Annotated in this window: 50 protein-coding genes (2 of these 50 cut by a window edge); 28 read left to right on the top strand and 22 right to left on the bottom strand. The window is 71.8% G+C overall.

The window, feature by feature from the left end; translation table 11 throughout:
• The 4 genes from ACX9TP_RS04375 to ACX9TP_RS04360 all read left to right on the top strand — a co-directional run.
• On the top strand, positions 1 to 146 hold the end of the coding sequence (locus ACX9TP_RS04375; RefSeq protein ID WP_482978444.1) for a rhomboid family intramembrane serine protease. Its footprint begins 628 nt before the window's first position; 146 of the gene's 774 nt are visible here — the last part of the coding sequence; its start codon lies beyond the left edge, outside the window; its stop codon occupies positions 144 to 146.
• Between the two features lie 159 nt (positions 147 to 305).
• Positions 306 to 2,006: an amidohydrolase gene (locus tag ACX9TP_RS04370; RefSeq protein WP_482978443.1), complete on the top strand. Its 1,701-nt coding sequence runs from the start codon at positions 306 to 308 to the stop codon at positions 2,004 to 2,006.
• A 281-nt stretch (positions 2,007 to 2,287) separates the two neighbouring features.
• Positions 2,288 to 2,836 carry a hypothetical protein gene (locus tag ACX9TP_RS04365; protein ID WP_482978442.1) on the top strand — a complete coding sequence of 183 codons (549 nt, stop codon included), beginning with the start codon at positions 2,288 to 2,290 and terminating at the stop codon, positions 2,834 to 2,836.
• Positions 2,837 to 3,065: 229 nt separating this feature from the next.
• The gene (locus tag ACX9TP_RS04360; protein ID WP_482978441.1) at positions 3,066 to 3,863 is read left to right on the top strand and encodes a hypothetical protein; all 798 of its coding nucleotides are present in this window, start codon (positions 3,066 to 3,068) and stop codon (positions 3,861 to 3,863) included.
• 58 nt (positions 3,864 to 3,921) lie between these two features.
• On the opposite strand, the gene ACX9TP_RS04355 is transcribed toward ACX9TP_RS04360, so the two are convergent.
• Positions 3,922 to 5,931 (bottom strand): hypothetical protein, encoded by a 2,010-nt coding sequence (locus tag ACX9TP_RS04355; protein ID WP_482978440.1) that lies wholly within the window; start codon positions 5,929 to 5,931, stop codon positions 3,922 to 3,924.
• Positions 5,932 to 6,031: 100 nt separating this feature from the next.
• Here ACX9TP_RS04355 and ACX9TP_RS04350 point away from each other — a divergent pair, with 100 nt between their 5' ends.
• Positions 6,032 to 7,306, top strand: a complete 1,275-nt coding sequence (locus ACX9TP_RS04350) for a DUF6068 family protein (protein WP_482978439.1) — start codon at positions 6,032 to 6,034, stop codon at positions 7,304 to 7,306.
• Positions 7,303 to 7,623: a DUF4286 family protein gene (locus ACX9TP_RS04345; protein WP_482978438.1), complete on the top strand. Its 321-nt coding sequence runs from the start codon at positions 7,303 to 7,305 to the stop codon at positions 7,621 to 7,623. The genes ACX9TP_RS04350 and ACX9TP_RS04345 overlap by 4 nt, the downstream gene beginning before the upstream one ends.
• A gap of 51 nt (positions 7,624 to 7,674) precedes the next feature.
• Here ACX9TP_RS04345 and ACX9TP_RS04340 read toward each other — a convergent pair whose 3' ends face one another.
• The 3 genes from ACX9TP_RS04340 to ACX9TP_RS04330 form a co-directional block, all read right to left on the bottom strand.
• On the bottom strand, positions 7,675 to 8,235 hold the full coding sequence (locus tag ACX9TP_RS04340; protein WP_482978437.1) for a GNAT family N-acetyltransferase: 561 nt from the start codon (positions 8,233 to 8,235) through the stop codon (positions 7,675 to 7,677).
• A 153-nt stretch (positions 8,236 to 8,388) separates the two neighbouring features.
• Positions 8,389 to 8,826, bottom strand: coding sequence for an organic hydroperoxide resistance protein (locus ACX9TP_RS04335; protein ID WP_482978436.1), 438 nt, complete (start codon positions 8,824 to 8,826; stop codon positions 8,389 to 8,391).
• A gap of 17 nt (positions 8,827 to 8,843) precedes the next feature.
• The gene (locus tag ACX9TP_RS04330) at positions 8,844 to 9,317 is read right to left on the bottom strand and encodes a MarR family winged helix-turn-helix transcriptional regulator (protein ID WP_482978435.1); all 474 of its coding nucleotides are present in this window, start codon (positions 9,315 to 9,317) and stop codon (positions 8,844 to 8,846) included.
• 121 nt (positions 9,318 to 9,438) lie between these two features.
• On the opposite strand from ACX9TP_RS04330, the gene ACX9TP_RS04325 reads away from it, so the two are divergent.
• The 3 genes from ACX9TP_RS04325 (at position 9,439) to ACX9TP_RS04315 (ending at position 11,818) form a co-directional block, all read left to right on the top strand.
• Positions 9,439 to 10,224: a HipA family kinase gene (locus ACX9TP_RS04325; RefSeq protein ID WP_482978434.1), complete on the top strand. Its 786-nt coding sequence runs from the start codon at positions 9,439 to 9,441 to the stop codon at positions 10,222 to 10,224.
• Complete coding sequence (locus ACX9TP_RS04320) at positions 10,202 to 10,612, top strand: DUF3037 domain-containing protein (protein WP_482978433.1); 411 nt, start codon at positions 10,202 to 10,204, stop codon at positions 10,610 to 10,612. The genes ACX9TP_RS04325 and ACX9TP_RS04320 overlap by 23 nt, the downstream gene beginning before the upstream one ends.
• Positions 10,613 to 10,837: 225 nt before the next feature.
• A complete protein-coding gene (locus ACX9TP_RS04315) occupies positions 10,838 to 11,818 on the top strand; it encodes an endonuclease/exonuclease/phosphatase family protein (protein WP_482978432.1) in 981 nt (326 codons plus the stop codon).
• 13 nt (positions 11,819 to 11,831) lie between these two features.
• On the opposite strand, the gene ACX9TP_RS04310 is transcribed toward ACX9TP_RS04315, so the two are convergent.
• The 4 genes from ACX9TP_RS04310 to ACX9TP_RS04295 form a co-directional block, all read right to left on the bottom strand.
• Positions 11,832 to 12,344 (bottom strand): DUF421 domain-containing protein, encoded by a 513-nt coding sequence (locus tag ACX9TP_RS04310; RefSeq protein WP_482978431.1) that lies wholly within the window; start codon positions 12,342 to 12,344, stop codon positions 11,832 to 11,834.
• 64 nt (positions 12,345 to 12,408) lie between these two features.
• Positions 12,409 to 13,332: a DnaJ domain-containing protein gene (locus tag ACX9TP_RS04305; protein ID WP_482978430.1), complete on the bottom strand. Its 924-nt coding sequence runs from the start codon at positions 13,330 to 13,332 to the stop codon at positions 12,409 to 12,411.
• Between the two features lie 22 nt (positions 13,333 to 13,354).
• The gene (locus ACX9TP_RS04300) at positions 13,355 to 14,440 is read right to left on the bottom strand and encodes an SHOCT-like domain-containing protein (protein ID WP_482978429.1); all 1,086 of its coding nucleotides are present in this window, start codon (positions 14,438 to 14,440) and stop codon (positions 13,355 to 13,357) included.
• Positions 14,441 to 14,448: 8 nt separating this feature from the next.
• Positions 14,449 to 14,835 carry a DUF2089 family protein gene (locus ACX9TP_RS04295; protein ID WP_482978428.1) on the bottom strand — a complete coding sequence of 129 codons (387 nt, stop codon included), beginning with the start codon at positions 14,833 to 14,835 and terminating at the stop codon, positions 14,449 to 14,451.
• A 237-nt stretch (positions 14,836 to 15,072) separates the two neighbouring features.
• Between ACX9TP_RS04295 and ACX9TP_RS04290 the strand changes: the two genes are divergently transcribed.
• From ACX9TP_RS04290 to ACX9TP_RS04275, 4 genes are all read left to right on the top strand, one after another.
• The gene (locus tag ACX9TP_RS04290; protein ID WP_482978427.1) at positions 15,073 to 17,775 is read left to right on the top strand and encodes a M1 family aminopeptidase; all 2,703 of its coding nucleotides are present in this window, start codon (positions 15,073 to 15,075) and stop codon (positions 17,773 to 17,775) included.
• Between the two features lie 314 nt (positions 17,776 to 18,089).
• Complete coding sequence (locus ACX9TP_RS04285; protein WP_482978426.1) at positions 18,090 to 20,030, top strand: PAS domain-containing sensor histidine kinase; 1,941 nt, start codon at positions 18,090 to 18,092, stop codon at positions 20,028 to 20,030.
• A 143-nt stretch (positions 20,031 to 20,173) separates the two neighbouring features.
• Positions 20,174 to 20,350, top strand: a complete 177-nt coding sequence (locus ACX9TP_RS04280; RefSeq protein ID WP_482978425.1) for a hypothetical protein — start codon at positions 20,174 to 20,176, stop codon at positions 20,348 to 20,350.
• Positions 20,351 to 20,359: 9 nt separating this feature from the next.
• Positions 20,360 to 21,466, top strand: coding sequence for a DUF3616 domain-containing protein (locus ACX9TP_RS04275; RefSeq protein ID WP_482978424.1), 1,107 nt, complete (start codon positions 20,360 to 20,362; stop codon positions 21,464 to 21,466).
• 22 nt (positions 21,467 to 21,488) lie between these two features.
• Here ACX9TP_RS04275 and ACX9TP_RS04270 read toward each other — a convergent pair whose 3' ends face one another.
• The 4 genes from ACX9TP_RS04270 to ACX9TP_RS04255 all read right to left on the bottom strand — a co-directional run bounded on the left by ACX9TP_RS04270 (position 21,489) and on the right by ACX9TP_RS04255 (position 26,475).
• Positions 21,489 to 22,061, bottom strand: a complete 573-nt coding sequence (locus tag ACX9TP_RS04270; RefSeq protein ID WP_482978423.1) for a hypothetical protein — start codon at positions 22,059 to 22,061, stop codon at positions 21,489 to 21,491.
• A gap of 105 nt (positions 22,062 to 22,166) precedes the next feature.
• Positions 22,167 to 25,139: a CHAT domain-containing protein gene (locus ACX9TP_RS04265; protein ID WP_482978422.1), complete on the bottom strand. Its 2,973-nt coding sequence runs from the start codon at positions 25,137 to 25,139 to the stop codon at positions 22,167 to 22,169.
• Positions 25,136 to 25,693, bottom strand: a complete 558-nt coding sequence (locus tag ACX9TP_RS04260; protein ID WP_482978421.1) for an RNA polymerase sigma factor — start codon at positions 25,691 to 25,693, stop codon at positions 25,136 to 25,138. The genes ACX9TP_RS04265 and ACX9TP_RS04260 overlap by 4 nt, the downstream gene beginning before the upstream one ends.
• 233 nt (positions 25,694 to 25,926) lie before the next feature.
• Entirely contained in the window at positions 25,927 to 26,475 is a 549-nt protein-coding gene (locus ACX9TP_RS04255) for a TspO/MBR family protein (protein WP_482978420.1), read from the bottom strand.
• Positions 26,476 to 26,611: 136 nt separating this feature from the next.
• Here ACX9TP_RS04255 and ACX9TP_RS04250 point away from each other — a divergent pair, with 136 nt between their 5' ends.
• Complete coding sequence (locus ACX9TP_RS04250; protein WP_482978419.1) at positions 26,612 to 27,202, top strand: DUF924 family protein; 591 nt, start codon at positions 26,612 to 26,614, stop codon at positions 27,200 to 27,202.
• A gap of 6 nt (positions 27,203 to 27,208) precedes the next feature.
• Here ACX9TP_RS04250 and ACX9TP_RS04245 read toward each other — a convergent pair whose 3' ends face one another.
• Both ACX9TP_RS04245 and ACX9TP_RS04240 read right to left on the bottom strand, forming a co-directional pair.
• The gene (locus ACX9TP_RS04245) at positions 27,209 to 27,988 is read right to left on the bottom strand and encodes a ferritin-like domain-containing protein (protein ID WP_482978418.1); all 780 of its coding nucleotides are present in this window, start codon (positions 27,986 to 27,988) and stop codon (positions 27,209 to 27,211) included.
• Between the two features lies 1 nt (position 27,989).
• On the bottom strand, positions 27,990 to 29,195 hold the full coding sequence (locus tag ACX9TP_RS04240; protein WP_482978417.1) for a hypothetical protein: 1,206 nt from the start codon (positions 29,193 to 29,195) through the stop codon (positions 27,990 to 27,992).
• A 396-nt stretch (positions 29,196 to 29,591) separates the two neighbouring features.
• Between ACX9TP_RS04240 and ACX9TP_RS04235 the strand changes: the two genes are divergently transcribed.
• The 3 genes from ACX9TP_RS04235 to ACX9TP_RS04225 are packed head-to-tail and all read left to right on the top strand — an operon-like array spanning position 29,592 to position 33,592.
• A complete protein-coding gene (locus tag ACX9TP_RS04235; RefSeq protein WP_482978416.1) occupies positions 29,592 to 31,994 on the top strand; it encodes a CHASE2 domain-containing protein in 2,403 nt (800 codons plus the stop codon).
• A gap of 21 nt (positions 31,995 to 32,015) precedes the next feature.
• A complete protein-coding gene (locus ACX9TP_RS04230) occupies positions 32,016 to 32,591 on the top strand; it encodes an SH3 domain-containing protein (protein ID WP_482978415.1) in 576 nt (191 codons plus the stop codon).
• A complete protein-coding gene (locus ACX9TP_RS04225; protein ID WP_482978414.1) occupies positions 32,591 to 33,592 on the top strand; it encodes a M48 family metalloprotease in 1,002 nt (333 codons plus the stop codon). The genes ACX9TP_RS04230 and ACX9TP_RS04225 overlap by 1 nt, the downstream gene beginning before the upstream one ends.
• A gap of 22 nt (positions 33,593 to 33,614) precedes the next feature.
• Here the strand turns inward: ACX9TP_RS04225 and ACX9TP_RS04220 are convergent, their stop codons facing one another.
• From ACX9TP_RS04220 to ACX9TP_RS04205, 4 genes are all read right to left on the bottom strand, one after another.
• On the bottom strand, positions 33,615 to 34,259 hold the full coding sequence (locus ACX9TP_RS04220) for a DUF4382 domain-containing protein (protein ID WP_482978413.1): 645 nt from the start codon (positions 34,257 to 34,259) through the stop codon (positions 33,615 to 33,617).
• Positions 34,260 to 34,472: 213 nt separating this feature from the next.
• Positions 34,473 to 35,672, bottom strand: a complete 1,200-nt coding sequence (locus ACX9TP_RS04215) for an extensin-like protein (RefSeq protein ID WP_482978412.1) — start codon at positions 35,670 to 35,672, stop codon at positions 34,473 to 34,475.
• Between the two features lie 8 nt (positions 35,673 to 35,680).
• Positions 35,681 to 36,640 (bottom strand): ParA family protein, encoded by a 960-nt coding sequence (locus tag ACX9TP_RS04210; protein ID WP_482978411.1) that lies wholly within the window; start codon positions 36,638 to 36,640, stop codon positions 35,681 to 35,683.
• Between the two features lie 40 nt (positions 36,641 to 36,680).
• Positions 36,681 to 38,747 (bottom strand): HEAT repeat domain-containing protein, encoded by a 2,067-nt coding sequence (locus ACX9TP_RS04205; RefSeq protein WP_482978410.1) that lies wholly within the window; start codon positions 38,745 to 38,747, stop codon positions 36,681 to 36,683.
• Positions 38,748 to 39,164: 417 nt separating this feature from the next.
• On the opposite strand from ACX9TP_RS04205, the gene ACX9TP_RS04200 reads away from it, so the two are divergent.
• From ACX9TP_RS04200 to ACX9TP_RS04190, 3 genes are all read left to right on the top strand, one after another.
• Positions 39,165 to 39,524: a helix-turn-helix transcriptional regulator gene (locus ACX9TP_RS04200; RefSeq protein ID WP_482978409.1), complete on the top strand. Its 360-nt coding sequence runs from the start codon at positions 39,165 to 39,167 to the stop codon at positions 39,522 to 39,524.
• A gap of 196 nt (positions 39,525 to 39,720) precedes the next feature.
• On the top strand, positions 39,721 to 40,623 hold the full coding sequence (locus tag ACX9TP_RS04195) for a fatty acid desaturase family protein (RefSeq protein WP_482978408.1): 903 nt from the start codon (positions 39,721 to 39,723) through the stop codon (positions 40,621 to 40,623).
• Between the two features lie 80 nt (positions 40,624 to 40,703).
• Positions 40,704 to 41,441: a helix-turn-helix transcriptional regulator gene (locus tag ACX9TP_RS04190; RefSeq protein WP_482978407.1), complete on the top strand. Its 738-nt coding sequence runs from the start codon at positions 40,704 to 40,706 to the stop codon at positions 41,439 to 41,441.
• Positions 41,442 to 41,463: 22 nt separating this feature from the next.
• Here ACX9TP_RS04190 and ACX9TP_RS04185 read toward each other — a convergent pair whose 3' ends face one another.
• The 3 genes from ACX9TP_RS04185 to ACX9TP_RS04175 form a co-directional block, all read right to left on the bottom strand.
• Positions 41,464 to 42,795: a sensor histidine kinase gene (locus ACX9TP_RS04185; protein ID WP_482978406.1), complete on the bottom strand. Its 1,332-nt coding sequence runs from the start codon at positions 42,793 to 42,795 to the stop codon at positions 41,464 to 41,466.
• 75 nt (positions 42,796 to 42,870) lie between these two features.
• Positions 42,871 to 43,476: a glutathione S-transferase family protein gene (locus ACX9TP_RS04180; RefSeq protein ID WP_482978405.1), complete on the bottom strand. Its 606-nt coding sequence runs from the start codon at positions 43,474 to 43,476 to the stop codon at positions 42,871 to 42,873.
• On the bottom strand, positions 43,476 to 44,093 hold the full coding sequence (locus tag ACX9TP_RS04175) for a phospholipase D-like domain-containing protein (RefSeq protein ID WP_482978404.1): 618 nt from the start codon (positions 44,091 to 44,093) through the stop codon (positions 43,476 to 43,478). The genes ACX9TP_RS04180 and ACX9TP_RS04175 overlap by 1 nt, the downstream gene beginning before the upstream one ends.
• 118 nt (positions 44,094 to 44,211) lie before the next feature.
• Between ACX9TP_RS04175 and ACX9TP_RS04170 the strand changes: the two genes are divergently transcribed.
• From ACX9TP_RS04170 to ACX9TP_RS04145, 6 genes are all read left to right on the top strand, one after another.
• Complete coding sequence (locus ACX9TP_RS04170) at positions 44,212 to 44,892, top strand: TetR/AcrR family transcriptional regulator (RefSeq protein WP_482978403.1); 681 nt, start codon at positions 44,212 to 44,214, stop codon at positions 44,890 to 44,892.
• 47 nt (positions 44,893 to 44,939) lie between these two features.
• Positions 44,940 to 46,394, top strand: coding sequence for an aldehyde dehydrogenase family protein (locus ACX9TP_RS04165; RefSeq protein WP_482978402.1), 1,455 nt, complete (start codon positions 44,940 to 44,942; stop codon positions 46,392 to 46,394).
• Positions 46,395 to 46,455: 61 nt separating this feature from the next.
• Positions 46,456 to 47,895: an aldehyde dehydrogenase family protein gene (locus ACX9TP_RS04160; RefSeq protein WP_482978401.1), complete on the top strand. Its 1,440-nt coding sequence runs from the start codon at positions 46,456 to 46,458 to the stop codon at positions 47,893 to 47,895.
• Positions 47,896 to 48,007: 112 nt separating this feature from the next.
• Positions 48,008 to 48,607: a PH domain-containing protein gene (locus tag ACX9TP_RS04155; RefSeq protein WP_482978400.1), complete on the top strand. Its 600-nt coding sequence runs from the start codon at positions 48,008 to 48,010 to the stop codon at positions 48,605 to 48,607.
• The gene (locus tag ACX9TP_RS04150) at positions 48,600 to 49,361 is read left to right on the top strand and encodes a PH domain-containing protein (RefSeq protein ID WP_482978399.1); all 762 of its coding nucleotides are present in this window, start codon (positions 48,600 to 48,602) and stop codon (positions 49,359 to 49,361) included. The genes ACX9TP_RS04155 and ACX9TP_RS04150 overlap by 8 nt, the downstream gene beginning before the upstream one ends.
• Positions 49,362 to 49,516: 155 nt before the next feature.
• Entirely contained in the window at positions 49,517 to 52,792 is a 3,276-nt protein-coding gene (locus tag ACX9TP_RS04145) for a hypothetical protein (RefSeq protein ID WP_482978398.1), read from the top strand.
• Positions 52,793 to 52,844: 52 nt separating this feature from the next.
• Here the strand turns inward: ACX9TP_RS04145 and ACX9TP_RS04140 are convergent, their stop codons facing one another.
• A complete protein-coding gene (locus ACX9TP_RS04140) occupies positions 52,845 to 54,467 on the bottom strand; it encodes an ABC-F family ATP-binding cassette domain-containing protein (protein ID WP_482978397.1) in 1,623 nt (540 codons plus the stop codon).
• Between the two features lie 241 nt (positions 54,468 to 54,708).
• On the opposite strand from ACX9TP_RS04140, the gene ACX9TP_RS04135 reads away from it, so the two are divergent.
• Positions 54,709 to 55,335, top strand: coding sequence for a phenylalanine--tRNA ligase beta subunit-related protein (locus tag ACX9TP_RS04135; RefSeq protein WP_482978396.1), 627 nt, complete (start codon positions 54,709 to 54,711; stop codon positions 55,333 to 55,335).
• A gap of 17 nt (positions 55,336 to 55,352) precedes the next feature.
• On the top strand, positions 55,353 to 56,180 hold the 5' portion of the coding sequence (locus ACX9TP_RS04130) for a phosphotransferase (protein WP_482978395.1). 258 nt of this gene lie beyond the right edge of the window; the window shows 828 of its 1,086 coding nt (coding positions 1-828); its start codon is at positions 55,353 to 55,355; its stop codon lies off the right edge, out of view.

Raw genomic sequence — 56,180 nt, 5'->3', positions numbered from 1 at the left:
ACGAGATGGTGTCCGGCGGCGTGGCCTTCTGGGCGCACGTGGGCGGCTTCGTGGCCGGCCTGGTGCTCATCAAGCTGTTCCAGAACCCGCGCTACACCCGGCAGCGCACCTCGTGGCGGCACCGGCTGCACCCGGACCACCCGTGAAGCCCCGGGGCAAAGACAGACGCGCCGCGCAATGCCTTGCATGACGGGAGGCGCCGCGCGGCAAGTCACTGGCCCGTGAACCCCGACTGCGCCAGAGTGCGCCCCGCCGCCCGCCCCGGACCTGGGGTGGGCCTCCTCCTACGGCGGGTGCGAGACACGATGCTGCGACGAATCGGTGGACTCTTCGGTGCGGTGCTCCTTCTGACGGGCGTGGCCGGCTGCGCGCGGCGCGGCCCCGACGCGGGCAAGGATGCCGCCCAGGCGGCGGGCACCACGGTGTACGTGGCGGCCCGGGTGCGGACGCTGGACGCGGACCGGCCGGTGGTGACGGCGCTCGCGGTGCGCGAGGGCAAGGTGCTGGCCACGGGCACGAAGGAAGAGGTGCTGGCCGCCGCGGGCGAGGGCGCGCGCGTGGTGGACCTGGGCGACGCCACGGTGGTGCCGGGCCTCACCGACGCGCACGGCCACCTGGCGGGGCTGGGCGGCGGGCTGGTGTCGGTGGACCTGGAGGGCGCGGCCACCCGGGCGGAGACGGTGGCGCGCGTCGCCGCCGCCCCCCAGACGGCGTACCAGGGCGAGTGGCTGCTGGGCACCGGGTGGGACCAGAACGACTGGCCGGAGAAGGCCTTCCCCTCGCGCCAGGATTTGGACGCGAAGTACCCGACGACGCCCGTGGCGCTGAGCCGCGTGGACGGCCACGCGCTGTGGGTCAACGGCGAGGCGCTGCGGCGCGCGAAGATTGGCCGCGACACGAAGGACCCCGCGGGCGGCCGCATCCTCCGGGGGCCGGACGGCGAGCCCACCGGCGTCCTCGTGGACAACGCCATGGACCTGGTGTTCGCGGTGCTGCCCCCGCCCACGGACGCGCAGCACGAGGCGCGGCTCAAGGCGGCGGTGGAGCGCTGCGCACAGGCGGGGCTCACCGGCGTGCACGACGCGGGCATGGACCTGCGCACCTTCCGCCTCTTCCAGCGGTGGGACGCGGAGGGGAAGCTGCCCCTGCGCGTCTACGCCATGGCGGACGGGCAGACGAAGGACCGCGAGACGTACCTGAAGGACGGCCCCTTCCAGGGGAAGCTGCTCACGCTGCGCGCGGTGAAGCTCAGCCTGGACGGCGCGCTGGGCAGCCGGGGCGCGGCGCTGCACCAGGACTACAGCGACGAGCCCGGCCACAAGGGCCTGCTGCTGCTGTCCCCCGAGGAGTACGAGCAGCGCGTGGCGGCCTTCATGGGCAGGGGCTTCCAGGTGTGCACGCACGCCATTGGAGACCGGGCCAACACCCTCGTGCTGGACGCGCTCACCCGCGCGGCCGAGGCCACCGGCACGAAGGACGGCCGGCACCGCGTGGAGCACGCGCAGGTGATGCGCCTGGAGGACATCGACCGGCTGGGCAGGAGCGGCTTCATCGCCAGCGTGCAGCCCACGCACGCCACCAGCGACATGCCGTGGGCCGAGGCGCGCGTGGGCCCGGAGCGCATCCGCGGCGCGTACGCGTGGCAGCGGCTGAAGGCGTCCGGCGCGGTGCTGGCGCTGGGCAGTGACTTCCCGGTGGAGCGCCCGGACGTGCTCGGCGGGCTGTACGCGGCGCGCACGCGGCAGGACGGGCAGGGCCAGCCCTCCGCCGGGTGGTACGCCGACCAGCGCCTGAGCGGCCAGCAGGCGCTGGAGGGCTTCACCGTGGGCGCCGCCTACGCGGCCTTCGCGGAAGGCCAGCGCGGACGGCTGAAGCCGGGCATGGACGCGGACTTCGTCGCGCTGTCCGTGGACCCGGTGGACGCGCCCCCCGCGGAGCTGCCCGGCGCGAAGGTGCGCCTGACGGTGGTGGCCGGCGCGGAGGTCTTCCGCGCCCCCGGCACCTGAACCACCCCTCAAGTTCGGGCCTGTGAAAAGGCAGCCGCACTGTAGGGTTGCAGCCCCGCGGCCGCGAACCCCGGAATACTCCGAGAGCAATGCGTGCCCTCGGAGCCGCGCCCGGCGAGCGAGCGCTCGACGGCGCCGGGCGCGCGAGGTTCACGGCCAGCTATTTTCGCTGGCTTGTGGTGTGCTCTAGCATACAGCCTCACCGCCTAATCCGGTCGGGCTACACCAGCCCCACCGGCTGGCGCGGGGGGCAGCGAGCCGTGACATCTTCACTGTCTGGGGTGCATTACAAAGGCTTCACCGTCCAGAACCTGCTCGCCTATGTGCATGAGCGCTTCGGGGAAGAGACGGCGCGCCTGGCCGTGGAGTCGCTGGCGCCGGAGCTGAGGACGCACACCGACCCGCGCACGACGCTCGCGGTGGGCTGGGTGCCGGTGGAGACGTACTTCGGCATCGTCCAGCACGTGGTGGACCAGCACTTCGAGGGCAAGGCCGCGGGCGCGCAGACGATTGGCTACGAAGTCACCCTTCGCGACATCCACTCCATCTTCAAGATGGTGCTGCGCTTCACCACGCCCAGCATGGTGCTCGGCATGGCGCGGCGCATGTGGCGCTCGTACTGCGACCAGGGCGAGCTGCTGCACTCGGATGAGAACGGCATGGGCGTGCTGACGCTGCGGCAGTTCTCGTACCAGACGCCGGTGTCCCTCAACGAGCTGGCCGGGGGCTTCAAGGCGTACCTCGAGTGCTCCAGCGCGAAGAACCCCCGCGTGGAGGTCATCGCCCCCGGGGCCGACGGCGCCCTGCGCTGGCGCATCTCCTCCGGCTGAGCCGCGCCGTCGCGTGAAGGCGCTGTAGGCGCTGCCCGCACCCGGCCGCGTCACAGCCGGGTGGTCCGCGCGTCATTCCCGCACCGGAGGTGTGACGGCGGTGCCAACAGTGGTGGTTACACGGCAGATGAAGCGTTGTGCCTTGAACGCGAGGCGCGGGGTGTGGCACACGCCCGCCATCCTTCCGGACCGACCGTCGTTCCGAGATTCACACCCCAGGAAGTGCGCGATGCTTCGCAAGCGGTTGCAGTCGTGGCTTTTGCTCCCCGCGCTGATGCTGTGCGGCTGCGGGCCCGCGCAGGAGCCGGAAGAGGGCTCCCCCTTCGGTGAGGGCGCGCAACCCCTGCTGTACGCACCGCCCACGTCGGCGAGCGGCGACGTCCTGGACGGCACGGCGTACATGGGCCGGGTGGAGCTGGGCGGCGCGGTGCAGACGCGCTTCACGACGAATCCGCAGTACCTGTCCTTCGGCTTCAGCGTGCGCGCGGGCGCGCAGGTGAAGCTGGAGGTGACGCACCTGGGCAGCAGCATGTACCTGGACACGGGCCTGTTCGTGTACGGCCCGCGCCGGGCGGACGGCGGCTACGGCGCCGCGGCGCTCGCGCAGGACGACGACTCCGGCTACGGACAGCTCAGCCGGGTGGACGCGCTCGCGCTGGCGGAGGGCGGCGACTACCTGGTGGTGGTGAGCACCGGCACCGGCGCGGGCAAGCAGTTCCGCCTGCAGCTGGACTGCGCCAACGGCGCGTGCGCGCCCGTGGTGGACCCGGCGCTGTACCGCCGGTGCGACTGGGACGTGGCGCTGCCCATCAAGGAGTGCGTCGAGAGCACGATGGACGAGTACGGCGTGTCCCTGGCCGGGGCGTACGACAGCTGCACCGGCCCGGACGACGCGCACGCCTTCTACCGGGAGGCGTGCCACACCGGCGCCAGCGCCCCGGCCTGGTGCCAGGGCGGCGAGGCGCAGTTCACCCTGCGCATGTGGCCGGTGTGCCAGGACCACTTCCAGCACGACTACGGCCTGTGACGGCCCGGCTCACGTGAGGCCACGTGAGGCCACGTGAGCCTTGGGGGCCCCGGGGCGGCTACAGCTCCGCCTGGTAGCTGATGGACTGGACGCGGCGGTTGAGCTCCTCCTGCGCCGCCAGCCGCTCCTTCACCAGCCGCTCCAGCTCGCGGCCGATGGCCTCCAGCCGGTCCTCCTGCTCGTTGAGCTTGCCCACGAAGCGCTCCGCCAGCTCGCGCTGGGACGCGCCGCTCTTCAGCGACTCGATGTTGGAGCGGATGCGCTCCTGGTCCTTGAAGAGCTGCTCGCGCTCGGCCGTCAGGCGCTGCTCGTCCCGCGACAGCGCGGCCACCCTGTCGCGCAGGGCCACCACCTCGCGCAGCGCGTCCGCCACCTGCCGGTCGATGTAGCGCGACGACACGAAGTACGTCACCTCGTCCAGGCCCACGTTGGAGATGAGGTACTGGCGCTGGCCGCGCGTGCGCTCGGCCACCACCAGCTCGTCGTGCGCGCTGGGGGCCAGCTCGCGCTTGAAGCGCCAGAAGCCGTCCGTCGTCTCCGCGGGCTCCGGCATGTCCTTCATCAGCTCCCAGCCGGTGCGCGGGTGCTCCACGAAGAGCACCTGCGGCCGGGGCGCCTTGTTGCGCACCAGGTACTTCGTCTGCCGCACGTGGAAGTACTCCACCACCAGCGTGCCCCGGTTCACCACCGTGCGGAACACCGGCCCGTCCTCCATCCGGTCCTCCACGGACACCACGCAGCCCAGCTCCACCGCGTACGGCACGAAGCGCCTGTCGTTGGGCTTCATCGTGTCCAGCATCGCCTCGCCCACATAGCGCTCGTCCTCGGACACCGTCACCGGGCCGCCCTCCAGCGTCAGGCCCGTGGTGTTCTTCAGCTCGATGCAGGCCATGGGGTTCTTCTCGCGCGTGGCCCGGTTGTAGAGGAGCACCCGCCGCCCCTCGAAGGGCTTGTGCAGAATCGGCACCAGCGCGCTCTGGTTGCGGTGCACCGTCACCGGCCGGTCCACGCCGTACTCGAAGAGGTCGCCCACGTCCTTCGTCAGCGTCGTCACCGCCATGGCCTGCTGCTCCAGGGCGTCGCGCAGCCGGGGCCCGCCTCCGCCCGGCCCGCCCACCAGGGCCTTCTCCGCCCGGGCCCGGCGGGGCGCCATGGGCGCGGCCATGGCCGGCGCCGGAGGCGGAGGACCCGCCACGGCCACCGCGCCCGGCATCATGTCCATGGCACCGCCGAAGCTCTCCTCCGGAATCACCGGCGCGGCGGCCGCCTCCGTCCGCACCTCCACCACCGGCCGCTTCATGTAGCGGGGGTTGTACAGGTCGTGCACGAAGGACACCGGCAGCCCGGCGATGAGCGACAGCTGCACGTCCACCCAGTCCTCGTCACCGGTGTTGTCCACCAGCGCCCAGCCCTGCAGCAGCGGCGCCTCACCCTCGTCCAGGAGGATGCGGTAGCTCGTCTTCCACACCGGGGCCTCCACCACGTAGCTGACGAACAGCTCGCGCTCGCCCTGCCCCGCGGTGAGGATGGCCATCCGCTTGCTGTCCTTCTTGTACGAGGACAGCACCGTGGCCAGGTAGAACTCCAAATCCTTGCGCACCGCCTCGTCGAGGAACTCCAGCTCGGAGATGTCCAGCACGTCGAACGTGCGCAGCGAGCCGCCCACCAGCAGCGACAGGAAGGGCCGCACCACGCTCGTCTCCCCCGCCGCCACGGCCAGGGAGTCCAGGCCGATGATGGAGCCCTCCACCTGGCCGCCGCCCACGCGCGCCCGCACCCGCGCGCCCTTTATCTGCCCCAGCAGCGCCGTGAGGCTGCCGTCCGCGGGAATGCGGATGGTGGCCTCCGCCAGCAATTGCTCCAGCGGCTTGGTGGAGTCGTAGCTCACCGCCGACACCGAGCCGCCCGACAGGTCGAGCACCGTGAGCGACTTCAGCACGTCGTTCATGTCGCGCGCCTTGAAGTCCAGGTTCAGCGTGTCGCTGCCGCTCACCTTCCCCCGTCGCTCGAAATATCCAACTCCATGCTTGTAGAGGACGACGCGGCGGATGGGCAGGTTCGTGGGCATGAGGCGCGCAACTCCAGAATTGTTGGGGGCGTCCAGCCCCCCGGTGTATCAAGCCCCGCCCGGGGTCGCGCAATGCCGGCCCGGATACGAGGTCTCCCGTATGAGAAAGAGTCCTGCCCCCGTCTTGTCGCGCGCCGTCCTGCTGTGCGCGGCGCTGGCCCTCGGCCCCGGCTGCAAGAGCATGGAACCGAAACCCACCCCGCCCGCGGACGGCACGCCCTCGCCGGGACAGGATGCCGGGACGGTGTCCACGCCGGACGCCGCCACGCCGGACGCCGCCACGCCCGGGACGCCCACCGCCACCCAGGGCACGTCGCCCTGGCAGCGCGCCCGCGTGGGGGACCGCGTCATGTACGCCTTCTCCGCCAACCGCGGCCGGCCGGGCGCGCGCGGTGGAACGAACGTTCCTTCCGCGGCGGTGGCCGGGGTGGTGACGGTGGAGGTGGTGGCGGTGAAGGCGCCCTGGGTGTGGCTGGGCGTGTCCTTCTCGGGGGACGGCGGGGCGCCGCTGCCGCAGCTGCGCCTGGCGCGCTCGCTGGTGCTGCCCATGCGCTCGGACGAGACGCGCAAGCTGGAGCCCGTCCGCGAGGGCGTTGAGAGCACCGAGCAGCTCACCGCCGCCGGCCGCACCTGGGACGCGAAGCGCTACCTCAATGACAAGCGCCCGGTGGACGGCCCGCAGGAGAGCCGCCTCTATGCCAGCGACGCCGGGCCGCTGTACCTCACCAACGGCCTGCTGGACGCGAGCACCACGCTGTCCGGCTTCGGCGTGGCCGGCGGCTCGCAGCTCACCCTGACGGAGGTCCGCCAGGGCAGCGCGGACGCCTCCGCCCCGCAGCCCGCGCTGACGCTGCCCATGGGCCCGGGCACCTGGTACGACCTGCACATGGACTCGGGCGGCACGCCGTCCGCGATGCGCGTCTGCATGGGCGCGGAGCGCGGCTTCGTGTTGCGCATGCAGGGCGAGCCCGCGAGCGGCGCACAGCCGTGCCCGGACTTCTCGCAGGCGGACGCGGTGCCGCTAGAGGAGGCCGTGCTCTCGCTGGCGTGGGAGGCGCTGGACATCCAGCAGTGGCCGCCCCAGACGGCGGGGGCCGGAGCGGCGACGCGCGGGACGCTGGAGCTGCGGGGCAACAAGGTGCCGGTGCTCCAGCGCGAGACGCCCGAGGACGTGGGCGGCACGCGGGGCGCGCGCGTCGTGACGTACGCCGCGGACCCGTGGGACGGCTCGCTGGCGGGGCTGGCGCTCGAGGCCCGCTTCCAGACGCTGAGCGACACCCTCTTCCGCGCCCCCCAGCAGCGCGGCAAGCGGGAGCCGGTGGACGGCACGCGGCTGGTGGACTGGGGCACCTGGGTGCCCGGGGCGAAGCCGTGACGCTCGCGCTCTACGTCGTCGTCATCGAGGTGGAGCCCGGCGCCGAGGAGGCGTGGAACCGGTGGCACGAGGACACCCACGTCCCCGAGGTGCTGCGCGAGCCGGGCTTCCGCTCCTGCCGCAAGTGGCGCGACACCGAGCCCGCCCCGGACGGCTGGGCACGCTACGTGTGCCATTACGAACTGACGGAGCTGGACGCGATGCGCCGCTACGCGAGCAGCGAGGCCGCGAAGCGCTTGAGGGAAGAGTCCCTGACGCGCTTCGGTACTGTCACCCGCCACTCACGTCAGGTACTCACCGAGGTCAAACATTTCTGATTCTCGGGAAATGGGTTTCCCATGAGGCCGTCATGACTCGCCACGGCCCGCTCAGGCGGAGAGGGCCGTGGAGAGCGGCCGGGCGGCCGGCCGGGCGCGGCCGGCCATGAGGAAGTGGCCCTTCGAGTCGTCGGGCAAATCCAGTCGCAGACAGAGGTGACCGGGGGGCGGCGTGTCCACGGGAGAGAAGGAGGACCCGCGCGCGCGGAAGCCCAGCGACTCCAGCACACGGCGCGCGGTGTCGCCGCCGGCGCGGACGAAGGCCTCCACGTGGCGCAGGCCGTCCAGCCGGACGCCGCGGCGGATGGTCTCCGTCGCGGCCCAGTGGCCCGCGCCCGCGAGCCGGTACGGCGCCGCCACCGCGCAGCTCAGCCGTGCGTAGCGCGCTTCGCCGTCGATGTTGGAGAGCGCCGCGAGGCCGATGATGCCGCAGCCCTTCTGCGCCACCGCGAACAGCCGCGTGCCGCGCAGGGGACTGGAGGGAAGCGGGCCCGTCTCCGGCCGCAGCCACCAGAACACCTCGCCGATGTCCGGGTCCTCCAGCAGCAGGTCCACCGCGCCCGAGACGGCGCTGCCCGCGACTTCCATGGGAATCAGCTGGCGCTCATGCATTGGTTCGTCCCCCTGCGCACTGTCGACTTCAAGGGACGTGCCATTATTCAAAAAAACTGAAACCTGACGGCACCTTGCACGAAGGTACAGGGCCGCTGTGTGAGCGCGGCACACGGGCCCGGGAGGATGCGCCCCGGGCCCGCGGCGTCCGCGTCACTGCGCGACGGAGAGCTTCACGTCGATGTTGCCGCGGGTGGCCTTGGAGTACGGGCACACCTCGTGGGCCGCGTGCATGAGCTTCTCGGCCTCGTCGCGGGGCATGCCGGGGAGGATGCCCGTCAGCTCCACCGCCAGGCCGAAGCCGCCGTCCGGCGTCTTGCCGATGGTGACGGCGGAGGTGATGCCCACGCCCTCGCCCAGCGTCTTGCCCTGCATGCGCGCCACGAGGCGCAGCGCGCCCTCGAAGCAGGCGGAGTAGCCCGCGGCGAAGAGCGTCTCCGGGTTGGCCTTCACGCCACCCGGGCCACCCATCTCCTTGGGCAGGGCCAGCGCCAGGTCGATGACGCCGTCGGCGGACTTCACGTGGCCGCTGCGGCCGCCGTGGGTGGTGGCGGTGGTGGTGTACAGGGGGCTGACGGTAACGGGGGCCATGGAATGCTCCTGTGGAATTACTTCGAGGGTTCAGGTTGGGACTTCGACAGCGCTTCGAACAGCCGTTGGACGTCGCGGCGCATGCGTGACAGCTCTTCCAGCGACAGGCCCATCTTGCAGACCATCGCCTCGGGAATGGACGCGGCCCTGCGCTTGAGCGCGCGCCCTTGAGTCGTGAGGTGGACGTGCACCGAGCGCGCGTCCTCCTTCGACCGCTCCCGCTTCACCAGCCCCTGGGCCTCCAGCCGCTTCAACAGCGGCGTGAGCGTCCCCGAGTCCAGGAACAACCGCTCCCCCATCCCCTTCACCGTCACCCCATCCGTCTCCCACAGGACCAACATCACCAGGTACTGCGGGTACGTCAGTCCGAGCTTCGACAGGAGCGGCGCGTAGGCCTGCGTGACGGCCCTCGCCGCCGCGTAGAGCGGGAAGCAGAGCTGCGCGTCCAGGCTGAGCGGGTCATCCACCGACATGGCCAATGAATAGGACACAATTCAATTGCGCGCAATCAATTCGGACATGGGGCCCGGGATGCCGCGGCGGGGCCGGGCGTGTTACAGGGCGGCGCGCGGCCGGCGTCAGGGACGGGCCGGGCGAGGACGGGAGCAAGGGATGTTGAGGACTGTCACAGCCACGCGCTACGTGACGCCCCTGCGGGAGGGCGGCTCGCTGCCCGCCATCATCGAGGCGGACGACGCGGGGCTGTATGTCGTGAAGTTCCGGGGCGCGGGCCAGGGCGCCAAGGCGCTCATCGCGGAGCTCATCTCCGGCGAGCTGGCGCGCGCGGTGGGCCTGCGGGTGCCGGAAGTCGTGCTGGTGGACCTGGACCCGGCGCTGGGCCGCAACGAGCCGGACTCGGAGATTCGCGAGCTGCTCAAGGCGAGCGCGGGGCTCAACCTGGGGCTGGACTACCTGCCCGGCTCGGTGACGTTCGACCCGCTGGCCGGCCCCTTCCCGGAGGCCTCGGTGGCGTCGGTCATCGTCGGCTTCGATGCGTACGTCACCAACGTGGACCGCACGCCGAAGAATCCCAACATGCTGAGCTGGCACCGGGATTTGTGGCTCATCGACCACGGGGCGTCGCTCTACTTCCACCACTCGTGGGAGGACTGGGAGGCGCGCAGCCAGAGCCGCTTCGGCCCCATCAAGGACCACGTGCTGCTGCCGTGGGCCAGCGCGCTGCCCACCGTGGAGGCCACGCTGCGCGCGGCCCTCACGCGCGAGGTGGTGGAGCGCACCATCGCCGCCATCCCCGAGGCGTGGCTGACGGGCACCGAGTCCCCCTTCCCCACCGCCGACGCGCACCGCGCGGCGTACGTCACCTGGCTGCTCAAGCGCGTGGACGCGCTGCCGGCGTTCCTCGAGGAGGCGGACCGTGCCCGCGCCCAGCTCGTTTGACTACGCCATCATCCGCGTCGTGCCCCGCGTGGAGCGCGAGGAGTTCATCAACGCGGGTGTCGTCCTCTTCTGCACGACCCAGCGCTACCTCGGCGCGCGCGTGGAGCTGGACGAGGCGCGGCTGAAGGCGCTCGCGCCGGACGTGGACGTGGACAGCGTCCGCAGCCACCTGGAGAGCTTCCGGCGCGTCTGCGACGGCGGGAAGGACTCGGGCCCCATCGGCCGGCTGCCGCAGAAGGACAGGTGGCACTGGCTGGTGGCCCCGCGCAGCACCATCATCCAGACGGGCCCGGTGCACTCGGGCCTGTGCCGCGGTCCCAATCCGGAGCCCGGGCTGGCGCTGGAGCACCTGCTGGAGACCGTGGTGCGCGTGAAGCGCTCCGCATGAGGCACGGCGGCCGTCCTCGCCCGTGACGCTGCCCGGCCTGCCGCCGGGCGGGCAGGCGGGCACCCGCTCCCGGGAGCGCGGAGTGTCCGGCGGCGTGCGGCCGGACGCGGCAGCGAGCAGGCAGGCAGATGTCCCGAAAGTGCACAAGCGGACCCGGGACCAGGGCCGCGCGGCTTCGCGGTTGGTAGTTTCACCGTACGGCCCGGCACGGGCCCCCACTTGCGTATGAACGACTCCGGTCTGCGAATCGTCACGTACAACGTCCGCTACTTCGGCCACATGCTGCGCGGCCTGGCGAGCACGGTGGGCCCCAAGCGCCGGGTCGCCGCCGCGCTGTCCTCGCTGGACCCGCTGCCGGACATCGTCTGCCTGCAGGAGGTGGAGACCTCCTCGCTGCGCAGCACCATCGCCCACCGGCCCAAGCAGCCGGGAGAGACGCAGCTGGCGGCCTTCATGGACCGCATGGTGGAGACCTTCGGCGCCCAGGCGCGGGAGATGCCCTACGAGGCGTTCTACTTCCGCGCCCACCACTACAAGGTCGGCGAGGTGTCGCTCTACACCACCGGGCTCGCGATGCTCGTCAACACGCGCACCCTCCAGGTGGACACGCACAACGTGGACGCGCCCCAGCACATCACCTACCACCACGTGCAGCGACTGAAGGACCGCAAGCAGAGCCGCATCTGCGCGCACATGCGCCTGGTGCGGCGCTCGGACGGGCGCGGCTTCCACATCTTCAACACCCACCTGAGCCTGCCCACGCCGTTCGCGAAGGAGTTCTGGGCGACGAAGGACAAGATGGGCTGCGGCCCCAACCAGCTGCACGAGGCGCGCAAGCTGGCGGAGTTCATGCGCCTGCACTCGGGCAGCGAGCCGTACATCGTCTGCGGGGACTTCAACTCACCGCCGGCGTCACCGGTGTTCCGCTACCTCACGGGCGAGGCGTGCCTCACCTGCGCCCAGGCCGCCGTGGGTCAGATTGACCCGAACACGTCGCGCGGCTTCCCCACCGCGGGCTTCATGCACATGCGCATGCACCTGGACCACATGTTCTCCGGGGGCGGCGTGCGCTGGCTGGACGCGCAGGAGACCTGCCCCTTCGGCGACCCGCAGAGCCGCTTCCACGGGCTGTCCGACCACATGCCCATCATCGCCCGCTTCACGCTGGACGCCGCGCCCGGCGCGTCCGTGTCGTCCGCGGGCTGAAGGGCGCGCGCGCTCACTGGAGCGTGGGGCCCTCGCCTTCCTTCTTCATCATGAAGGTCACCTTCCCGTCCGGCTCGAGGTACGCGAGCCGGACCTTGCGGAGCGACTCGGTGCCGTGCTCGCGCAGGCGGCTGAGCAGCTCGGAGCGGGACATCAGGCTCTTGCGCAGGTTGGCCTCGTTGACGCGGCCCTCGCGCACCAGCTCCACGGGCCTGCCCGCCAGCACTTCCGCCGCCTTCTCGCTGCGCATCGAGAGCCACGAGAAGAAGCGGTCCCAGAGGCCCAGCGTGCCGAAGGCCACGAAGGCCGAGGTCAGGCTGTCGTCGTCGGCCACGATGCTCCTGCGCAGGCACACCGAGATGATGAGCAGCAGGACGATGTCGAAGGTGGAGGAGCGCCCCAGCTCCTTGCGACCCGTCAGCCGGAGCACGAGCTGCGCGAAGAGGTAGACGGCGGAGGCGCGGAAGACCACCTCGAAGAGGTTGAGGTCCGGCACCCAGATGTTCTGCCAGTCGAAGGGCGGCATGCCCCGAAGATGTTCACAGCACGGTGGGCCCCGGCATGCCCGGCCGTGAGGCAGGCAGCGGTGCTCAGCCCCCGTCCCCGCCCTCGCCCTCGCCTTGGCCCGAGAGGGCACGCTCCACGGTGTCCCATGCGTCCAGGATTTCGCGCGTGCGGCGCTCCGCCAGCTCGTGGAACTCGGGCGCGAGGTGGGCGACCTTGTCCGGGTGGTACTGCGTGATGAGCGCGCGGAAGGCCTTGCGCGCCTCGTCCAGCGGCGTGTCCCGGGAGAGGCCCAGCACCGTCCAGGCGTCCCTCACGGAGGGACGCGGTGGAGGCACGCGGGTGCCGCGAGGAGGAGTGGCCTCGTCGTCCCAGGCCCGGGCGCCGGAGTCTCGTGCGCCGGGCCCCCGCGTGCCGGTGCTTCGCGCGTCGGCGTCACGTGCGCCCGCGTCCCGTGCACCGGTGCCTCGCGCGCCGGGGCGCCTGGCCTCTGCATCCCAGGCGACCTCCTCTTCTCGCGCGCCCGAGCTGGCGGGACGCCGGGGGGAGCGCGGTGGAGGCTCCGGCCGCTTGTGGCCGGGGCGCTTCGCGGGGTCCGGCTCCGGCACGCGCGGGGTGAGGCGGCTGAGCGCCTCCTGGAGGAACCAGAGGTCCTCGGCCGGGGTGCCGTGCTTGCGCACCACGGCGCGCGGGCGGCCGTCCTCCAGCAGGAGGTAGCCGGTGGACGCGGCGTAGGCGTCATCGCGGCTGTCCGGGTAGAGCCGGTCGCCCAGGTCTCCCAGCGGGTCCCTCCACATGCCCTCCGTGGTGCCCTCGTCGGCCACCAGCACCTGGGAGAGCACGTCACCGTGGAGGCGCTCCAGCGTGGCGAAGGGCTCGCGCGCCTCCGGGGTCCGCATGGCCGGCCCGTGCCGCACCCCCGTCACGAGCAGCAGCCCGCGCGTCCCGTCCACCCGGGCGAAGAGCGCCTCACGCACCTGCCTGTCGGAGAAGAAGAGGACGGACTGCACGGTGGACGCGAGCCTACCCGGCTCAGCGCTGCATGGCGCGCAGCAGCTTCTCCGCGTCCTCCACGCTCACCTTCCCCTCGCTCACCAGCTGCAGCACCCGGCGCAGCTCCTCGTCGGGAACGCCCGCCGTCGTCGGACGAGGCTCCGGAGGACGGCCGTACGCGGCCCACGGCGACGGTCCGCCCCAGCCCGGCGGACGAGGCTCCGGAGGCCGGCCGTGCCCGGCCCATGGCGGCGGGCCGCCCCAGCTCCGAGACCAGCGCTCGGCGTGACGCTCCGCGCGGCGCTGCCACCGCTCCGTCTGCCGCTGCCAGCGCCGGGCGTCGTGCTCCCAGCCGTGCGGCTCCTCGCCGTCCGCCTCGCGCCCCGGCGCGTGGGACTCGCGCACGCGCACCGAGCCCAGGTCCGTCTCCAGCCGCAGCCGCGTGGGCGCGCCCGGACGCGACGGGTAGCCGTTGCGCACCGAGCCCAGCGACGTGCGCGCCTCAATCGACACGTCCAGCCCCGGCACCAGCCGCACGTCCACCGCGCCCATCTGCGACACGATGCGGTGCTCGCCCGGCGTGAGCGCGTCCACCTCCAGCTTCACCGAGCCGGCCGAGGCCTGCACGTCGAACGTCCCGCCCACCCGCTGGCCGAAGATGCTGCCGGCGCGGGTGCGCAGCGTCAGCTTGCCGTGCACGTCGCGCACGTCCGCCATGCCCGCGTCCGTCGTCACGTCCAGCTCGCAGTCCTTCAGCCCCGCCACGCGCACCATGCCCGCGTCCAGCTTCAGCCGGGCCCGGGCGTTGGCCGGGAGGAACAGCTCCACCTGCGGCATGCTCCGCCACAGGAAGGACCAGAAGCCGCCTTCGCGGATGTTCAGCTCCACGCGCGTGACGCTGCCGCGCTCGCGCACCTGGACGTCCACCGGCCCGTGCGCCACGAGGTAGGGCTTCTCGCCCTCGGGAAGGGGCGTCAGCGTGAGGGCCGCCGCGCTCGCGTGCAGCTCCAGCTCGGCCCGCTGGCCCCACGGAATCAGGTGACGCTCACCCGGACGCGGCGAGGCACCGGGCGGTGTGTCCGACGTGGCTTCGGAAGACTGCGGGGAGGGCTCTGACTCGGACATGATGGCCTTCACTCCTGGGCCTTCTTCAGGCGTCGTGCGGCCTCGTCTGCGTCGATGAGCCCGGCCGCGAGGTCATCGAGAATCTGCGCGCGGCGCTGACCACCGCGCGGCGGAGCGGGCGGCGGCGGCGCGGCGGCCGGGCCGTCCTCGCCCAGCGCGGCGACCACGGCGTCCAGCCGCGAAACCACCGTGGGATAGGACAGCCCCAGCACCTGCTCCACGTCCTTGATCTTCCCGCGGCAGCTCAGGAACACGCGCACGAAGGCGAGCTGCTCGGGCGACAGCCCCTGCACCCAGCCCGTGGTGAAGCGCCCCTCCACCGCCGTGTCACACGCGCCGCAGCGCACACGCTCCACATGCGTGCCCTCGCCACAGACGGGACACCGGGTCGGCATGGGATGAATCAAGGTCCGAGGCGCCATGATAGGTCCAAAATCAATATCGACCTTGAGAATATTGAGTTCTCGGGGCAATTGCAAGGGAACCGGGCCGGGCGGGAGGGCGCGGGGCCGGAGGCGTCCCGGGGCGCCGGACGTCTCCTGGTCGACTTCGTTGATAGCCGACGCTGGGGTGCCCTCTGGTGCGCTCCCGCTCGACGGTGGAGCAGGCATGCGGAAGAGTCGCCAACGCTTATGCGCTGCTGCCACCGTCACGCGTCCGAGTCCGCCTCCGGCGACCTCCACCCGTTCTCCCTGCCTGGCGCCACCGAGCACTACGCCGCCGAGCGTCCCGTCCGCGCCGAGCACGTGCGCATCGAGCTGGACCTGGACTTCGAGCAGCAGCGCCTCTCCGGCGTCTGCACCACGCGCGTCTCCGCGCTGCGCCCGGTGTCCACCGTCACCTTCGACGCGGTGGACTTCGACGTGTCCCGGGTGCTCGCCGACGGGCACCCCGCGCGCTTCTCCAACTCCGGCGCGCACGTGCGCGTCGAGCTGCCCTCGTCACTGGGCCCCGGCCACGCGTGCGAGGTGGCCATCCACTACACGTGCCGCCCGCGCCGCGGCCTCTACTTCTGGGGCCCCGACGCCGGCTACCCCGACCGTCCCCGCCAGGCGTGGACGCAGGGGCAGGACATCGACGCGCGCGCGTGGTTCCCCTGCCTCGACACGCCCGCGCAGAAGGCCACGTCGGAGGTCCTCGCCACCTTCCCCGCGGAGATGACGTCCCTGTCCAATGGCACGCTGGTGGGCGACAGCACCCACGGCGCGCGCCGCACGCAGCATTATCGGATGGAGCAGCCCGTCTCGCCCTACCTCGTCACGCTCGCGGTGGGCGAGTTCGAGGAGGCCACCGACTCCGTGGGCAACGTGCCCCTGCGCTACCTCTTCCCGAAGGGCCGCCGCGAGGACGCGCTGCGCTGCGTGCGCCGCACGCCGGAGATGATTCGCGTCTTCCAGGAGGCCACCGGAGAGCCCTTCCCGTGGAGCGGCTACGCCCAGGTGTTCCTCACCGAGTTCATCCTCGGCGGCATGGAGAACACCACCGCCACCAGCCTCACCGACAGCGTCCTCCACGACGCGCGCGCCCAGCCGGACTACAACGCGGAGCCGCTCGTGTCGCACGAGCTGGCGCACCAGTGGTTCGGTGATTTGCTCACCTGCCGCGACTGGCCGCACGGCTGGCTCAACGAGGGCTTCGCCACCTGGTGCGAGGTGCTCTGGAAGGAGCGCGCCGACGGGCAGGACGAGGCGGACCAGCACCGGGGCGCGCAGCTCGACGGCTACCTGGGCGAGGTGCGCGAGCGCTACGCCCGCCCCATCGTCGCGCGCCGCTTCCACGCGCCCATGGACGTGTTCGACCGGCACCTCTACGAGAAGGGCGGGCTCGTCCTCCACGAGCTGCGCCGCCGCCTGGGGGACGCGCTCTTCTTCCGCGCCCTGCGCCACTACGTCGCCCGCCACCGCCACGGCGCCGTGGAGACGGTGGACCTGTCGCGCTCCTTCGAGGAGTCCACCGGCCACAACCTGGACGGCTTCTTCGACCAGTACGTCTTCGCGCCCGGCCACCCGGAGCTGAAGGTGGAGGTCCGCTACGAGGCCGAGGACGCGCGCCTGCGCCTCAAGGTCCGCCAGACGCAGCGCACCGACTCGGGCACGCCCGTGTTCCGCCTGCCGCTCGACGTGGCCCTCACCGTCGACGGGCGGGACACGCTCCACCGGCTGGAGGTGACGGACGCGGAGCACTCGTTCCTGCTGCCCTGCGCCGCCGCGCCCACGCAGGTGCGCGTGGACCCGCGCCGCGAGGTGCTCGGCACGGTGGACGTGGACAAGGGCGCGGCGCTCTGGCTGGAGGAGCTGCGCGCCGCGCCGGAGATGCGCGCCCGCACCGAGGCCGCCGCCGCCCTGGGCAGACACGGGGGCTTCCGCGCCGTGGAGGCGCTGGGTGAAGCGCTCGGGGACGCGCGCCTCTTCTGGGGCACCCGCGCCGCGTGCGCGAAGTCGCTGGGACGGCTGCGCACGCCCGAGTCCCGCGCGCGACTGCTGGCCGCGCTGGCCACCGAGCACCCCCGCGTGCGCCGCGCCGTCGTCGCCGCGCTGGGCGAGTTCCGCCGCGACACGGAGGTGGCCGCCCGCCTGCGCGCGCTGGTGGAGGCCGGAGACGCCAGCTACTTCGTCGAGGGCGAGGCCGCGCGCAGCTACGGCCGGGTGCGCGCGCCGGACGCGGTGAGCGTGCTGGAGGCCGTCTCCACCCGGCCCTCATTCCAGGACGTCATCGCCGTGGGCGCGGTGGACGGGCTCGCCGAGTCGCAGGACCCGGCGGCGTTCCCCCTCGTCGCGGCGCGCACGGCATATGGGCAGCCGCGCGGCCTGCGCCGTGCGGCCACGCAGGCCGTGGCGAAGCTGGCGGAGGTCGCCGGCCGCAAGCGCGAGGCGGTGGACCTGCTGGCGGAGCTGCTGAGAGACCCGCTCTTCCGCGTGCAGATGGGCGTGTTCGAGGCGGGGCGCACGCTCGGCGACCGGCGGCTCATCCCCGCGCTGGAGGGCACGCCGCTCGAGGACCCGCGCGCGCGCCGCGCGGCGCGAGAGACGGTGCGTGCGCTGCGGGAGGGCGAGCCCCAGGCGCGCGAGGTGGCGTCGCTGCGCGAGGAACTGGACCGGCTGAAAGAGGAGACGCGCTCGATGCGCGAGCGGCTGGAGGCGCTGGCGCTGAAGGCAGCGGAGGCGCCGGGCCCACGCGGTGGCGGCAACGGTGCGAAGGCCCCGCGCCCGGACGGCACGAGCCGCTCACGGCCCCCGGCCCGGAGCGCGGAGGCCGCGCGTGGGAGTCGCGGCGAGAAGGCCCCTCGCGGCCACGGAAGCGCGAAGCCCGCGACGCGCAAGCCGAAGCGAAGGTAAGCGGACGCGAAGGCCCACCACGCGCGCGAGAGCCGGTCCGGCGGGGAGCCCCCCAGGCATCGCGCGCACCGCGCCCGCCCTCATGCCCGCTGACGCTCGCGGAAGCGGCACCCGGGTGGCGCCCGCTCCGCTGCCTGCCTCACGGACGGACCTGGACGAGGGGGGTTGATGTGAGCGGGGAGGCGCGGCCTGGCCCGCTGATGGCTACCTGTATGGAAAGGGGACGCGCCCCCCCGCGTATCGCGATGCGGGCGCCAGGGCCCCCATGTCCCAGCTCGCCAGCCATTCATGGGCAGGGCGGCACAGGGGAGCGCATGGCCGGAGCCATCGATGAACTCAGCGCCTGGCTGGACGCCGCCGTGGACCCGTTCGTGGCCTGCGACGCTGACGAGCACGTGCGCCTCCTCAACAGCGCCGCCGAGCGGCTGCTCGGCTGGAAGCGCGAGGAGCTCCACGGCCAGCCCGTCTCGCGCCTCTTCCCCCAGCGCCTGCACCAGTATGGCGGCAAGAGCCTGCTGCGCTACCTGCTGTCCCGCCGCAATGCGCTCGGCGGCCGCGCCACCCGCGTGCTCGCCCGCCGCAAGGACGGCGTGGAAATCCTCGTGGAGCTGACCGTGGGCGCCAGCGGCCAGGGCGGCGACGAGCGCATCGTCATCAACTTCCGCCGCCTGCACGAGGTCATCGACACCGTCAACGAGCCCATGGAGCACACGCTCCAGACGGGCACGGGCTTCCTCCCCGAGAGCACCAACGGCGATGCCCTCTACCGCGTCGTGGTGGAGAACGCGCCCCTGGGCATCTTCCACTTCGACAACACCCCCGTCATCACCGCCTGCAACGAGCGCTTCATCCGCATCATCGGCTCGCCCAAGCGCATCCTCGTGGGCCTCAACCTCCTGTCCATCCGCGACGAGAGCATCATGCGCTGCGTGCGCAAGACGCTCTCCGGGCACGGCTCCGACTACGAGGGCGACTACCACTCCGTCACCTCCGGCAAGTCGACGCCCGTCCACGTGCGCTTCGCCCCCTGCTTCAGCGAGACGGGCCAGGTCGAGGGCGGCGTGGGCATCGTCGAGGACATCTCCGAGCGGCGCCGCACCGAGCACGAGCGTGACGAGGGCCTCGCCCAGCTCGACACGCTCTTCCGCACCGCCCCCATCGGCCTGGGCCTCCTGGACCAGGACCTGCGCTACGTGCGCGTCAACGACGTGCTCGCCGACATCAACGGCGTCCCGCCCGAGGCCCACGTGGGCCGCCGCCCCCGCGAGGTGCTCGGCCCCATCGGCACCGAGGTGGAGAAGCTGATGCGGCGCGTGCTGGAGACGGGCGAGCCCATGGAGAAGCGGGAGACGACCTCCGAGGACCTGGGGCTGACGGGCGAGTCCCGCGTCCTGGCCGGCAGCTTCTATCCGGTGCGCGCCACGGACGGCCGCGTGCTGGGGGTGGGCATCATGATTGAGGACGTCACCGACCGCAGGCTCGCCGACGAGGAGCGCGGCCGCCTGTACCGCGAGGCGCAGGAGGCCATCCGCGTGCGTGACGACTTCCTCTCCATCGCCTCGCACGAATTGAAGACGCCCCTCACCCCGCTCAGCCTCCGGCTGGCCACGCTCGAGCGGAAGCTGGAGCGCGGCGAGCACGTGGACCCGTCCACGCTGCGCCATGCCCGCCAGCACCTCCTGCGCATCACCGGCCTCATCAATGACCTGCTGGACGCGTCGCGAATCGAGGCGGGCCGGCTCGCGCTGCACCCGGAGGCCACGCGGCTGGACGCCCTGGTGGAGCACGTCCTCCAGGCCATGGAGGTCCACCGCGGCGCCCACACCGTCCACTTCGAGCGCCCGCCCGAGCCCATGCTCGTGCGGGGGGACCCGTACCGGCTGGAGCAGGTCATCGCCAACCTGGTGGAGAACGCCTTCAAGTACAGCCCGGACGGCGGCACCATCCGCGTGGAGTTGCACACGCGCGGCGACCTGGCGCTGCTGTCGGTGAAGGACCCGGGCATCGGCATCCCCCCGGACCAGCAGAAGCTCCTCTTCGACCGCTACTTCCGCGCGCGCAACGTCTCGTCCCGCTCGTACGGCGGGCTGGGGCTCGGGCTCTACATCAGCCGCGACATCGTCGAGCGCCACGGGGGCCGCATCTGGGTGGAGAGCGAGGTGGGCCGGGGCTCCACCTTCCACGTCGCCCTGCCCCTCCTGACGGGCGCCACCACGCAGCCGCCCGTGGAGCAACCGGACCGGCACGTCCACTGAAGCTCCGTCACCCCGGGGTTCGCAAAACTTACAGTCCGGGCTGTCTTCCATCGGCCAACAGGACAGGGGAAGCGCCTGGATTCGCACGCTTCCGTCGCTGGCATGGCGGCTGCTCTATCCGAGGGCGGAGGATGACACCAAGGATGGAGACCATGACGACGGACACGCCCGCACTGACCCGAGACAATGAAGGTTGGATCGTCCGCGTGAGGATGGGCGGGCGCATCCAGGAGGTCCGCTGCACCACCGAGAGTCAGGCACGCTACTTCGCGGCGGTACTGGCGATGAACCCGCCCAAGCCGACGAAGCTGCGCAACTAGACTCACGGCATGGAACAGCCCCAGCTCCTCGGACGCCTGCTGCTGAAGTTCGACCAGGATGACGCCGCGGTGCCGGAGGACCTGTCCGCCGCCGCGCGCGCCCCGGACGGCAGCGTCTGGGTGGCGTCCGACGAGCACGGGGTGCTGCACCGCCTCAGTCCCGAGGAGCCTCGCGTCTTCTCCCACCAGCAACGCCATGACGTGGCGGGCCTGCTGGGCGTGGAGGGCGGCGAGGAGATGGACATCGAGGCGCTGGACATGCAGGACGGCCACCTGTGGCTCGTCGGCTCACACAGCTCGGTGCGCAAGAAGCCCAAGGGCAAGGGCGTGGAGAAGGACCTCGCCCGGCTGGCCACCGTGGAGCACCAGCCCGCGCGCTTCGTGCTGGCGCGCCTTCCACTGCCCACGCTGAAGAAGGCGAACGCGCCGCGAAAGGGCGGCAACGGCGGCGCGCGCCCGAAGAAGGGCACGGTGAAGATGGAGCCCTCCGACAGCGCCAACCGGCTGGTGGAGCTGCTGCGGGAGGACGAGCACCTCGGCCCCTTCCTCGTGCCGGCGGGCCCGGGCGCGCCGCCCGGTGCGCTGGCCATTCCCAGCAAGGACAACGGCCTGGACATCGAGGGGCTCGCGGTGCACGGCGACCGCGTCTTCCTGGGGCTGCGCGGCCCGGTGCTGCGCGGCTGGGCGGTGCTGCTGGAGATGGAGGTCGACGCCACCGGCCACGGCCTGCTCGAGCCCCGCCGCAAGAAGAAGGGCGGCTGGTACCGCAAGCACTTCCTCGACCTGGACGGCCTGGGCATCCGCGAGCTGAGCCGGCATGGGAATGACCTGCTCATCCTCGCCGGGCCCACGCTGCCGCTGGACGGCACCATCCGCCTCTACCGGCTGCGCAATGGCCTGAATCTCACCCAGGACTCCATCCACCGGCAGGAGCCGGGTGGATTGGAGCCGCTGTTCGACGTGCCCCGCTCGGAGAAGGCGGACCACGCCGAGGGCGTGGCCCTGTTCTCCTACTTCGAGCCGGACGACTCGGTGCTCATCGTCTACGACTCGCCCTCCCAGCAGCGCCACTACGGGCCGTGCGGCGTGCTGGCGGACGTGTTCCGGTTGTTCTGAAGGCGCGAGAGGCGCCCCGCGCCTACTGCATGAAGACGTGCATCTGGTAGGCGTTGTTCCACGCCACCTTCCACGCGCCCTCGTGGATGCCGGGCTGCGGGAGGATGGGGCCGCCCACCTGGCCGCTCATGCCCCACGAGAAGCCGCTGTCGGTGCTGGTGTCCTGCTCCAGGTTGTCGATGTCCGTCGCAAGCTTGTTGAGCAGCAGGCGCAGCTCGCGCGCGTTGTGCCCGGACACGTAGAACACCTGGCGGTAGCCCCTCACGTCGAAGCCGAAGGCCTGCCAGCTGCCGGACGGGTCCGACGGGTCCGTGAAGATGACGGTGTGCGCGCTGCGCAGGCCCGTGCCCATCGGGTACAGCGGCGCCGTGCTGTAGGCGGAGATGTGCGTGGGGCCGGTGGTGGGCAGCGTGCCCGGCGGGACGATGATGGCGCTGGGGCAGTAGTTGGGGACAGACGTGGGCACGGTGCTGACCCGCGCCTGCGACTGGGACTCGAACGCGCCCGACTCCGCCTCGGCGAAGGCAGGGTCGACGTTGCAGGCGGCGGCGGACAGGGCGACGGCGGCGAGCAGCGAGCAGCGGATGGGCTTCATGGTGTGGACCTCGGTGTGAAGGGTGACACGTACGGCGTTGCCGGCGCTGGGGCACCGGGTGCGTGAGGGAGACTGGACCGTGAGGGAGGGGGTGCGGCGGCCGGGCTATTCGAAGACGACGACTGTCTTCACCCAGCTGTCGGGACGCGCGCCGAGGGCACGCATGCGCTCGTCCCGGAGTGCGATGGCGGCGGGTGCACCAGCGCGGATGCGCTCCATGACCCGCTCGAAGAAGGGCCCGGCTTCGGCGTCCGGGATGTCGATGGGCGAGGCGAGCACGGCGCGCGCGCCCGCCTCGGCGAAGGCGACGGGAAGGCTCCACGGCGCGTGGAGGTACGGCGCCGTGCGCGCGGCCTGGCAGGCGCCGAGCACCACCACCGGCGCGCCCTTGAGCTTCTGCCGGCGCACCTCGCCCGCGGTGAGCGCGTAGCGGCCGTCCGACTCCGGCGCCATCACCAGCAGCGACGCGTCCGACACGCCGAGGTTCACCAGGCCATGGGCGTGGATTTCCACCTCGGTGGCGTCCGCCAGTTCCGCCAGCAGCCGCGACGGCGTGGCCGCGGCGCCCGTCAGCTCCACCCGGCGGGGCGAGGCCGCGCCCGACAGCTCCCAGCTGCGCAGCCGGGGAAGGTTCAGCGAGGCCGGCGCCTCCACGTCATGCACCACCAGGGGCCGCGCGGCCGTCACCGCCGGCGCCGTCCGCTTCGCGCCCGTGTGGTAGCTCCACGCCAGCTCCGGCGGCAGCAGGCCGGCCTGCCCGTGGACGGCGTAGCGGGCGAAGACGCGCACGTGCTCGCACGGCTTCAGCGCCGCCACCACCGCCTGCGGCACCAGCTTCGTCACGTCGAAGTCCGGCGAGCGGCGGCTCGCGTCGAAGTGGCCCACGAGCGCTCCGTCCGGCCCCTTCGCCGCCACCAGGGTGCGCTCGTCGTGCACCTCCACGCCCAGCTCGCAGCGCTCCGGAGCACCGGCGCCGGACTCCTCCGCGAAGAGGGCGAGCGCCCCGGCCCAGTCCCCCGCACGGCCCGCGTCCAGGATGAGCGAGGAGTAGCTGTACGCCCGCGCCTTCCAGGCCACCGGGTCCTCGGAGCCCAGCCGGTTGCCCTCGGCGATGGCCTTGCGCAAGAGCGCGCGGCCCTCCTCGGGGTTCTTCTCGATGACGGCGCGGCCCTCGACGTGGGTGGCCAGCGCGCGCTCGCCGGGGCGCAGCAGGCCGGAGGACTCCAGCTTGCGCAGCCCGTCGCGCAGCGCCTCCACGTCCCCCGGGCGCGGATCCAACCGGGCCAGGTCCGCCTGCACGAAGGCGCCGTTGATGTAGAAGGGCACGTCACACGCGGGGGCCTGCTCCAGCTCCTCGCGCGCCTGCTTCGGGCGCAGGGCGAAGACCTGCATCGCCGCCAGCCCCTCCCGCACCTGGCGCCGGGCGGCGCACCGGCCGTCGCGCGCGGCCTGCTCGCCCAGGTACGCCCGGGCCAGCGCGAAGGCGTTGCGGTAGCGCGCCACGTTGCCCAGCACCATCAGCAGGTCCGACTGCTGCGTCCACTCCTGCGCCTGCCGCGCCAGCTGGAGGCCCGCCACCGCGTGCTCGCGCGCCTCCACCAGCCGGTGCTCCTCCGTGTAGATGTGGCCGAGCACGTACTCCATCTGCCCGCAGCGGTAGTCCGCCTTCGCCGCGCGGCACGCCGGCAGCGCGCGGAGCAGCCGCGCCTCGGCGCCGGCCAGGTCGCCCCGCGCGAACTCCGCCCGGGCCGCCTCGCGCTCCACGTTGAGGGTGAACCACGGGTCGCCCAGCGCCTTCGCGGCCTTCTCGTACTCGGGCAGCCGGGCCGGGAGCTGCCCCGTCAGCGGGAGCACGGCCAGCAGGAAGTCGGAGTTGCCCGAGGCCTCCAGCTCGCGCACGTACGCGTCCAGCCCCGAGGCGTCGAAAGTCCCCAGCACCACCTGGCGGTAGCGCTCCGCCAGAGGGCCCCGGCGCTTGAAGTCCAGGCCGGCCACGCGCGAGACGCGGCGCTCCAGCGTGTCCCCGCCGTAGTGCGCGTCCAGCACGCGCGCCAGCGGCAGCAGCGCCTTCACGGCGTCCGCGGACGGCGCCGCCCACAGGGCCGAGTAGAGGGCGTTGCGCGCCGAGCCCGGCACCGCGCGGGCGAGGCCCTCCGGAAAGGGCGTGCCCTCGGCGGCCAGCGCCTTGCCGGCCTTCTGCGCGTCGTCCCACGTGCCGCGCTGCCCCTCCAGCCGCCGGCGCAGCGCCTCCGCGCGCTCCTTCGCCTCCTCCGCCCAGCCCGGCTCGCGCAGGCCCGCCACCGCGTCGAACGCGTCCGCCGCCAGCGCGTCCAGGCCCAGCTCGCGCAGCACCAGCGCCCGGTTCCACAGCGCCTCCGGGTGCTGGGGGTGCTTCTCCAGCACGCCGTCCAGCAGGATGAGGGCCTCCTCCAGCTCCCCCTTCGACAGCGCTACCACGGCCTTGTCGCTGTCCACGTCCGGCGACGTCGGCGTGCGCTGGAGGTACTCCGCGGCCTGGTCCCGCTCCCCGCGCAGCAGGTGCCCCGTCGCCAGCCCGTGGAGGTCCCCCGCCTCCTCGAGCTTCGCCAGCTGCTGCAGCGGCACCAGCTCCCTCGGGCGCTCGTCGCCCGAGCGCAGCACGCCGTAGGGCCGGTGCGCGCTGGCACCGGACCAGCTCAGCCGCGCCTCCATGGAGCGCGTGGGCGCCAGCGCCATCGCGTCGTGCCCGGCCTGGGGCCCCACGTCCGGCGAGCGCAGCACCACCACCGCGAGCACCGCGGCCAGCGAGCCCGCCAGGGCCAGCGCCGCCACCCGGTTGCCCCGGCGGCTCCACGCGGGACGGAAGGCGCGCGAGGGCGCGTCGTCCCGGCGGGGCGTCGTCTGCGGAGCCGGCTGCGCTTCGATTTCCCCCAGCCGCCCCCCGAGCGCCTGGAGCTGGAGGATGTCGTCCAGGTCCTCCTGGCACTGCGCGCAGGTGCCCAGGTGGGCGCGGAAGGCGTCCGCCTCCTCCGGGGACAGCTCGCCGTCCGCGAAGGCGTGGACCTGGTCGTGGATGTCCAGGGGCTCCGGCGTGCTCATGTGCCCTCCCCTTCGCCCGGGGGCGTGGGCATCAACAGCTCCTTCAGCTTGCGGCGCGCGCGGATGAGGCGGGTGCCCACGGTGGCCTTCGGAATCCCGAGGCGCTCGGCGATTTCGATGTACGAGCGGCCCTCCAGCGCATGCAGCCGGTACACCATGCGGAACTCTTCCGGAATCTTCTCCAGCGCGTCGCGCAGCTGCTCCGGGCTGATGGAGGCCCAGGCGGGGGCGGCCTCCACCTCCGGCGCGGCGATGCGCTCCTCCATGTCCTCGGCGGACACGTCCGCGCGGCGCTCACGCGTGCGGGAGCGGCAGCGGTCGATGAACAGGTGGTGGAGGATGGTGAGCAGCCACGCGCGCCCATCCGTCCCGACCTTGTACCGGGCGAGGTTGCGCAGACCGCGTTCGAAGGTGTCCTGGACGAGGTCCCGGGCGTCGGTGGCGTTGCCGCACAGGCGCATGGCGGTGGCGTGCAGCGCCGCCTCATGCTCCCGGGCGAATGCCGCGAACCACCGGCTGTCCAGGGTCGGCGATGAAAGAGGCCTGCTTTCCACTCGGGGTGCAGGCTGACCCGTCCCCTCCTTCCCCGTCAAGCTCCGCTTGAGGAGGGAACCCGGGAACAGCGCGGATGGTTGCAGGGCGAAAGCGTCCATGGCGGTCGCTCTCTCAACGGCACCCGTCCCCCATCTTCCCGGAGCGGGAATTCACGGGGGATTTTCCCGTCCCCGAGCAGGCCGCCGGACGGGCGGTTTCCCGCCTTCTTCCCGGCACTTGCGGCCCGGGCGGCCTACGGGTTGCGACGGACGATTTCGGCGTTCAGCACGTTGGCGAAGCCCACCCAGGCCAGGTAGGGCGCCACCATCCAGGCAGCCGGGCGGTCCACGTTTCGCGTGGTGGCCACGTAGGCGCCAATGCTCCCCAGGAGCGCCAGGTTGTCCGCCAGCGCGCGACGCGGCTGGTGCTTGCCGAAGAAGAGCCAGGACCAGGCGGCGTTGAGGCCCAACTGCACGCCCCACAGGGCCAGCGCCCTGGAGCGGCGAGCCCCCGCGGGCGCCGTCCACACGCGCCACCCGGAGAGCGCGATGAGGCCGTACAGCACCGTCCACACCGGGGCGAAGACCTTCGGCGGCGGCTGGAAGGAAGGCTTGCTCAGGCGCTTGTACCAGAGCTGGTCCGCGGAGCTCTGCCGCCCGCCCAGCACCGCCGCGCCCACGGTGAGCGCGCCGAAGGTGCCCAGCGCCACCACCGACTCCGTGCGCAGCGTGGGGTTGAGGGCCGTGCGCTTCACCGGGCCCGGCACCGTCCGCGTCGTCGGGTCCTGCGTCGTCGTCTCCATCCGAATCCTCCCATGGCCGTGGCGCGCGAAGGCCCCGCGACTGTCCGGTGGAAGGTGGTGCCGCCCCCTCCCCGCCGCCAGCCCGGGCGTTGGCGGTGTACAAAGAGGGCCTCTGGGGTCCAGCAGGAGGTACGCCATGGCGAGCGCGGAGGAAGTCCTCGGCTTCTGGTTCGGCCAACCGCCGGACCCCATCCTCAACCCCGCCAGCGTCCGCCCCCGGGAGCGCTGGTTCACACGCGACGCGGCCTTCGACGAGGAATGCCGCCGCCGCTTCCTCACCCGCCACGAGGCCGCCGCCTCCGGTGCGCTGGCCGCGTGGTGCGACGAGCCGCGAAGCTGCCTGGCCCTGGTGCTGCTGCTGGACCAGTTTCCCCGCAACCTCTTCCGGGGCACGCCCCGGGCCTTCGCCACGGACGCGCAGGCGCGCGAGGTGTCACAGCTGGCGCTGGCGCGCGGGCTGGACATGGCGCTGCCGCCGGTGTGGCGGTGGTTCATCTACCTTCCCTTCGAGCACAGCGAGGAGGTCCACGACCAGCGGCTGGCCGTGGCCCTCTTCGAGATGCTCGCCCTGTACCACCGGGACAGCCGCGAGCCGCTCGACTACGCCCGGCGGCACCGGGAGGTCATCGAGCGCTTCGGCCGCTTCCCCCACCGCAACGTGGCGCTGGGGCGCCCGTCCACCCCGGAGGAAGAGCGCTTCCTCCAGGAGCCGGGCTCGTCCTTCTGAAGGCGGCTACACCGTCGGCGTGAGGCCGGCGCCCGCCTCCGCCTGGGGCACCGGGTTGGCGCGCGCCTCCAGGGTGACACCCGCGGACAGCCAGCCGCGCACCATCGTCAAGTGCTCGGCCTCCGCGTCCAGCGCGAGCTGGAAGCGCTCCGCCAGGGCGTCGTGGCCCAGGCCGCGCGCCAGCTCGATGAGCATCTCCCAGCCGGCGTTGTCCGTCAGCTCCGCCACCAGCAGCGCGTGCAGCGTGTCGCGCAGGTTCATCCGCGGGTCGCTGACGACGGCGGGCAGGCCCATGGAGGTCACCGCCGCCACGTCCGCGCAGGGCGTCATCGCCGTGGGGTCCGCCCCCAGCTTCGTCAGGGACTCGGACACGAGGCCGAAGTGGGACAGCTCGTCGTTGAGGATGCGCTCCAGGCCCTCGCGGGTGGGGCCGCCCTCCCAGCTGCCCAGGACTTCGAACTTCGCGAGGGCCCCCTGGTAGAGCCGGACGCCGGAGCGCTCGAAGGCGGCGCGCTCGCCCAGCTTGTCGATGAAGACGGTGGGCTTGGAGCCCTTGAGCATGTCCACCGCCGTCTTCGCCACGCCCTTGAGGCTGGCCGGGGGCGGCACGCTGCCGACGCCGTCCGACTCCATCGCGTACTGCTGGCGCACCTTGAGGAGGAGCGAGTCGTCCCCCAGGTGGCTCGGCTGACGCTTCTGCGCCGCCTGGGTGATGTCCGCGGAGTCCACGGGCGAGGTGGCGATGCCCGTCCTGTTCATGCCGATGTCGCTGGTCGTCTTCTTCATGTCAGTGAACCTTCTTTCCCTCGAGCACCGAGCCCATGCGCTGCGCGCGCGCGGCGAGCTCCGTCCCGGGAGTCCATTGGTAGCCGGCCGCCACCGTCTCAGACGGGGAGCCGTCGGAGTTGAGCTGGTCGCGGTAGACGAACGAGCGGTGGTCTCGTGGCAGGTCGGCCATGCGCACGTAGTCCGGCCCGTTGGAGGCGAGGTCCTCCTCCTGGTTCAGCGTCTTGCGGACGAACTCGCGGTGCTCCTTGAAGCCGATGGGCTCCGGCAGCGTCTTCGGGAGGATTTCCGCCGCGTCGCGGCCCTCCACCTGCTGGAAGAGCCCAATCATGTGGTGGAGCTGGCCCAGCTCGTAGTCGGTGAAGCGCTGCCAGATCTCCTTGATGCGCGGGTTCTTCTCGTACGCGAGGCACGAGTAGAAGTTGTAGACCTGCATGCACTCGTGCATCACCAGCTTCTCGAGCAGCGTCTCGTCCGGGTCCAGCAGCGACTCGTACATGGAGGTGTGCTGCTCCTCGATGGAGGCAATCTCCGCGTAGAGCTGGCGCGCCACCGGGTCGCTGAAGAACGGGCCCACCGTCATGTAGTAGTCGTGCGTCTGGTTCTCCGCGGCGGTGATGCTCATGGCGTGAATCTTGGTGAGCGGCGCCGCGGTGCGCTTGTCGTACGGCCGGCGCAGGTCATCCAGCGGGTTGCGGTGCTCCACCGACGTGGGGCGCCCGGGGATGATGTCCGTATAGGACTGGGTGATGTTGTTGGGGTCCTTGCCCTCGAGGCGGTCATAGAGGGCGCCGTACCGGTACAGGTGGTCGAAGTCCTCCAGCAGGCCGAAGCGGTACGTCTGGGCGAGGTACGGGTCCGGCTCGCGCAGGGCGACGCTGGCCGTCACCTCGATGGCCACCTGCTCGAAGCCGAGCGTGGTCTCCAGCGGCGTCTGGTCGGGCGGGTTGAGCCAGTTGATGAGCGTCTGCTCGTGATGCTCCACGCGGCGCACCAGGGCGAGCTGCTCGCGCAGGTCGCGGTTCATGCGGGCGATGGCGTGCTTCGTGCGCAGCGCGTCCGCCATGATGCCGTTCATGTAGATGACGCACACGCGGGTGAAGGCGTCGTCGTCCAGCTTGCTGTAGGGGCGTCGGACGAGGTCCTTCCAGGTAAAGACCTGGCGGTCGAGCGGGACGCCCTTCTCCTGAAAAATATCCAATGCCACGTCTGACTCCTTTTCGCGGGGCGGTGGAAGGCCGGAAGCCCTCCGACATCGGCGCTTAAGGTCCGGACGAAGCAGGAGAGCGGCAAACCCTGTACGAGACGCCGCCCGGGCGGCTTCAGGGATTGCGACGGCCTGCCCGCATGGCTGGCTTGGACCTACGTCCAAGGAGCCGGGGCCGGGCCACCGCCGCGGAAGGCCTCCGCGCCCACGTCCCCCATTTCCACTTCCGGGAGAATAGAAAGAAGCCGGGGCCGTCGAGACGCCGGGAGCCACCTGTCCTCCGGGTGGGAGACAGGCACGGCGCCTGGGGCTCTTCCCGGGCCTGGCAGACGGGCTGACGGGCCTGGCCCGGACTGGGCTAGTGTGATCCACGGCATACGTCGCAAGAGGGGGACCGTGGCAGGCGAGCGCTGGAAGATTCTCCGGTTGCGGTGGCGCAACCACTGGAGGCCCATGCTGGGCGTGGCGGCGCTGGCCACCGCGCTGGCGGCCGCATGTGAGCTGCTGGGGGCCTCACTGGGCGGCTGGCTGGAGGAGGCCGAGCGCGGCGCCTACGACAGGACAGTCACCACCTTCACCGGGAAGCGCGGGAAGTCGCCCCACGTGGTGATACTGGCCATCGACCAGCCCACCCTGGACGGCATTCGCGCCAACCCGCAGTACGCGCGCAACTACGGTAACTGGCCCTACAGCCGCAACCTGTGGGCCCGGGTGGTGGAGCAACTGGAAGCCGAGGGCGCGCGCGCCATCGTCTTCGACGCGGTGATGGACGAGCGCTCCACGGACCCGGGCATGGACCTGGCCTTCGCGCAGGTGCTGCTTGAGACGCGAGTGCCCTTCTTCCTCGGTGTATCCACCAACGCGGACGCGGAGTCCCTGCCCCGCGCAAACTTCGACACCCCCATCCCGGCCGTGCCCTCCGCCGCGCCGGTGGCCTCGGCCCTGGACGCGCTGCCTTCGGAGGCCCTGCCGTCGTCTCCAGAAGCCGGAGAGTCCTTTCCCGACGAGGAGGGCTTTCAGGACGTGGAGGAGGAGCAGGCGCTCCCGCCCGTCACACCCGAGGCCATGGCCCGCGCGCTGGCCTTCCCCGTGCGCACGGAGCACCACCCGCTGACGCCGCTGGTCCGCGAGTCCGCGGGCGGCAAGCAGGTGCCGTACTACCCGGTGCGGCCCATTCCCGTGCTGGTGGGTGCGATGGATGGCTTCGGGCTGGTGGACCAGGAGACGGACCCGGACGGCTTCATGCGGCGCACGCACTTCGCGTACACGGACGGCGTCAACGCGTACCCGACGCTGCCGGTGCGGGTGGCGGCGGGCCTGCTGGGCGCGAGCGCGGTGGAGCTGTCCGGGCGCACGCTGAGGCTGGGCTCGCGCACGTACGCGGTGGATGCGGAGGGCGGCACGGGCATCGACTTCGGCGGAGAGCTCCACGAGCGCTTCGAGGTGAAGTCACTCCTTCAAGTCCTGGACGCGTGGGTGCTGCGCAGCCAGGGCCGGCCCACGGGGCTGGCGCCGGACACCTTCCGGGGCAAGGTTGTTGTTATTGGCGGCAACGCGGTGGGGCTGAACGACGTGAAGGCCACGCCCTTCTCGCCCGCGGCCCCCGGCGTGGTGAAGCAGGCGGCGGTGCTGGACACCCTGCTGGGCGACGGCCGCTTCTTCACCGAGGCCCCGCTGTGGATGAGCCTGGTGCTCGTCTTCGCGGTGGCCCTCGTGTCCGTGGTGCTGCTGATGACGACGCGGTGGACGCCGCTGGAAATCGCGTGGCCGCTGGCGCTCTACCTGGGCATGCACCTCGTGACGGGCCCCATCCTCGCGAAGACGGGGACGTACCTGCTCACCGCCCTGCCCTCGCTGGCGGGCATGCTGGCCAGCGTGGCCGCGGTGGCCTTCAACCACCTGATGGCCAACAAGAAGGCGGATTTCGTCCGTCAGGCCTTCAGTCGCTTCATGGAGCCCAAGCTCGTGGAGCAGATGATTTCCGAGCGCGAGCTGCCCCGGCTGGACGGCGAGAATGTCGAAATCACCGCCTTCTTCAGCGACATCCGCGGCTTCTCCACCTTCAGCGAGCGCTTCAAGGAGAACCCGCGCGAGCTGGTCCGCATCCTCAACACGTATCTGACGCGGGTGAGCGGGGCGCTGCTGAAGGAGGGCGGGTGCCTGGACAAGTACATCGGCGACGCGGTGGTGTGCCTCTTCGGCGCGCCCATGCGCCAGCCGGACCACGCGGTGCGGGCCTGCCGGGGGGCGCTGGCGGCGAAGGCGGAGGTGGACCGGCTGCGCGAGGAGTTCCGCGCGAAGGGCCTGCCGGACATGTACACGCGCATCGGTCTCAACAGCGCGGTGAACTTCGTGGGCAACTTCGGCAGCGAGCAGCTCTTCAGCTACACGGCCATCGGCGACGGGATGAACCTGGCCGCGCGGCTGGAGGGTGCGAACAAGGCGTACGGCTCGGTCATCATGATTGGCCCGCGCACGTACGAGCTGGCGAAGGAGCACATCGAGGTGCGGGAGCTGGACCGGGTGCGGGTGGCGGGCAAGACGGAGGCCGTCACGGTGTACGAATTGCTGGCGCTCAAGGGCGGCCTGGATGCGCACAAGCGGGCGACGGTGGAGCGCTACCACGCGGCGCTGGCGCTCTACCGCGAGGCGCGCTTCGCCGAGGCCTCGGCGGTGCTGGAGGCACGACGGTTGGAGGACCCGGAGGACGGGCCCACGCAGGCGCTGCTGGAGCGCTGCCACAAGTACGCCAAGGCGCCCCCGCCGGAGTTCGACGGGGTGGCGAGCCTGGACAAGTGAGCTGAAAGGAGTGCGGAACCCATGAGGATGAGGACGAGAGCGGCCATCACCGCCGCCGTGCTGGCGCTGGGCCTTCCGGGCGTGGCGGCGGCCGTGAAGGTGAACGGACTGCTGTACGTGAAGGCGAAGAACACGCGGGTGATGAAGGGGCCGTCCCCCACCGCGGACACGGTGCTCATCCTGCAGCCCGGGGAACAGGTGACGTGGAAGGGCGCGGACCCGAAGAGCAAGCAGTGGCACCAGGTGGAGGTGGACGGGAAGAAGGGCTTCGTGTTCCAGAGCAACCTGTCCACCACCCAGCCCAACATGGAGCTGGTAACGGACAAGGACGGCACACAGCAGCTCGACCCGAAGAAGTTCGTCGCCAGCGGCGCCGCGGTGAAGGCGCTCAGCCCCGGAGCCGAGGCCTACGGCAAGGGCAAGAAGGGCGACTACGGGAAGGCCGTCGCGGACATCAAGGCGCTGGAGAAGCTGAACACGCAGCTGACGCCCGAGCGAATCGCGGCGCACGTGGCCGAGGCCGGTCTCTTCCCGGTGGTGGGGCCCAGCGATGGGATGGTGGCGAAGAAGGGCTCCGGCAAGAAGGGAGGCAACTGATGGGCTGGCGACTGAAGATGCTGGCGGTGCTGGTGAGCGTGGGCACCCTGGCGGCGTCCTGCCGCGGCGTCAACCTCAACACCCTCGTCAACAAGGGCATGGACGCGGCTCCCCATGTGGCGAAGGGCGCCGTGGAAGTGGCGGAGTGCAAGAAGCTGGATGTCGAGCCCAGCGTGGCGGAGGAGTACGCCCTCGGCGGCGCGCTGACCGTCCACTTCGTGCAGCGCGGCGGCGGGTTGATGTTCTCCTCGGCGGAAGACAAGAAGCTGCACGACTACGTCAACATCGTGGGCAAGAACCTGGCGGCCCAGTCGCTTCGGCCCACGCTGGAGTGGACGTTCGGCGTGCTGAACGACACGGAGCAGTTCAACGCGCTGTCCGCGCCCGGCGGCTACGTCCTCGTCACGCGGCGACTGCTGATGGAGGTGGACAACGAAGGCCAGCTCGCCGGCGCGCTGGCGCATGAAATCGCCCATGGCGTGCTCAAGCACGCCATCCGCCAGTACAACGAGCAGAAGGTCGACGCGTGCCAGACGGCCCGGGCGGTCGAGGCGGGCGGCAAGGCCCTCTTGTCCGCCGCGAATGCGACCACCCTGCTCGCCGCCCTGGAGACGGGTGGAACGCTGGACCTGGACAACGAGCCCGGCCTGCTCGCCTACTTCACGGAGAAGACGCTGGCCGCCTTCGACGATGGCAACAAGCCGGAGCTGGAGTTCGAGGCGGACCGGATGGCGGTCCAGCTCATGCTCTCCGCGGGGTACGACCCGGCGGCCTACCTCGGGCTCATCTCCAAGATGACCGACGTCAAGAACCAGAAGAACCACCCGAAGAAGCAGGAGCGACAGGACAAGCTCGTCGCCTACCTCGGCACGCTGAAGGGCAAGGCGGGCGAGTTCCCGGAAGTCGCCACCGAGGGCCTGCGCTCGCCGAAGCTGAAGCAGCCGGACTTCGCCGTCATCCGGCCCGCCAGCGGCACCGGCGTCGCGAAGGACGCGAAGTAGCGAAGACGGCCGGGGCGCGCGGCTACCTCGAGTCGCCGCCCCCGCCGGACCACTTCACCTTGAGCACCGGGTCCAGCTTGTAGGCGCACGTGGCGCCGTCGAGCTTCGTCGAGTCCTTTATCTTCAGATTCACCAGCGCGCGGTGCCTGCCGCCGGCCTCGATGCGCATCGCCGGGAGGACGCCGGAGAGCTTCAGGCCCGGCTCGACGGCACTCGTGGGGATGCTCAAGTCACACGTCGTGCCGTCCTGCTCCACCACGGAGCCTGGAAGGCTCGCGCGCTCGGCGGCCGGCGCCACGAAGGCCTTCAGCTTGAGGCGGACCTGCGTCAGCCGGCCCGAGGGCAACGGGAAGTCCCCGAGCGGCCACCCGGCGCCGCCGCGCACCGTCATCACGTCGAGGGACTGGTCCTCGGCCGTCAGCAGGTGCCAGCCGTCCGAGCTGGCCTCCACATCCTCGCCCTTCACCACGTCGGGGAGGTCGTCGCCCGAGACGTGGACCCAGACCTCATCCACGGTGACGTTCAGCGCCCTCACGGTGGTGAGGTCCGCGGGCGCGGAGAGGGACAGCGAGTTGTCTCCGAGGTCGTCGCTGGTGATGGAGAGGCTGAGTTCTCCACCGCCACAGGCGGCGAGCAGCAGCGGAGCAACGAGGAGCGGGCGCGTCATGGGGGGACTCCCGGAGCGTCGCGTTGCGACGACACCGAAGGAGACCCCGCGCCCGACATGCCGGCCACCCGCACCGGGTGGCTCCACGTCCGCGAGCAGGCAGGCGACTCAAAGAGGTGACTCGCGGAGCCGGCTGGAGCACCCGCACCAGAGGGCGCCGCTTCAGCGGGGATAGCCGACTCCGAGAGGTGACTCTCGGAGCCGGGGCTACGGTCAGCGCAGGGTCGCCTGGCTGAGCGCGCGGTGCACGGACTCGAGCGCCTTGCGGGCCTCCAGCAGCTCGGCGCGCTCGGCGGTGAGCGAGGCCACCTGCTGGGCCAGCACGTCGCGCTCGCCCTGGAGCGCCTCCACGGTGCGGCGCAGCGAGATGGACTCGTCCTTGGCGGACTCCAGCTCACCGGCGAGCCGCTCCTCCTCCGCGAGGCTGTCCACGAGCGACTGCTTGCCCCGGGCCACCTCGTCCTCCAGCTCCTGCCGCTCACGGGCCGCGGCCTGCAGCGCCTGCCGCGTCTCCTGGAGCGACAGCAGCGCCTCGTCGCGCTCGCCCTCCAGCGCGGACAGCTCGCGCTCCAGGTCGGCCAGCAGCTTCACGCGGCCTTCCATCTCCGCGGACAGCCGGCGCGCCTCGTCCATGCGCAGCCGGGCCTCCTCGGTCGCCTTCTCCGCCTGGCGGCGCGACACCTCGAGGTCCTGCGTGAGGGAGAGGTTGAGCGCCTTCACCTTCACCAATTCAGCCTGGAGGTGGGTGATGCGCTCCACCGCGCGCTGGCCCGCCTCGGCCACGGTGGCCGGCAGCGGCTCCGGGCGCGGATTCTCGCGCACGGCCTTGAGGCGCGCCTTCAGCCGCTCGCGCCGCCCGGCGGAGTCCTGCGTGTCGTCATGGGGCGGCGCGGGCGTCTGCACCTCGACCTCCGTGGGCGGCGCCTCCACGCGGGCCACCGGCTCCGCGACGGTGGCGGTGACATGGGGCAGCGAGGCGTGGGCCGAGGCCTGCGTCATGGGGTGCGCCTCTGGCGGGTGTCCGGCCCCGAGGCCGTCCAGGTGCAGCGCCGTGGGCGGCGCGGCGAAGGTGACGGGCGCGGCGGCGGGCGCATCGTCGAGCAGGGCCTCGGGCGCCGGGGCCGGCGACGCGTAGGTGACGGGCGCGGCGTACTGCGCCTCGGTCTCCGGCGCGCGCAGGGCGGCGTCCATCGCCTCGGCGGCGGTGGGGCGCGGGGCGCGGGCGCGCTCGATGCGGGCGCGGACCTCGGCGGACAGGTCCGGGGCCTCGGCGGTGGGGGCCGGCGCGGCCTCGGCGGAGACGTCCGCCTCCTCGGGGGCGGGCTCGGCCGCCGGGTCGATGAGGCCGGTCAGCGCCCCCAGGCGGAGGCGCGGCTTGGCGCGGGACACGTTCTGTTCGAAGGCTTTCTTCATGGCGATTCTCAGCCGGCCTGCTGGGTGCCCTTCTTCGGGGCGGCGGCTGCCGCGGCGACCAGGCGCGGCAGGATGTTGTCAATCATGGCCTGGATGTCGCTGGCCCCCTTGGACGTGGGGTCCGCGACGAACACCGGGCGGCCCTCACTGGAGGCCTGCGCGAACTTGGTGCACTGCCGGATGATGGTGGGCAGCAGGAACTCCGGGTAGTGCGTCTGCAGGGCCTCCAGCGCTTCCTTCGCCAGCTTGAAGGTGGCGTTGAAGGAGTTGACCACGATGAAGACGTGGTCGAGCACGTGGTTCAGGTCCTCCTCCAGGCTCTGCACCGTTTCGAACAGCAGCTTGAGGCCGTGGAAGGACAGGAAGTCCGCGAGCACGGGGACGAACAAGTCGTTCGCCGCCATCAGCGCGTTGAGGTTGAGCAGGCCGAAGGACGGAGGCGCGTCGAAGACGATGACGTCGTACTGGGCCTCCACGTCCTTGAGGGCGTTGCGCAGCTTGAACTCGCGGCCGGACATGGGCATCAGCGCGAGGTCCATGGTGGACATGGTGAGGTTGGACGGGACGAAGTCCAGGTTGGGCAGGGTGGACTTCTGGATGACCTTGGCCAGCGGCGTCTTGCGGACGAGCACGTCCAGGAGCGTCTTCTCGAAGTCCTCGCCCTCGTAGCCGAGGCACTTGGTGGCGTGGCCCTGGCTGTCGAGGTCGATGAGGAGCACCGCGTAGCCCAGCTCCGCGAGGCGCCAGGCGTAGGAGGTGGACAGGGACGTCTTGCCGGTGCCGCCCTTGAAGTTGAGGAAGAGCTGACGGCGGTGGCCCAGGCGCGCGGGGAAGGCGTTCAGCGTGGTGCGCAGCTCCCAGATGTCATCCGGGGTGTAGGTGTCCTTCCGCGACTCCGGCGGAATCTGCTTCGGGGACACGCCGAGCATCTCGGCCACCTGCTTGGAGCTGTACGTCGGCGCTTCCATGGACGACCCTTCGCAAGACGTGCGGAACGGCTACCTTGCCTCAAGCGGCGAAGTATTTGTGCCCCCTTCGGACCACCGCTCCCCGCGCGGACAGGAGGGTGAGCGCCTCCTGGGCGAGCTCCGAGGGAGCCGACAGGCTGAGCGCCAGCTCGACGAGCGAGCGGCCTCGCACCGCCGCGCGGACCTCCGCCAGCATCTGCGAGCAGAGCGCTTCGACGGGAGAAACGGTGGGACGGCCCGGCGCGGAGGGGGGCTCGGCGGGCGTGGGAGCGCGCGGCGCCGCGGCGGCCTGCCCGGGTACGGCGCCCATGGCGACGAGGGCCGCCTGCACGGGCGAGAGGCGTGAGGCCGGAGCCTGCGGGTTGGCGCGAGCCGCGGGCGCGGGCGGCGGAGAAGCGGGCCGGGGGTTCTGCACAGGGGCTGCGGCGCCGACCTGCGCGAGCGGGGAGCCGGCACGGACCTGCTGCGCGGCAGGCGCGGCGGGAGGCGCGGCTCGGAGCGCCTGCGCGGCAGGAGCGGAGGGAGGCGGCGTCGGAGGCGCGGCTCGGAGCGCCGGCGCGGCGGGAGCGGTGGGAGGCGGCGTCGGAGGCGCGGCTCGGAGCGCCGGCGCGGAGCCGGCCTGCGCATGCCCCACGGCGGCGACGGCGTAGACGGGCTGCGCGGCGGCACCCTGCCCGTTCATCGCCTGCGCGGGCGAGCCATTCGACGCGCTCACGGCGGCGACCACGGCCGGAGCCGGCGCCTGCGCCACGGCCAGCACCGGAGCCACCGCCACGGGCCGGGGCTGCTCCAGCCGGGCCCGCACGGGCTTGATGGGCAGCGTCGCCAGCCGGCGAATCTCCCGGCGCCGGTGCGTGTCGTCCAGCTCCACCACCGCGGACACGTCGTGCCCGAGGATGCGCGACAGGCTCTGCGCCGCCGCCTTGCGCACGCGCGGCTCGCGGTCCGCCAGCGCGCCCAGCAGCAGCGTGCGCGCGTTCTCGCCACTGCCCGCCCCGAGCGCCAGCGCGGCCAGCGCGCGCGCCTCCGGGTCCGCGTCGTGGATGGCCTCTTCGCCGAGCCGGCGCGCCGTCTCGCCCTCCAGCCCCAGCGCCAGCAGCGACGCGCGCCGGCGCACCGAGCGGTCCGGGTCCTTCATCGCCTGCGCCAGGTGCGGCGCCGCGTCCATCGGCGCCAGCGTCAGCAGCGCCTTCAGCGCCGCGATGCGCACCTCCGGCACCGGCGACGACAACAGCGGCGACACCACGGACGCGCCCTGCTCGCGGCACAGCGAGGCGAAGGCCTGGAGCAGCGCCACCTGCGCGGAGGCATCCGTCTCCGCATGCAGCGCGGCGGCGAGCGCGGGCGCGGCGGCGGGCTGGGCCAGGGCCTTCAGCCGCTCGGCGGCGCGCACCCGGGCGGCGGCGTCCTGCGCGGACAGCTCGCGCACGGAGAAGCCGAAGAGCGTCTCGTCGGTGGTGCTGCCGAAGCCCGCGTGCGCGGACAACTCCGCGTGCTGCGCCGCGCTCACGCCCAGCCGGCCCGCTTGGAAGAAGCGCTGCGCCTCGCGCGCCACCGGAGACAGGCCCTCGTTCCCCTTCTCCGGCTCGCGCTCCATGGCCGCGACGGGCGGCTCGCTGTCGGAGGAGACGCTGGCCTGCGCGCGCAGCGGCACGGCCGGCCCGCGCACGGGAGGCACCACCACGCCGTGGGCCACCGGCCCCGCCTCGCCGCGCAGCAGCACCTCGCTGCGGAGCTGGGAGATGAACGAGGCCAGGTCCAGCCCCAGGTCGTCGTCCTCCTCGGCGCGCTCCTGCGCGGACGAGCGGATGCGGCTGGCGTCCAGCAGCTTGTCCATGAGCTGGTGCCGCTCACCGCGCAGCGCCTGGTTGAGCCGGGTGAGCTCCTCGCGCTCGGCCTGCATGCGGCTGATGCGGACCTCCAGCTCCGCCACCTCGCGCCGCAGCTCCAGCTCGCGCTGGTGCGTCTCCGCCAGCTCGCGCCTCAGGTGCGCCATCTCCTCGCGCGTCGAGTCCAGCTCGCCATGGAGCTGCTCCGCACGAGCCTCGAAGTACACAATCTTTTCGAGTGCGCTCTTGAGCAGCGCGTCCGGACGCTCGTCGCTCACGACCTCAACATCCCTCCCCGGAAGGCGCGCGATGCACCCCGGCTCCGCGTCACCGGAGGCATGCACCGGTCTCCCGGTACCCACCGGGGCGCCCAACCTATGTCAGACCTCACGCCTTCGTAAACCCCGGAAACACCAGGGCTTTTCCATCCCGCACCACGCGCGTCATTGACAACGCCGCCCAGGCCGATTTTTCGGCCTCGCCTCCACTTGCGACTCGCGCTCAGCGTGTCCTCGCCGGGCGGAAAACCCGCCCGATTCCGGACGCTTCCACACGCCTTCCCGGATGCGCCGGAATGTCAGACCCGACTCGTAGTCTGTGTTCCACGAGGCAGCCAACGGCAGGCCCTTCGCCCCGGTGTCTCTCCGCTCGAAAGCGGGGGGTGAAGCCCTCTTTTCGACAGGTTTCCGCACGCCATGGAACAACGACTGTCAACCATCATTGGAAACGCGGTTCGCGCGGCGCGGCAGCGGCTGGAGCTGACCCAGGCCGACGTGGCCGAGCGCGTCGGCATCGCCACTGAAGTGTACGGCCGCCTCGAGCGCGGCCACATGCTCCCCAGCGTCCGCACGCTCCGCAAGCTGTGCCTGGTCCTCAACTGCTCGTCGGACGTGCTGCTCGGCATGGCCGGCGTCGAGGGCGCGCCCGCCCTGGCGGAGGACCCGCCGGAGTATCGCGAGCGCCCCGAGGTGCGCCGCCTGCTGCGCACCGTGCGCAAGCTGGACGCGCCGCGCCTGCGACTGCTCGGGCAGGTGGCGCACGCGCTGGAGAACTGACGTCCCGCTCCTGGGACGGGCCCTCTCTTCCAACCCACGCGGAAGAGAGGGAGCCGGATTGGACTTCGGCCCGGGGCAGGGGGAACCCGGGGCGAGTCACTCGAGGGGGAGGCGACAGGGCGGATTTCGCTTTGGCGCAAGCGCTTGGCGCGTGGAGTGAAGCGGCGCGGCGCGGGCAGGCGTACTGAGAGTATTCATGACTCGCGCCCCCCGCCCCCCGCCCCCCACCTTCGACTTGCCGCAGCTCGCGGTACACGCGCTGTGGTGGGTCTGGTTCCCGTCCTTCATCCTGAGCTGGGATGCGCTGGGCCTGGCGGGGCGCCTGGGGATGTGCGCGCTGGGTTGGGTGGTGCTGTTCTGGAACTACGCCGTCCTGCACAACCACATGCACCTGTCCACGGCCCGCCCGAAGCTGGCCAACTGGCTGGTGTCGCGGACGCTGGGCATGGCGTGCGGCTTCCCCTACCGCGGCTACTACATCCACCACTTCAACCACCACAAGTACAACGACGGCCCGGGGGACTGGGGCCGGCGGCGCCCCGGCGAGGGGGCCCTGCGCTACTGCCTGCGCGGGGCGCTGACGCCCTGGTTCTGGCCCTTCGAGACGGTGGGGCAGGTGTGGCGCTGGGCGGCGAAGCGCAACCAGCGGCTGGAGCTGGTGGTGGACTTCATCGCCGTGGACGGCACCCTGCTGGCGCTCGTCCTCTGGCGGCCGGCGCTGGGACTGGCCTGGTGGGGGGTGCTCCTGGTGGGGCAGGTGTGCATCCTCTGGCTGAACCTCGCCGCCCACTTCGAGACGGACGCCAGCCACCGTGACGCGCTGGGCAATACTTCTACGTCCCGCCTGTACAACCTCTTCTTCTTCAACGCGGGCTACCACCAGGCGCACCACCTGAAGCCCCAGGCCCCCTGGTACGAGCTGCCGGAGACCACCCGGGAGCTCGCCGCCTCGGCCCTGGTCCGTCCGGCCCTCATCACCCCGCTTTCGCCCATTAATCCGTTCTGGGTGGCCCGAATCATTAAGCGCTATTCTGCCGAGCCGTGCGATCCGCAGACGGACTCGACGATTACCTCCGGGACCCCCTCGGCCGTTACGTAGTCGGGGAGGGCTTCCTGCACTGGTACGCCACGGCGGACCTGTGCGGCTTCATTCTCTGGGGGCGTCCGGGTGAGTCGCAGGTGCGGCGGCTTGTCCAGGTGCTGGACGTGGAGCTGGCGCCCGCCAAACCCCATGCCTCGCTGGTGGATGCGCGCCGGCTGGAGGCCGCGGACCCGTCCGCCTTCGCCGTCCTGGTGAAGTACATGCAGCCGCGCGAGAAGGCCTTCAGCACGTCCGTGTTGAAGCAGGCCCTGGTGCGTCCGGAGGGCGTCGTCGGCGCGGTGGTGGGCGGCTTCTACACGCTCCTGTCCGGGGCCTACCCCAGCCGTGCCTTCAGCGACCCGGCCCAGGCGCTGCAGTGGCTGGGACACCCGGAGGCGCTCGCGGCGCCGCTGCTGGCGAAGCTGAATGACTTGGTGGCCGAGGCCACCGGCCAGTCGCCGCTGCTGCGCGAGCTGCACCAGGTGATGAAGGGCAAGCTCCCGGAGGTGAATCTGGCGGACGTGGCCCGGGAGATGGGCATGTCCGAGCGGACGCTCCAGCGGCGGCTGAAGGAGGCGGGCACGTCCTTCCAGGCGGAGCTCAACGCCGTGCAGGTGCGCATGGCGCAGTCACTGCTGCTGGAGACGGACATGAAGCTCACCGCGGTGGCGGTGGAGGTGGGCTGCGCCTCGCTCCAGCACTTCAGCAGCCTGTTCCGGAAGATGGTGGGCGCGTCCCCCAGCTCGTGGCGGGACATGAAGCTGGGGAAGACGCCCGCGCTCGAGACGGCGGGCAGTGCCCAGGCCGACGAGGACGAGGCCCCCGAGCCTCCGTAGCGTGCCGCCCCAGAAGGCGCCGTCAGCCCGGACGGGGCTCCACGACGCCGGGCAGGCACAGGGTGAAGCGGGCGCCGCCTTCCGGGCTGTTCTCCACCGCCAGCGTGCCTCCGGCGCGCGCCACGTACTCGCGGCACAGCGCCAGTCCCAGGCCGGTGCCCTTGCCCGGGGGCTTGGTGGTGAAGAAGGGCTCGAAGAGGCGCGGCAGCACGGACTCGGGAATGCCCGGCCCGTTGTCCTCCACCTCCAGCCGCACGCCGCCGTCCGTGGCCATGGCGCTCACGACGACGCGCCCCGGGCGCCGGGGCGTCGCCGTGTCCAGCGCGTCCGCGGCGTTGAGCAGCAGATTCACCAGCACCTGCACCAGGTGGCGCTGGCTGATGCGCACCAGGGGCAGGTCCGGGGCCACGTCCACCATCACCTCGCCCAGGCTGCGCAGCCGCACCGACGCCAGCCGCTGGGCCTCGTCCACCGCGTCACCCACCGCGCAGCGCTCGTCGGTCTCCGCCGTGTCGCGCGAGAAGCGGCGCAGGTCCGCGACAATCTGCTGGATGCGCATCACCCCCTGCCGCGTCTCCTCCAGCACGCGCCGCAACTCCTCCACGTCCGGCGCGGGCTCGCCCAATTCCTCCTCCAGGAAGCCCAGGTTGGACTTCACGAAGGCCAGCGGGTTGTTCACCTCGTGCGCCACGCCCGCGGCCAGCTTGCCCATCACCGCCAGCCGCTCCATCTCCGCGCGGTTGCGCTCGGCCTGGGAGCGCAGCCGCTCGCTCTCCGCCAGCCGCTGCAGCGCCTCCACGCGCTCCCGGTCCGCCTCGCGCTCCGCGTCGCGCAGGCGGCGGAACGTCCTCCCGCCGTACGCGGACACCCACGCGACGAAGGCGAAGGAGAACACCTGCGACAGCGTCGCCTGGAGCGTCGCGCCGGACCACCAGCACGTCAGCAGCAGGGACACCAGCGTCAGCGCGCACGCCACCAGCGTGGGCTCCCGGCGCCCCGGGGTGAAGACGGCGATGATGAGCGGCACCGCGTACAGGCCGGGGAAGAAGGGACTGGCGAGCCCCCCGGTGAAGCGGATGTCGAGCATCAGCGCGGTGAGGCTGATCAGCGCGGCGAGCGCGCCCGTCATCCGGGACGGCACCCACCGGGCTGACACCGCCAGGGCCAGCGCGACGAAGGTGGAGCTCCACGCCGCGTGGACGACGAGGACCTCCGGAATCATCCGGCCGAGTGTCAGCTGGTGCGAGGCGCCGGACAGCAGGAGCCCTCCCGCGCACAGCAGCAGGTTGCGGCGCCGCAGCCGCAGGTAGGCGTCCGACTCGTAGGGCGGCTTGGAAGAGGCGTCCTTGCTCAAGGAAGGGGTTCCGGAGGACGGGAGGCGGCCGGGGCGGCCAGGCGAAGACTCCTGGCGCGGCCCCGGGCCACGGCCCTACTTCATCGCGCGCTGCGCGGCCGGACGGGCCATGTGCCGCTGCACGTAGGCCTGGAGGCCGGGGAAGTCCGCCAGCAGCCCACTGCCCCGGGCCCAGCCGAGGATGGAGGCCAGCAGCACGTCCGCGGCGGTGAAGCCGTCCCCCACGAGGAAGTCCCGCCCGCGCAGCTTCTCCTCCAGCATGCGGGCCAGCTCCGCGAAGCGCTTGCGGCCCCGCTCCGCCTCGGACGGCACGCGCTCGGCCTCCGGCAGGAAGTGCGTGTGCGAGGCGACGCTGGCGAGCGCCGGCTCCAGCGTGGCCATGCAGAACATCATCCACGCGTAGTACTCACCGCGCGCCGGCGTGCCCACGGCCGGGGCCAGCCCCTTCTCCGGGTAGCGGTCCGCGAGGTGCTGGAGGATGGCGGCGGACTCGAACACGGGCAGCCCGTCGTCCTCCAGCGCGGGCACGGAGCCCACGGGGTGGATGCGCAGGTACTCGGGGCGCTTGTGCTCCCCCTTCGACAGGTCGACGGTGATGAGCTCGTAGGGGACGCCCAGCTCCTCCAGCATCCAGCGGGGACGGGTGGAGCGCGTCTTCGGGGTGAAATAGAGCTTCATCATCAGCGGGTCTCCGAGGTGTGGCGCCTCAAGCGGCGCGCCTTGCCCAGCCGCGCGGCGCCCCGCTTTTGCTCCATCCTCCCGCCGGCCGGCAAGATTGGGTCAGGGCAGACCGCGCGCAGCCGGCACGTGCGGCACTCGGCGCCGCTCCACACCGCCTCGTAGAGCGCCGTCACCCGGTCGATGGTGTCGAAGTCCTCGGTGACGAAGCCCAGCTCGAAGTTGCGCACCGTGTCGCCCTTCGCGCCCAGCCCCGCGCCGGTGAGGTTGGCGCTGCCCAGGTACGCCCACGCCCCGTCCACCACCACCGCCTTGAAGTGCACCCGCGGGCACACCTTGAGCCCCAGGCCCCCCGCGACGAGCCGCGCCTTCTTGTCGAAGGCCGCGCGAAAAGGGCGGCTGGGCAGCTCCGCGTGCAACAGCCGCAGCGCCACGCCCCGCGCGGCCAGCTTGTCGAGCACCTCCACCAGCGGCACGAAGCGGCCGCCGTGCTCCACGAACATCGCCTTCACGTTGGCCGTGGCCATCCACACCGACTCGCGCGCGTGGAGCAGCTTCTCCAGCACCACCTCGCGGTACAGCGCGCTGCCGGACAGGAGCTCCGCTTCAATCGGACGCATGGGGCACAGTTTCGCACCTCCACCCACATCCAGCCAATCATCCGCCTCCTCCGTCTGGCGCCAACAGATGACCGCTAGTCACTTGACGACTGACCTGGGGTCACCTTACATCTGACTCATGGTCAGCAACACGGCGGCGAAGGCGAAGCGGGCCCTGCCCCTGCGCGCGCGGAAGGACGAGGACAAGGAGGCGCGGCGGCGGCTCATCCTCGACGAGGCGCTGGCGCTGTACCGGTCCACGTCCTACGCGGACGTGAAGATGGCGGACGTGGCGGAGCGGGCGAAGCTCGCGAAGGGGACGGTGTTCCTCTACTTCCCCACGAAGGAGGCGCTGTTCCTGGCGCTGCTGGAGGATTTGCTCTTCTCGTGGTTCGCCCGGCTGGACGGGCTCCTGGAGCACGGCGAGGGCCGGTGGACGGGCGCGCGGCTGGCGCGCACGGTGGCCGAGTCGCTGGAGGGCGAGGAGTCGCTGACGCGGCTGCTGGCGATGCTCCAGACGGTGCTGGAGCAGAACGTGACGGCGGCGCAGGTGCTGCCGTTCAAGGAGCGGCTCCTGGGCGCGCTCCTGAGCACCGGGGCCCGGGTGGAGCAGCGGCTCTCCTTCCTGAAGGAGGGAGACGGCCCGCGCTTCCTCATCCACCTGCACGCGCTGGTGACGGGCCTGCGGCAGATGTCGGACGTGGCGCCGGTGGCGCGCGAGCTGCTCCAGCAGCCGCACCTGGCCCCGCTGCGCGTGGACTTCACCGGTGAGCTGACGGCCGCCCTCACCACCCTGCTGCGCGGGCTGGAGTCCCGCTGAAGCCCTTTCCTCGTTTCCACACCCCTGAAGTCGAACCGGAGCGCGCCATGCTTGAAGCCGTCCCCTCCCCCATCGACACGAAGCCGTCCGCCGAGCTCAAGCGCCTGCGCTCGGTCTTCGAGGACCAGCGCGCGCACCGGTGGGACATGTCGCGCACCACCGCCGCCGAGCGGATTGCCCGCCTCAAGCGGCTGCGCGAGGCGATTGTCACCCGGCGCGCGGAGCTGGCGGACGCCATCCACCGCGACTTCCGCAAGCCCGCCATGGAGGTGGAGCTGACGGAGGTGCACCCCACGCTGGAGGAGCTGAACCACACGGTGAAGCACCTCAAGTCGTGGATGAAGCCCACGCGCGTGGGCACGCCGCTCCTGCTGTCCGGCTCGTCCAGCCACGTGCGCTACGAGGCGCGCGGCGTGGTGCTGGTGCTGTCGCCGTGGAACTACCCCTTCCAGCTCCTGATGGCGCCGCTGATTGCCGCCATCGCCGCGGGCAACACCGTCATCTGCAAGCCCAGCGAGAAGACGCCGCACACCTCGCGCTTCATGGCGCGGCTGGTGAAGGACGTCTTCCCGGAGAAGGAGGTGGCCCTCTTCGAGGGTGGCGCGGAGATGGCCGAGGCACTGCTGGAGCTGCCCTTCGACCACATCTTCTTCACCGGCAACCCGCGCATCGGCCGCAAGGTGATGGAGGCGGCGGCGAAGCACCTGGCCAGCGTGACGCTGGAGCTGGGCGGCAAGTCGCCCGTCATCGTCGACGAGACGGCGGACCTCACCGCCGCCGCCGAGCGCATCTGCTGGGGCAAGTTCCTCAACAGCGGCCAGACGTGCGTGGCGCCGGACTACGCCTTCGTCCACGCCTCGCGTGAGCGCGAGTTCCTGGACGCGCTGAAGGCCGTCATCACCCGCTTCTACGGCGAGACGGAGACGGAGCGGCAGGCGAGCCCGGACTTCGCGCGCATCGTCGACCCCGTGGCGTGGCGGCGGGTGAAGGACGTGGTCGACCGCTCGGTGGCCGTGGGAGCGAAGGTGGAGGTGGGCGGCCTGGCGGACGGGCCCTCGCGCTACGTGGCCCCCACCGTGCTGTCCGGCGTGACGGCGGACATGCCCATCATGGAGGGCGAAATCTTCGGCCCCGTACTGCCGGTGATGACCTACCAGAAGCGCGAGGAAATCTACGCGCACGTGCAGGCGGGCGGGAAGCCGCTGGCGCTCTACGTGTTCAGCCAGGACAAGCGGGCCATTGAAGACGTCTTCCGGAACACCACGTCTGGAGGCGCGGTGGTGAACAACGTCCTCATCCACGTGGCCAACCCCAACCTGCCCTTCGGCGGGGTGGGAATGAGCGGCCTGGGGCACTACCACGGCGTCTACGGCTTCAAGACGTTCAGCCACGAGCGGGCCGTGACGGTTCAGTGGATGAAGTCGCTCGCTTCGGTGTTCTTCCCGCCGTATCGCGGAAAGGCACAGGAAATGGCCTCCCGCGCCACCCGGCTGATGGAGTAGGCAAGATGGCCGGTTCGGGCGGTGTTCTCGAAGGGGACACCGCCGGAAGGAGAGCCGGTCCATGCACGTGGTGAAGCTGGCGGAAGAGCGGATGCCGGAGGGTGTGCGGGAGGCGTTCGACCGCCTCCAGGCGCGCCGCTGGGACGTGGCGAGGCGAGGGGCGAAGGAGCGGCTGGCCCGGCTCGACAAGCTCAAGGAGCTCATCGTCGCGCGGCGGGACGCGCTGGCGGACGCCATCCACGCGGACTTCCGCAAGCCCCGCGCCGAGGTGGAGGCCACGGAAATCATGCCCGTGCTCCAGGAATTGGCGCACGTGCAGAAGCACCTCAAGGGGTGGATGAAGCCGCGGAAGGTGACGACGCCGCTCTTGCTCACCGGCACCTCCAGCCACGTGCAGTCCGAGGCGCGCGGCGTGGTGCTCGTCATGGCCCCGTGGAACTACCCCTTCAACCTGCTGGTGGCGCCGCTGGTGGCCGCGGTGGCGGCGGGCAACACCGTGCTGTGCAAGCCCAGTGAGAAGACGCCGCACACGGCGCGCTTCATCTCGGAATTGCTGCGCGACGCGTTCCCCGAGGACGAGGTGGCGGTGGTGGAGGGTGGCCCGGAGGTGGGCGACGCGCTGCTGCGGCTGCCGTTCGACCACTTCTTCTTCACCGGCGGGCCGCGCGTGGGCCGGCGGGTGATGGAGGCGGCGGCGAAGCACCTGGCCAGCGTGACGCTGGAGCTGGGCGGCAAGTCGCCGGTGGTGGTGGACGCGTCGGCGGACATCGAAGCGACGGCCGAGCGCGTGGTGTGGGGCAAGTTCCTCAACGCGGGGCAGACGTGCATCGCCCCGGACCACGTGTGGGTGCACGCCTCGAAGGAGGAGGCGCTGCTGACGGCGATGAAGGCGGCGCTGGAGCGCTTCTACGGCAAGTCGGAAGAGGCGCGGCGCGCGTGCCAGGACTTCTGCCGGCTGGTGGATGACGGGTCCTTCAAGCGGGTGCGCGGGCTGATGGACCGCACGGTGCAGGCGGGGGCGCGGGTGGTGACGGGGGGCGGGGTGGACGCGGAAACGCGCTACATCGCGCCCACGGTGCTGGCGGACGTGACGCCGGACGCGCCCATCATGGAGGAGGAGATTTTCGGGCCGGTGCTGCCGGTGCTCCGGTACGAGTCCCTGGACGACGTGGTGGCGCAGGTGCGCGCGGGCGGCAAGCCCCTGGCGCTCTACGTGTTCAGCCAGGACGAGGCGACGGTGGAGCGGCTGCTGCGCGAGACGAGCGCGGGCGGCACCTGCATCAACACGGTGGTGCTGCACAACGCGAACCCCAACCTGCCCTTCGGCGGCGTCGGGCAGAGCGGCCTGGGTGCGTACCACGGCGAGACGGGCTTCCGGACGTTCAGCCATGAGCGCGCGGTGCTGCGGCAGGGGCGCACGTCGCTGGCGCACCTGTTCTTCCCGCCGTACTCGGGCAAGGCGCAGAAGCTGGCGCGGCTGGCGAGCCGGCTGTTCGAATAGGGGCCCGCTTTTGAAGCGGCCCGGCATCGCTTAGACACCTTGAAATGGAGTCCCCCCAGGCGCGTAGTGTCTGGGCGGACCCTTTCGCGGGAGTCCCTGGGGTGGGCCGTACATGACCGACACACGTTCGTCCTCTCCCGTCGTGGAGTCCGCCGCCGCCGCGGAGGTGGCGCTGCTGTCGCGGCTGCCCGCCGTGCTGCGCCCGCATGGAAACCTGCTCGCGTACTACGTGCTCACCTCGTTCCTGGCGGGCCCGGGCTTCCCCATCCTGCTGCTGCTGCACTACTTCCGCTTCCAGACGCTGCGCTACGAGCTGGACGCGGAGGGCATCACCGTCCGCTGGGGCATCCTCTTCCGGCGCGAGGTGTCCCTCACCTACGCCCGCATCCAGGACATCCACCTGTCCAGCAACATCCTGGAGCGCTGGCTCGGGCTCGCGAAAATCCAGGTACAGACGGCCAGCGGCAACTCCCAGGCGGAAATCACCATCGAGGGCCTCCAGGCCTTCGAGGCGATGCGGGACTTCCTCTACTCGAAGATGCAGGGCGCCAGGGACCGCACGCTGCCCACGGCTCGCGACGCGGCGCAGGCGCTGCCGTCCAGCACGGACGACGCGCTCGCCGCCACGCTCCGCGAGGTCGCCGCCGAGGTGCGCGCGCTCCGGCAGGGCCTGGGTGCTCCGTCCGCGCCTCCGGAGAAGACGGATGGCTGAGCTTCCCCACGCGTGGCTCCTGCGACTGCTGAAGGTGCCTCCCGCGCCCCGGATTCCGGAGGGGGACGTGCGGGTGTTCCGCTCCGCGCCCGCCTATCGCAGCTACCGGATGTTCCTCTGGGTGGTGAAGCAGGTGGGCCTGGCCGTGGGCCTCGTGGCCGGCGCGCTGTTCCTCGGCACCATCATCCCGGCCATCGACTACCCCCTCTCGCACAAGATTGCCTGGGGCCTGGAGGCGCTCGCCTGGCTGGGCTTCGTCGTCCAGCTCCCGTTCGGCTTCCTCGTCGCGCGCATCGACTACGCGTTCCGCTGGTACATCCTCTCCGACCGGAGCCTGCGGCTTCACGAGGGCCTCGTCTCCTTCCAGGAGAAGACGATGACCTTCGCCAACATCCAGCAGGTCTCCATCCAGCAGAACCCGCTTCAGCGCCTGCTCGGCATCTCCGACGTGAAGGTGGAGACCGCCGGCGGCGGTGGCTCGTCGGGCTCGCGGGACGGCGACTCCGGCCAGAGCGAGCACCTGCACGAGGCGTACTTCCGCGGCGTGAGCAATCCCGGTGAGATTCGCGACGTCATCCTCGCGCGCGTGCGCCTGCACCGTGACGCCGGCCTGGGGGAACACTCCATGCCGGAGCGGACCGCGCCCGCCAGCACGTCTCCCGCCGCGCTGGAGGCCGCGAAGGACCTGCTCACCGAGATGCGCGCCCTGCGGCAGGCACTCCCACGACAACAGGGACCCGTGCGCACCGAGTAATCCGTTGTTGTTGTTGGCGTGTCAATGACACGCGACGTCCGTGTATCAAAACGCAAGGGGTTTTCGGCTCACGCAACCCGGAGCCCTCTCGCGCCGATACACAAACAAGAAAGGCGCGCGCCCCTTCGGGGTGCCGCCATCAGAGGGGGAAATCCATGACCAGCATCAATCGCGACCCGCCGTCGCCGCCACCGCTACCTCCGCCGCCACCGCCGCCGCCACCCAAGCCCGAGGCAGAGGCCGAGCCGGAGCCGACGACGAGCGCGCGGCCGGAGCGCGCCGAGCTCTTCAGCGCCGACACGCTGTCTCTCGACACCGGCGACTCGCAGCGCGTGCGCAGCCTGCAGCTCGCCATGGGCGGAGTCGTGGCTTCCGCGCCCGACACCACGGCTCCCGCGACGACGCTGCTGACCGAGGACACCCGGGACGCGCAGCGCAACTGCCTGGACGCCGTGGGTGACTGGCTGGAGCTGGCGACGCCGCAGCTGCGCGCCCGCAGCGAGGTGTTGCTCCTGGACGACACGCGTCCGGGCGCCGACGGCACCACCGGCCACGCCGTCATCCGCCAGGGCGAGTCCATCTTCGACCCGTCCACCGGCCGAAGCTACGCCAGCTTCCAGCAGTTCAACGCCGAGGGGCACTACGAGGTCGCCCACGCCACCAGCGGCGCCGCCATGCAGCGCGTGCTGAGCACGCCCCCGGGCTCGCCCGAGCGCCAGCAGGCCCTCGACGCCGCCCGCATCCCCGCCTCCGCGCAGGGCATGCTGCTGGCGGACGCGCCCCGCCCCGCCGGCCGCGCCCTCACCGCGCGGGAGCAGGCCGCCCTCAACGAGGCCGTCCGGCAATTGCCGGAGTACCCCTCCGCGGAGGACATCGGCGCCATCATCGACGGCCAGGGCGCCTTCAGGCTGCCCTCCGGGGAGCAGAACCCGAAGGCGCTCGCCGCGCTCACCACCGCCATGGTGTCGCGCTACGCCCCCACGCGCGGAGCCGACGCGGACCTCAACGGCTTCACCGCCACCATGTACCGCCTCTCCGAGGCCACCCAGGGCTTCACACCCGAGATGTCGGCCGCGCTGGCGACGTCCGCGATGGACGTGACGCTCGCCCGCCGCAACCTGCACACCGGGGAGATTGCCTCCTGGGCCATGCAGTCCGCCACCACGCCCCAGGCCGCGAAGGCGGTGCTGGACGCGGTGGGGCCCAAGGGCATGGAGCAGTTCGTCAAGTCGCTCGGCATCAACGCGAAGGACTTCAACGACCCGCTGTTCATCAACAGCGGCACCCGCACGTCCGCCCTCCAGGACTTCATGAAGGTGGCCTCCGCGCTGCCCGTCACCGCGGGAGCGCCCAACGGCGCGCAGGCCAGCTTCTTCCTCACCGTCGCGAAGCAGGCCGGGCCGCAGCCGCTGGTCAACGCGGACTTCCGCGAGGCGCTCGGCAAGGGCCTGGGCGTCGCGTGCGCGCTGGGTGACGTGGGCCAGGCGCGCCGCGAGTCCGCCCGCATGGGGGCGCTGCTGCGCAACGAGCACATCGGCGGCCTGCTCCAGAGCGCCACCCCCGAGCAGCGCAACGGCCTGCTGGTGGCGTTCCTCGACAACCCGAAGCTCGACTCGCGGCTCGTCGACCACCACGGTGGCAACCTGGCCACGGCCGTCGCCTTCACGCAGCTGCAGGGCGTGACGCAGGGCATGACTGGCGGCTTCGGCACCGGAGGCCGGGTGCCCGAAGGCCCGGACGGCGTGCCGCTCATCCTGCCCGACGCGCAGGTGTCGCTCCCGCGCGCGGACGTGCTGGCGCGCCACCCGGCCGTGGCCCGGCTGGGCAGCCCGCTGTACGCCGGCACCGTCGCCCAGGCCGTGCAGTCCGGCCGGCTCACGTCCACCCAGGCGGCGAACTACCTGGATGACCTGGCGAAGTACTCACGAGACCTCGCCAACCCGGACCTGAGCCGCTACGGCGGGGACCCGTTCACCGACGCCGCCATCAACATCCTCAACGGCGGCAACCCCATCATCAAGTCGCGCCTCAACGAGTACGCCGGCCTCAACGCCGACAGCCTGACGCGGCTGGCGAGCCTCGTGCGCAACTCGAAGGACCCGGCCTACGTCGCCCAGGCGATGACGGCGGGCAGCGCGCAGGATGCGACGTTCCGGGCCAGCCTGCCCCGCTACGGCGAGTCCATTGCCGCCATGGGCGAGCAGGTGCAGAACCGGCGCCGGGCCATCATCGCCGGCGTGGGCATGGTGGCCTCGGTGGCGGCGCCCATCCTCGCCGCGGCGGCGGTGCCCGCGGGCGCCACGCTCACCATCGGCGGCGTCACGCTGGGCACGGCCACGCTCCAGGCGAGCGCGGCGGGCCTCAGCACCAGCGTGGTGAGCACCGCCCTCAACGCCAGCAACCAGTACGAGTCCACCGGCCAGGTGAAGTGGGCCAACGCGGTGGCCGGCGGCGCGGTGGACGGCCTCACCACGTACTTCGGCCTGCGCGCGTCCGTCGTCGCGGCGGCGCGCGGCCAGGGCCCCATGAGCGCGGCGGTGCGCGGCGCCTCCGTGGACGGCCTGGGCAGCATGGGGGCCTACGTGCTGGGCACGCCGGGCGCGCTGGAGGGCATCTTCAGCGGAGACCGGAAGCACCTGACGAACACGGCCATGCAGGGCGGGCTGAGCTTCGCCGCGTCGCTCGGGGTGAGCAGCCTGCTCGAGCTGCCGGGCATGGACACCCGCTCCTACCCGGAGAGCATCGTCGTGGACGGAGTGGGCCTGCTCATCCCCATGCCGCGCCTCAGCGCGGGGGCGGCGGGCTCGCGCGTCCACGGCTACCGGGGCCTGCGCAACGTCGACGTGAGCACCGTCGACAGCATCCTGGCGAATGGCATGCATCCGCGCGCGGTCCGCGAGGGCCGCAAGGCGGTGGGTGAAATCGAGAACGAGGCCTTCTTCCGGCGCTTCTGGACCGGGGCGAAGGAGTCCTTCGGCAAGGACGTGGGAGAGAACGTGGTGATGCTCTCGCGCAATCCGAAGCTCGCCGAGGCCTGGGCCCGCGAGTCCCCCGTCGACTCACAGGGCAATGTGGCGTGGATGGACTTCGCGAAGTTCGTGGCCCGCAACGGGCAACCCCCGACGCGCGCGGAGTACTACTCGGCGCAGCAGTTCGAGCTGCTCCGCTCGCAGCAGCCGAAGGGCGGGCCCCCGCTCTTCGTCAAGGACTCCACCGGGCGCACCGTGCAGATGTCCCGGGACGAGCTGAAGCGACTGGTGGGCAACCGCCCCATCGACATCACCGTGGAGGTGGCGGCCCCCATCGAGAGCCAGCTGGGCTTCGGCTCGTTCGGGCTGAGCCCCTCCCACCAGGAGGAGCCCATCGTCGGCTCGGTGGGCGTCGACGGCATCCTCGGCGTCACCGTCCTCTACGACGGCAAGCTGCCGTGACACCACGGCGCGGCGGGCCTCACGAGGGGCTCGCCGCGCCGGTGCAGCGACTTCAGCTGCGCAGGCCGGGGGCCTCGTGGCCCGTGCGCGCCACGTACTCGGTGTAGCCGCCGCCGTACTGGTGGATGCCTTCCGGCGTCAGCTCCAGCACGCGGTTGGACAGCGCGGCCAGGAAGTGCCGGTCGTGCGAGACGAACAGCATGGTGCCCTCGTACCGCGACAGCGCGGTGATGAGCATCTCCTTCGTCGCCATGTCCAGGTGGTTGGTGGGCTCGTCCAGCACGAGGAAGTTCGGCGGGTCGAAGAGCATCTTCGCCATCACCAGTCGCGCCTTCTCACCACCGGACAGCACGCGGCACTTCTTGTCCACCTCGTCCCCGGAGAAGCCGAAGCAGCCGGCCAGCGCCCGCAAGCTGCCCTGCCCCGCTCGGGGGAACGCGTCCTCCAGCGACTGGAACACCGTGCGCTCGCCGTCCAAGAGGTCCATGGCGTGCTGCGCGAAGTAGCCCATCTTCACGCTGCCGCCGAGCGCCACCGTGCCGTCGTCCGGCTGCGTGGAGCCCGTCACCAGCTTCAGCAGCGTGGACTTGCCCGCGCCGTTGACGCCCATGACACACCAGCGCTCCGTGCGCCGCACGAGGAAGTCCAGCCCCTCGTAGATGCTCCGGTTGCCGTAGCCCTTGTGGACATTCTTGAGGCTCACCACGTCCTCGCCGGAGCGGGGCGCGGGCTGGAACTCGAACAGCACCGTGGTGCGGCGCTTGGGCGGCTCCACGCGCTCGATCTTCTCCAGCTTCTTCACCCGGCTCTGCACCTGGGCGGCGTGCGAGGCGCGCGCCTTGAAGCGCTCGATGAACTTGATTTCCTTCGCGAGCATCGCCTGCTGGCGGTCGAACTGCGCCTGCTGCTGCTTCTCGTTCTGCGCCCGCTGCTGCTCGTAGAACTCGTAGTTGCCCGTGTACGTCGTCAGCGAGCCACCGTCGATTTCGATGACCTTGTTGACGATGCGGTTCATGAACTCGCGGTCGTGCGAAGTCATGAGGAGCGCGCCCTCGTAGCCCTTGAGGAACTCCTCCAGCCAGATGAGGCTCTCCAGGTCCAGGTGGTTGCTGGGCTCGTCGAGGAGCATGGCGTCCGGGCGCATCAGGAGGATGCGGGCCAGGGCCACGCGCATCTTCCAACCGCCCGACAGCGCGCCCACGTCGCCGTCCATCATCTCCTGGGTGAAGCCCAGGCCCGCGAGGATTTCCCGCGCCCGGCCCTCCAGGGCGTAGCCGCCCAGCTCCTCGAAGCGCCCCTGCACCACGCCGTAGCGCTCGACGAGCTTCTCCATGTTGTCCGCCTGGTCCGGGTCCCCCATGGCGGCCTCGAGCTGCTTCAGCTCGGCGGCCACGGTGCTCACCGGGCCCGCGCCGTCCATGACCTCGGAGGCGGCGCTGCGGCCCTGCATCTCGCCCACGTCCTGGCTGAAGTAGCCGATGGAGACGCCACGGTCGACGGCCACCTGGCCCTCGTCCGGGTGCTCCTGGTTGGTAATCATCCGGAAGAGCGTCGTCTTGCCGGCGCCGTTGGGACCGACCAGGCCCACCTTCTCGCCCTTGTGGAGGGCCGCGGAGGCCTCGATGAAGAGGATCTGCTGGCCGTTCTGCTTGCCGATGTTGTCGAGACGGATCATGTGCGTGCGAGGGGGCCCGGAAAGCGGGGTGCGGCGCCCTTATCACGGCGGGCGCCCCGGGAAGAGTGTTCCGAACCCCGGGGATGTGGGTTCTCATTCCGGGGGCAGGCGGGCGGCCGGGCTCCCGGTGGGATGCCGGGGGCGCACCCGGACCCTACCGGCGGCTCGCTTCGAAGGACTGTCCACACTCGCGTGACATGGGGCGCCCCCCGGGCCCCGGGGCGGGCGTAGAGTGCGCGCCGTGCTGACCGTCGACCCGCATCCCTCCCTGGATACGCTGGCCTTCACCACCACGTTCCCCGCGCCCCTGGGCTCGCTGCCCTCGCCGGAGTGGCTGGTGGCCCTGCTCAAGCCCGGCGCCTCCGCGCCCCTGTCCAGCGACGACGCCGTGCGAGGCGCCGTGCGCGACATGCTCCGCCACGGCGGCTACAAGCCCACCGGGCGCGGCAAGCCCGCCTCCGAGTACCTCGTGCGCGCCTCCGGGGACGGCTCGCTCGGCTCCATCAACACCGCCGTGGACGTCTGCAACGCGGTGTCGCTGCACAGCGGCCTGCCCATCAGCGTCGTGGACCTGGACCGGGCCCGGGCGCCGTTCCGCATCGGCATCGCCCCCTCCGGCGCGCAGTACGTGTTCAATGCCTCGGGGCAGAGCATCGACCTGGAGGGGCTCCTGTGCCTCTTCGACGCGGAGGGGCCCTGCTCCAACGCGGTGAAGGATGCGCAGCGCACCAAGACGAACGCGGAGACGCGCCGCACCCTCACCGTGCTGTGGGGCGTGAAGGAGCTGGGGGACCGCACCGCCCGGGCCTTCGCCTGGTACCGCGAGCTGCTGGAGCGCGCGGGCGCCACCGTGGAGCGGCTCCCCTGAGCGCCCCGGACCTGGACATGCTCCTCGCGGACGGCGCGCGTGCGCTCTCCGCCGCGTGGGGGCGGCCCGTGCTGCTGTCCGGGCCCCAGGTCCTGCGCACCCAGTCGCGCTGCGACGTCGTGCGCGCCTTCGTGCGTGGCGGGGAGATGGCCACCGTCATCCTCAAGCACTTCCGCGACGACCCGATACTGGGCCTGGACGAGTGGACGGGGCTGGAGTTGCTCGGGCGCCTCAACCTCACCACCGCGCCGGGCCTCATCGCCGGGGACGTGTCCACGCGCCTGTTCGTCCTGGAGGATTTGGGCACCGGCCCCAGCCTGGAGGATTTGCTCAACGGCAATGACCCGCGCGCCGCCACCAGCGGGCTGCTCGCGGTGGCGCGCCTCACCGGGCAGATGCACGCGCGCACCCTGGGCGTGCAGGCCGACTTCGACCTCATCCGCCACACGCTGAGCCCCCGGCCCTCGCGGGCGCGCATCGACAACGCGCGCTACCTGCTGGACCACGAGGACCGGCTGCACCGCTGGGTGACGGCCACCGGCGCGGTGGAGGCGCCCGGCACGCATGAGGATTTGGAGGTGCTCGCGCGGGAGCTGGCGGACCCGGGGCCCTTCCTCGCCCTGACTCATGGGGACATGGCGCCGGGCAACACCATCTTCACGCCGAACGGCGCGCGGCTGCTCGACTTCGAGTACTGCGGCATGCGCCATGCGCTCTACGACTGCCTGATGTGGCTGCTCGTGGTGCCGCTGCCCGAGGAGCTCATCACCCGCGCGGAGCTGAGCTACCGCATCGCCTGCTCGCAGGCCTGCGACGCGGCACAGGTGGACGCCTCGTGGATGCGG

Source organism: Pyxidicoccus sp. M15 (genome assembly GCF_056858435.1).
Note: the sequence above shows the minus strand (reverse complement) of the source record. Positions and strands in the feature narration are given on the sequence as shown.

Bases quoted from the DNA above. Each gene is read 5' to 3' on its own strand.
- ACX9TP_RS04370 (WP_482978443.1), top strand. From the start codon at position 306: ATGCTGCGACGAATCGGTGGACTCTTCGGTGCGGTGCTCCTTCTGACG.
- ACX9TP_RS04360 (WP_482978441.1), top strand. From the start codon at position 3,066: ATGCTTCGCAAGCGGTTGCAGTCGTGGCTTTTGCTCCCCGCGCTGATG.
- ACX9TP_RS04355 (WP_482978440.1), bottom strand. From the start codon at position 5,931: ATGCCCACGAACCTGCCCATCCGCCGCGTCGTCCTCTACAAGCATGGA.
- ACX9TP_RS04350 (WP_482978439.1), top strand. From the start codon at position 6,032: ATGAGAAAGAGTCCTGCCCCCGTCTTGTCGCGCGCCGTCCTGCTGTGC.
- ACX9TP_RS04340 (WP_482978437.1), bottom strand. From the start codon at position 8,235: ATGCATGAGCGCCAGCTGATTCCCATGGAAGTCGCGGGCAGCGCCGTC.
- ACX9TP_RS04335 (WP_482978436.1), bottom strand. From the start codon at position 8,826: ATGGCCCCCGTTACCGTCAGCCCCCTGTACACCACCACCGCCACCACC.
- ACX9TP_RS04325 (WP_482978434.1), top strand. From the start codon at position 9,439: ATGTTGAGGACTGTCACAGCCACGCGCTACGTGACGCCCCTGCGGGAG.
- ACX9TP_RS04315 (WP_482978432.1), top strand. From the start codon at position 10,838: ATGAACGACTCCGGTCTGCGAATCGTCACGTACAACGTCCGCTACTTC.
- ACX9TP_RS04310 (WP_482978431.1), bottom strand. From the start codon at position 12,344: ATGCCGCCCTTCGACTGGCAGAACATCTGGGTGCCGGACCTCAACCTC.
- ACX9TP_RS04300 (WP_482978429.1), bottom strand. From the start codon at position 14,440: ATGTCCGAGTCAGAGCCCTCCCCGCAGTCTTCCGAAGCCACGTCGGAC.
- ACX9TP_RS04295 (WP_482978428.1), bottom strand. From the start codon at position 14,835: ATGCCGACCCGGTGTCCCGTCTGTGGCGAGGGCACGCATGTGGAGCGT.
- ACX9TP_RS04290 (WP_482978427.1), top strand. From the start codon at position 15,073: ATGCGCTGCTGCCACCGTCACGCGTCCGAGTCCGCCTCCGGCGACCTC.
- ACX9TP_RS04285 (WP_482978426.1), top strand. From the start codon at position 18,090: ATGGCCGGAGCCATCGATGAACTCAGCGCCTGGCTGGACGCCGCCGTG.
- ACX9TP_RS04280 (WP_482978425.1), top strand. From the start codon at position 20,174: ATGGAGACCATGACGACGGACACGCCCGCACTGACCCGAGACAATGAA.
- ACX9TP_RS04275 (WP_482978424.1), top strand. From the start codon at position 20,360: ATGGAACAGCCCCAGCTCCTCGGACGCCTGCTGCTGAAGTTCGACCAG.
- ACX9TP_RS04270 (WP_482978423.1), bottom strand. From the start codon at position 22,061: ATGAAGCCCATCCGCTGCTCGCTGCTCGCCGCCGTCGCCCTGTCCGCC.
- ACX9TP_RS04265 (WP_482978422.1), bottom strand. From the start codon at position 25,139: ATGAGCACGCCGGAGCCCCTGGACATCCACGACCAGGTCCACGCCTTC.
- ACX9TP_RS04255 (WP_482978420.1), bottom strand. From the start codon at position 26,475: ATGGAGACGACGACGCAGGACCCGACGACGCGGACGGTGCCGGGCCCG.
- ACX9TP_RS04250 (WP_482978419.1), top strand. From the start codon at position 26,612: ATGGCGAGCGCGGAGGAAGTCCTCGGCTTCTGGTTCGGCCAACCGCCG.
- ACX9TP_RS04245 (WP_482978418.1), bottom strand. From the start codon at position 27,988: ATGAAGAAGACGACCAGCGACATCGGCATGAACAGGACGGGCATCGCC.
- ACX9TP_RS04230 (WP_482978415.1), top strand. From the start codon at position 32,016: ATGAGGATGAGGACGAGAGCGGCCATCACCGCCGCCGTGCTGGCGCTG.
- ACX9TP_RS04225 (WP_482978414.1), top strand. From the start codon at position 32,591: ATGGGCTGGCGACTGAAGATGCTGGCGGTGCTGGTGAGCGTGGGCACC.
- ACX9TP_RS04220 (WP_482978413.1), bottom strand. From the start codon at position 34,259: ATGACGCGCCCGCTCCTCGTTGCTCCGCTGCTGCTCGCCGCCTGTGGC.
- ACX9TP_RS04215 (WP_482978412.1), bottom strand. From the start codon at position 35,672: ATGAAGAAAGCCTTCGAACAGAACGTGTCCCGCGCCAAGCCGCGCCTC.
- ACX9TP_RS04210 (WP_482978411.1), bottom strand. From the start codon at position 36,640: ATGGAAGCGCCGACGTACAGCTCCAAGCAGGTGGCCGAGATGCTCGGC.
- ACX9TP_RS04200 (WP_482978409.1), top strand. From the start codon at position 39,165: ATGGAACAACGACTGTCAACCATCATTGGAAACGCGGTTCGCGCGGCG.
- ACX9TP_RS04195 (WP_482978408.1), top strand. From the start codon at position 39,721: ATGACTCGCGCCCCCCGCCCCCCGCCCCCCACCTTCGACTTGCCGCAG.
- ACX9TP_RS04180 (WP_482978405.1), bottom strand. From the start codon at position 43,476: ATGATGAAGCTCTATTTCACCCCGAAGACGCGCTCCACCCGTCCCCGC.
- ACX9TP_RS04175 (WP_482978404.1), bottom strand. From the start codon at position 44,093: ATGCGTCCGATTGAAGCGGAGCTCCTGTCCGGCAGCGCGCTGTACCGC.
- ACX9TP_RS04170 (WP_482978403.1), top strand. From the start codon at position 44,212: ATGGTCAGCAACACGGCGGCGAAGGCGAAGCGGGCCCTGCCCCTGCGC.
- ACX9TP_RS04165 (WP_482978402.1), top strand. From the start codon at position 44,940: ATGCTTGAAGCCGTCCCCTCCCCCATCGACACGAAGCCGTCCGCCGAG.
- ACX9TP_RS04160 (WP_482978401.1), top strand. From the start codon at position 46,456: ATGCACGTGGTGAAGCTGGCGGAAGAGCGGATGCCGGAGGGTGTGCGG.
- ACX9TP_RS04155 (WP_482978400.1), top strand. From the start codon at position 48,008: ATGACCGACACACGTTCGTCCTCTCCCGTCGTGGAGTCCGCCGCCGCC.
- ACX9TP_RS04150 (WP_482978399.1), top strand. From the start codon at position 48,600: ATGGCTGAGCTTCCCCACGCGTGGCTCCTGCGACTGCTGAAGGTGCCT.
- ACX9TP_RS04145 (WP_482978398.1), top strand. From the start codon at position 49,517: ATGACCAGCATCAATCGCGACCCGCCGTCGCCGCCACCGCTACCTCCG.
- ACX9TP_RS04140 (WP_482978397.1), bottom strand. From the start codon at position 54,467: ATGATCCGTCTCGACAACATCGGCAAGCAGAACGGCCAGCAGATCCTC.